Origin of the sequence: Rhizomicrobium electricum, from assembly GCF_011762045.1 — a bacterium.
GTDB classification, from domain to species: domain Bacteria; phylum Pseudomonadota; class Alphaproteobacteria; order Micropepsales; family Micropepsaceae; genus Rhizomicrobium; species Rhizomicrobium electricum.
This window is the reverse complement of sequence record NZ_JAASQS010000002.1, coordinates 221,890-275,932: the sequence shown is the minus strand read 5'-3', so window position 1 is coordinate 275,932 and position 54,043 is coordinate 221,890. Positions and strand designations below refer to the sequence as shown.

65 protein-coding genes, 3 tRNA genes and 1 pseudogene (1 of these 69 cut by a window edge) are annotated in these 54,043 nt (G+C 62.5%); 57 read left to right on the top strand and 12 right to left on the bottom strand.

The features are described 5' to 3' along the window. Window positions 1-132 precede the first annotated feature (132 nt). The 12 genes from FHS84_RS04300 to FHS84_RS04245 all read left to right on the top strand — a co-directional run bounded on the left by FHS84_RS04300 (window position 133) and on the right by FHS84_RS04245 (window position 11,395). Window positions 133-861 (top strand): pyridoxine 5'-phosphate synthase, encoded by a 729-nt coding sequence (locus FHS84_RS04300; protein WP_166930778.1) that lies wholly within the window; start codon window positions 133-135, stop codon window positions 859-861. Between the two features lie 226 nt (window positions 862-1,087). Continuing rightward, window positions 1,088-1,453 carry a GIY-YIG nuclease family protein gene (locus FHS84_RS04295; protein ID WP_166930776.1) on the top strand — a complete coding sequence of 122 codons (366 nt, stop codon included), beginning with the start codon at window positions 1,088-1,090 and terminating at the stop codon, window positions 1,451-1,453. Beyond that, window positions 1,450-1,857, top strand: a complete 408-nt coding sequence (acpS, locus tag FHS84_RS04290) for a holo-ACP synthase (protein ID WP_166930773.1) — start codon at window positions 1,450-1,452, stop codon at window positions 1,855-1,857. Before FHS84_RS04295 ends, acpS begins: the two co-directional genes overlap by 4 nt. A gap of 94 nt (window positions 1,858-1,951) precedes the next feature. Continuing rightward, window positions 1,952-2,743 (top strand): signal peptidase I, encoded by a 792-nt coding sequence (gene lepB, locus FHS84_RS04285; protein ID WP_166931825.1) that lies wholly within the window; start codon window positions 1,952-1,954, stop codon window positions 2,741-2,743. After that, entirely contained in the window at window positions 2,676-3,404 is a 729-nt protein-coding gene (gene rnc, locus FHS84_RS04280; RefSeq protein WP_344468877.1) for a ribonuclease III, read from the top strand. The genes lepB and rnc overlap by 68 nt, the downstream gene beginning before the upstream one ends. Next, a complete protein-coding gene (era, locus tag FHS84_RS04275; protein ID WP_166930769.1) occupies window positions 3,401-4,315 on the top strand; it encodes a GTPase Era in 915 nt (304 codons plus the stop codon). The genes rnc and era overlap by 4 nt, the downstream gene beginning before the upstream one ends. An 8-nt stretch (window positions 4,316-4,323) precedes the next feature. Then, window positions 4,324-5,064 (top strand): DNA repair protein RecO, encoded by a 741-nt coding sequence (recO, locus tag FHS84_RS04270; protein ID WP_166930767.1) that lies wholly within the window; start codon window positions 4,324-4,326, stop codon window positions 5,062-5,064. 139 nt (window positions 5,065-5,203) lie between these two features. Then, entirely contained in the window at window positions 5,204-7,471 is a 2,268-nt protein-coding gene (gene parC / locus FHS84_RS04265; protein WP_166930765.1) for a DNA topoisomerase IV subunit A, read from the top strand. 68 nt (window positions 7,472-7,539) lie between these two features. After that, window positions 7,540-8,694 (top strand): hypothetical protein, encoded by a 1,155-nt coding sequence (locus tag FHS84_RS04260; RefSeq protein ID WP_166930763.1) that lies wholly within the window; start codon window positions 7,540-7,542, stop codon window positions 8,692-8,694. Continuing rightward, window positions 8,691-9,188, top strand: a complete 498-nt coding sequence (locus FHS84_RS04255) for a hypothetical protein (RefSeq protein ID WP_166930761.1) — start codon at window positions 8,691-8,693, stop codon at window positions 9,186-9,188. The genes FHS84_RS04260 and FHS84_RS04255 overlap by 4 nt, the downstream gene beginning before the upstream one ends. Beyond that, entirely contained in the window at window positions 9,185-10,999 is a 1,815-nt protein-coding gene (gene bla / locus FHS84_RS04250) for a subclass B2 metallo-beta-lactamase (RefSeq protein WP_166930759.1), read from the top strand. Before FHS84_RS04255 ends, bla begins: the two co-directional genes overlap by 4 nt. A gap of 225 nt (window positions 11,000-11,224) precedes the next feature. After that, on the top strand, window positions 11,225-11,395 hold the full coding sequence (locus tag FHS84_RS04245; RefSeq protein ID WP_166930757.1) for a hypothetical protein: 171 nt from the start codon (window positions 11,225-11,227) through the stop codon (window positions 11,393-11,395). Window position 11,396: 1 nt separating this feature from the next. On the opposite strand, the gene FHS84_RS04240 is transcribed toward FHS84_RS04245, so the two are convergent. The 6 genes from FHS84_RS04240 to FHS84_RS04215 all read right to left on the bottom strand — a co-directional run bounded on the left by FHS84_RS04240 (window position 11,397) and on the right by FHS84_RS04215 (window position 15,098). Beyond that, window positions 11,397-12,827, bottom strand: coding sequence for a cation diffusion facilitator family transporter (locus FHS84_RS04240; protein WP_166930755.1), 1,431 nt, complete (start codon window positions 12,825-12,827; stop codon window positions 11,397-11,399). Beyond that, a complete protein-coding gene (locus tag FHS84_RS04235) occupies window positions 12,827-13,348 on the bottom strand; it encodes a zf-TFIIB domain-containing protein (protein ID WP_166930754.1) in 522 nt (173 codons plus the stop codon). The genes FHS84_RS04240 and FHS84_RS04235 overlap by 1 nt, the downstream gene beginning before the upstream one ends. Window positions 13,349-13,364: 16 nt before the next feature. Next, a complete protein-coding gene (locus tag FHS84_RS04230) occupies window positions 13,365-13,658 on the bottom strand; it encodes a TFIIB-type zinc ribbon-containing protein (RefSeq protein ID WP_166930751.1) in 294 nt (97 codons plus the stop codon). Window positions 13,659-13,774: 116 nt separating this feature from the next. Next, window positions 13,775-14,200, bottom strand: coding sequence for a MarR family winged helix-turn-helix transcriptional regulator (locus FHS84_RS04225; protein ID WP_166930749.1), 426 nt, complete (start codon window positions 14,198-14,200; stop codon window positions 13,775-13,777). After that, window positions 14,197-14,643: a pyridoxamine 5'-phosphate oxidase family protein gene (locus tag FHS84_RS04220; RefSeq protein WP_166930748.1), complete on the bottom strand. Its 447-nt coding sequence runs from the start codon at window positions 14,641-14,643 to the stop codon at window positions 14,197-14,199. Before FHS84_RS04220 ends, FHS84_RS04225 begins: the two co-directional genes overlap by 4 nt. Continuing rightward, entirely contained in the window at window positions 14,643-15,098 is a 456-nt protein-coding gene (locus tag FHS84_RS04215; protein WP_166930746.1) for a YybH family protein, read from the bottom strand. The genes FHS84_RS04220 and FHS84_RS04215 overlap by 1 nt, the downstream gene beginning before the upstream one ends. Window positions 15,099-15,382: 284 nt before the next feature. Between FHS84_RS04215 and FHS84_RS04210 the strand changes: the two genes are divergently transcribed. Both FHS84_RS04210 and FHS84_RS04205 read left to right on the top strand, forming a co-directional pair. Further along, a complete protein-coding gene (locus FHS84_RS04210) occupies window positions 15,383-15,574 on the top strand; it encodes a hypothetical protein (RefSeq protein ID WP_166930744.1) in 192 nt (63 codons plus the stop codon). Between the two features lie 40 nt (window positions 15,575-15,614). After that, the gene (locus FHS84_RS04205) at window positions 15,615-16,520 is read left to right on the top strand and encodes an EamA family transporter (protein WP_166930742.1); all 906 of its coding nucleotides are present in this window, start codon (window positions 15,615-15,617) and stop codon (window positions 16,518-16,520) included. 2 nt (window positions 16,521-16,522) lie between these two features. Here the strand turns inward: FHS84_RS04205 and FHS84_RS04200 are convergent, their stop codons facing one another. Continuing rightward, window positions 16,523-16,852 (bottom strand): hypothetical protein, encoded by a 330-nt coding sequence (locus FHS84_RS04200; protein ID WP_166930740.1) that lies wholly within the window; start codon window positions 16,850-16,852, stop codon window positions 16,523-16,525. A gap of 277 nt (window positions 16,853-17,129) precedes the next feature. On the opposite strand from FHS84_RS04200, the gene FHS84_RS04195 reads away from it, so the two are divergent. Together FHS84_RS04195 and FHS84_RS04190 are read left to right on the top strand one after the other, a co-directional pair. Then, window positions 17,130-18,227, top strand: a complete 1,098-nt coding sequence (locus FHS84_RS04195; protein ID WP_166930738.1) for a L,D-transpeptidase family protein — start codon at window positions 17,130-17,132, stop codon at window positions 18,225-18,227. Between the two features lie 18 nt (window positions 18,228-18,245). Further along, on the top strand, window positions 18,246-18,455 hold the full coding sequence (locus FHS84_RS04190) for a hypothetical protein (RefSeq protein WP_166930736.1): 210 nt from the start codon (window positions 18,246-18,248) through the stop codon (window positions 18,453-18,455). A gap of 125 nt (window positions 18,456-18,580) precedes the next feature. Here the strand turns inward: FHS84_RS04190 and rlmB are convergent, their stop codons facing one another. Next, a complete protein-coding gene (rlmB, locus tag FHS84_RS04185; protein ID WP_166930734.1) occupies window positions 18,581-19,462 on the bottom strand; it encodes a 23S rRNA (guanosine(2251)-2'-O)-methyltransferase RlmB in 882 nt (293 codons plus the stop codon). 314 nt (window positions 19,463-19,776) lie between these two features. Here rlmB and FHS84_RS04180 point away from each other — a divergent pair. The 12 genes from FHS84_RS04180 to rpoC all read left to right on the top strand — a co-directional run bounded on the left by FHS84_RS04180 (window position 19,777) and on the right by rpoC (window position 33,409). Continuing rightward, window positions 19,777-19,861 (top strand) — tRNA-Tyr (locus FHS84_RS04180). 105 nt (window positions 19,862-19,966) lie between these two features. Then, window positions 19,967-20,040: transfer RNA gene (locus tag FHS84_RS04175), tRNA-Gly, on the top strand. A 154-nt stretch (window positions 20,041-20,194) separates the two neighbouring features. Further along, window positions 20,195-21,385, top strand: a complete 1,191-nt coding sequence (gene tuf / locus FHS84_RS04170; protein ID WP_166930694.1) for an elongation factor Tu — start codon at window positions 20,195-20,197, stop codon at window positions 21,383-21,385. 38 nt (window positions 21,386-21,423) lie between these two features. After that, window positions 21,424-21,499: transfer RNA gene (locus FHS84_RS04165), tRNA-Trp, on the top strand. Between the two features lie 18 nt (window positions 21,500-21,517). After that, window positions 21,518-21,778, top strand: a complete 261-nt coding sequence (secE, locus tag FHS84_RS04160) for a preprotein translocase subunit SecE (protein WP_166930731.1) — start codon at window positions 21,518-21,520, stop codon at window positions 21,776-21,778. A 16-nt stretch (window positions 21,779-21,794) separates the two neighbouring features. Further along, window positions 21,795-22,346: a transcription termination/antitermination protein NusG gene (gene nusG / locus FHS84_RS04155; RefSeq protein ID WP_166930728.1), complete on the top strand. Its 552-nt coding sequence runs from the start codon at window positions 21,795-21,797 to the stop codon at window positions 22,344-22,346. Window positions 22,347-22,416: 70 nt separating this feature from the next. After that, window positions 22,417-22,845 carry a 50S ribosomal protein L11 gene (gene rplK / locus FHS84_RS04150; protein WP_166930725.1) on the top strand — a complete coding sequence of 143 codons (429 nt, stop codon included), beginning with the start codon at window positions 22,417-22,419 and terminating at the stop codon, window positions 22,843-22,845. A gap of 6 nt (window positions 22,846-22,851) precedes the next feature. Further along, the gene (gene rplA / locus FHS84_RS04145; protein WP_166930723.1) at window positions 22,852-23,565 is read left to right on the top strand and encodes a 50S ribosomal protein L1; all 714 of its coding nucleotides are present in this window, start codon (window positions 22,852-22,854) and stop codon (window positions 23,563-23,565) included. Window positions 23,566-23,777: 212 nt separating this feature from the next. Continuing rightward, window positions 23,778-24,296, top strand: coding sequence for a 50S ribosomal protein L10 (gene rplJ / locus FHS84_RS04140; RefSeq protein WP_166930719.1), 519 nt, complete (start codon window positions 23,778-23,780; stop codon window positions 24,294-24,296). 51 nt (window positions 24,297-24,347) lie between these two features. Then, window positions 24,348-24,725: a 50S ribosomal protein L7/L12 gene (gene rplL / locus FHS84_RS04135; protein WP_166930717.1), complete on the top strand. Its 378-nt coding sequence runs from the start codon at window positions 24,348-24,350 to the stop codon at window positions 24,723-24,725. Between the two features lie 223 nt (window positions 24,726-24,948). Next, complete coding sequence (gene rpoB / locus FHS84_RS04130) at window positions 24,949-29,034, top strand: DNA-directed RNA polymerase subunit beta (protein ID WP_166930715.1); 4,086 nt, start codon at window positions 24,949-24,951, stop codon at window positions 29,032-29,034. 130 nt (window positions 29,035-29,164) lie between these two features. Next, the gene (rpoC, locus tag FHS84_RS04125) at window positions 29,165-33,409 is read left to right on the top strand and encodes a DNA-directed RNA polymerase subunit beta' (RefSeq protein WP_166930713.1); all 4,245 of its coding nucleotides are present in this window, start codon (window positions 29,165-29,167) and stop codon (window positions 33,407-33,409) included. 297 nt (window positions 33,410-33,706) lie between these two features. Here rpoC and FHS84_RS04120 read toward each other — a convergent pair whose 3' ends face one another. The 4 genes from FHS84_RS04120 to FHS84_RS04105 all read right to left on the bottom strand — a co-directional run bounded on the left by FHS84_RS04120 (window position 33,707) and on the right by FHS84_RS04105 (window position 36,884). Further along, window positions 33,707-35,758, bottom strand: a complete 2,052-nt coding sequence (locus tag FHS84_RS04120) for a S46 family peptidase (protein WP_166930710.1) — start codon at window positions 35,756-35,758, stop codon at window positions 33,707-33,709. A gap of 136 nt (window positions 35,759-35,894) precedes the next feature. Beyond that, entirely contained in the window at window positions 35,895-36,374 is a 480-nt protein-coding gene (gene bfr, locus FHS84_RS04115; RefSeq protein WP_166931822.1) for a bacterioferritin, read from the bottom strand. A gap of 20 nt (window positions 36,375-36,394) precedes the next feature. After that, the gene (locus tag FHS84_RS22325) at window positions 36,395-36,592 is read right to left on the bottom strand and encodes a (2Fe-2S)-binding protein (protein WP_166930708.1); all 198 of its coding nucleotides are present in this window, start codon (window positions 36,590-36,592) and stop codon (window positions 36,395-36,397) included. Window positions 36,593-36,695: 103 nt separating this feature from the next. After that, window positions 36,696-36,884, bottom strand: coding sequence for a (2Fe-2S)-binding protein (locus FHS84_RS04105; protein WP_279589260.1), 189 nt, complete (start codon window positions 36,882-36,884; stop codon window positions 36,696-36,698). A 771-nt stretch (window positions 36,885-37,655) separates the two neighbouring features. Between FHS84_RS04105 and rpsL the strand changes: the two genes are divergently transcribed. The 29 genes and pseudogenes from rpsL to rpsK all read left to right on the top strand — a co-directional run. Beyond that, window positions 37,656-38,027, top strand: coding sequence for a 30S ribosomal protein S12 (rpsL, locus tag FHS84_RS04100; protein ID WP_166930704.1), 372 nt, complete (start codon window positions 37,656-37,658; stop codon window positions 38,025-38,027). Between the two features lie 15 nt (window positions 38,028-38,042). After that, complete coding sequence (rpsG, locus tag FHS84_RS04095; protein ID WP_166930700.1) at window positions 38,043-38,513, top strand: 30S ribosomal protein S7; 471 nt, start codon at window positions 38,043-38,045, stop codon at window positions 38,511-38,513. 11 nt (window positions 38,514-38,524) lie between these two features. Continuing rightward, a complete protein-coding gene (fusA, locus tag FHS84_RS04090) occupies window positions 38,525-40,597 on the top strand; it encodes an elongation factor G (RefSeq protein WP_166930697.1) in 2,073 nt (690 codons plus the stop codon). Window positions 40,598-40,620: 23 nt separating this feature from the next. Beyond that, the gene (gene tuf / locus FHS84_RS04085; RefSeq protein ID WP_166930694.1) at window positions 40,621-41,811 is read left to right on the top strand and encodes an elongation factor Tu; all 1,191 of its coding nucleotides are present in this window, start codon (window positions 40,621-40,623) and stop codon (window positions 41,809-41,811) included. A gap of 35 nt (window positions 41,812-41,846) precedes the next feature. After that, entirely contained in the window at window positions 41,847-42,155 is a 309-nt protein-coding gene (rpsJ, locus tag FHS84_RS04080) for a 30S ribosomal protein S10 (protein WP_166930691.1), read from the top strand. Window positions 42,156-42,167: 12 nt separating this feature from the next. Continuing rightward, window positions 42,168-42,851 carry a 50S ribosomal protein L3 gene (gene rplC, locus FHS84_RS04075; RefSeq protein WP_166930689.1) on the top strand — a complete coding sequence of 228 codons (684 nt, stop codon included), beginning with the start codon at window positions 42,168-42,170 and terminating at the stop codon, window positions 42,849-42,851. Between the two features lie 4 nt (window positions 42,852-42,855). Continuing rightward, window positions 42,856-43,473, top strand: coding sequence for a 50S ribosomal protein L4 (gene rplD, locus FHS84_RS04070; protein ID WP_166930686.1), 618 nt, complete (start codon window positions 42,856-42,858; stop codon window positions 43,471-43,473). Next, window positions 43,470-43,760 (top strand): 50S ribosomal protein L23, encoded by a 291-nt coding sequence (locus FHS84_RS04065; RefSeq protein ID WP_166930682.1) that lies wholly within the window; start codon window positions 43,470-43,472, stop codon window positions 43,758-43,760. The genes rplD and FHS84_RS04065 overlap by 4 nt, the downstream gene beginning before the upstream one ends. 1 nt (window position 43,761) lies before the next feature. Further along, on the top strand, window positions 43,762-44,601 hold the full coding sequence (gene rplB / locus FHS84_RS04060; protein WP_166930678.1) for a 50S ribosomal protein L2: 840 nt from the start codon (window positions 43,762-43,764) through the stop codon (window positions 44,599-44,601). A 5-nt stretch (window positions 44,602-44,606) separates the two neighbouring features. Beyond that, entirely contained in the window at window positions 44,607-44,894 is a 288-nt protein-coding gene (rpsS, locus tag FHS84_RS04055) for a 30S ribosomal protein S19 (RefSeq protein WP_166930676.1), read from the top strand. Continuing rightward, window positions 44,894-45,271: pseudogene (rplV, locus tag FHS84_RS04050) on the top strand (50S ribosomal protein L22); the annotation flags it as partial. The gene rpsS and the pseudogene rplV, both read left to right, overlap by 1 nt. Before the next feature lie 101 nt (window positions 45,272-45,372). Further along, window positions 45,373-46,119: a 30S ribosomal protein S3 gene (gene rpsC, locus FHS84_RS04045; RefSeq protein ID WP_166930672.1), complete on the top strand. Its 747-nt coding sequence runs from the start codon at window positions 45,373-45,375 to the stop codon at window positions 46,117-46,119. Window positions 46,120-46,137: 18 nt separating this feature from the next. Then, window positions 46,138-46,548: a 50S ribosomal protein L16 gene (rplP, locus tag FHS84_RS04040; RefSeq protein ID WP_166930670.1), complete on the top strand. Its 411-nt coding sequence runs from the start codon at window positions 46,138-46,140 to the stop codon at window positions 46,546-46,548. An 8-nt stretch (window positions 46,549-46,556) separates the two neighbouring features. Then, window positions 46,557-46,799, top strand: a complete 243-nt coding sequence (gene rpmC / locus FHS84_RS04035) for a 50S ribosomal protein L29 (protein WP_166930668.1) — start codon at window positions 46,557-46,559, stop codon at window positions 46,797-46,799. A gap of 13 nt (window positions 46,800-46,812) precedes the next feature. Next, window positions 46,813-47,055 carry a 30S ribosomal protein S17 gene (rpsQ, locus tag FHS84_RS04030; protein ID WP_166930666.1) on the top strand — a complete coding sequence of 81 codons (243 nt, stop codon included), beginning with the start codon at window positions 46,813-46,815 and terminating at the stop codon, window positions 47,053-47,055. Between the two features lie 28 nt (window positions 47,056-47,083). Further along, complete coding sequence (gene rplN / locus FHS84_RS04025; protein ID WP_166930664.1) at window positions 47,084-47,452, top strand: 50S ribosomal protein L14; 369 nt, start codon at window positions 47,084-47,086, stop codon at window positions 47,450-47,452. After that, window positions 47,449-47,769, top strand: coding sequence for a 50S ribosomal protein L24 (rplX, locus tag FHS84_RS04020; RefSeq protein WP_344468875.1), 321 nt, complete (start codon window positions 47,449-47,451; stop codon window positions 47,767-47,769). The genes rplN and rplX overlap by 4 nt, the downstream gene beginning before the upstream one ends. Beyond that, window positions 47,762-48,466, top strand: coding sequence for a 50S ribosomal protein L5 (gene rplE, locus FHS84_RS04015; protein ID WP_344468664.1), 705 nt, complete (start codon window positions 47,762-47,764; stop codon window positions 48,464-48,466). The genes rplX and rplE overlap by 8 nt, the downstream gene beginning before the upstream one ends. 12 nt (window positions 48,467-48,478) lie before the next feature. Then, window positions 48,479-48,784 (top strand): 30S ribosomal protein S14, encoded by a 306-nt coding sequence (gene rpsN, locus FHS84_RS04010; protein ID WP_166930660.1) that lies wholly within the window; start codon window positions 48,479-48,481, stop codon window positions 48,782-48,784. A gap of 14 nt (window positions 48,785-48,798) precedes the next feature. Then, window positions 48,799-49,197 carry a 30S ribosomal protein S8 gene (rpsH, locus tag FHS84_RS04005; RefSeq protein ID WP_166930658.1) on the top strand — a complete coding sequence of 133 codons (399 nt, stop codon included), beginning with the start codon at window positions 48,799-48,801 and terminating at the stop codon, window positions 49,195-49,197. A gap of 9 nt (window positions 49,198-49,206) precedes the next feature. Beyond that, window positions 49,207-49,743 carry a 50S ribosomal protein L6 gene (rplF, locus tag FHS84_RS04000; RefSeq protein ID WP_166930656.1) on the top strand — a complete coding sequence of 179 codons (537 nt, stop codon included), beginning with the start codon at window positions 49,207-49,209 and terminating at the stop codon, window positions 49,741-49,743. Next, a complete protein-coding gene (rplR, locus tag FHS84_RS03995) occupies window positions 49,740-50,090 on the top strand; it encodes a 50S ribosomal protein L18 (RefSeq protein ID WP_166930654.1) in 351 nt (116 codons plus the stop codon). The genes rplF and rplR overlap by 4 nt, the downstream gene beginning before the upstream one ends. 71 nt (window positions 50,091-50,161) lie before the next feature. Beyond that, on the top strand, window positions 50,162-50,722 hold the full coding sequence (gene rpsE / locus FHS84_RS03990; RefSeq protein ID WP_166930650.1) for a 30S ribosomal protein S5: 561 nt from the start codon (window positions 50,162-50,164) through the stop codon (window positions 50,720-50,722). Window positions 50,723-50,733: 11 nt separating this feature from the next. Beyond that, complete coding sequence (rpmD, locus tag FHS84_RS03985) at window positions 50,734-50,928, top strand: 50S ribosomal protein L30 (RefSeq protein WP_166930647.1); 195 nt, start codon at window positions 50,734-50,736, stop codon at window positions 50,926-50,928. A 1-nt stretch (window position 50,929) separates the two neighbouring features. Continuing rightward, window positions 50,930-51,481, top strand: a complete 552-nt coding sequence (gene rplO / locus FHS84_RS03980; protein WP_166930644.1) for a 50S ribosomal protein L15 — start codon at window positions 50,930-50,932, stop codon at window positions 51,479-51,481. Window positions 51,482-51,522: 41 nt separating this feature from the next. Next, entirely contained in the window at window positions 51,523-52,851 is a 1,329-nt protein-coding gene (gene secY, locus FHS84_RS03975) for a preprotein translocase subunit SecY (protein ID WP_166930642.1), read from the top strand. Beyond that, a complete protein-coding gene (locus FHS84_RS03970; protein WP_166930640.1) occupies window positions 52,848-53,453 on the top strand; it encodes an adenylate kinase in 606 nt (201 codons plus the stop codon). The genes secY and FHS84_RS03970 overlap by 4 nt, the downstream gene beginning before the upstream one ends. 179 nt (window positions 53,454-53,632) lie before the next feature. Then, complete coding sequence (gene rpsM, locus FHS84_RS03965; protein ID WP_166930638.1) at window positions 53,633-54,010, top strand: 30S ribosomal protein S13; 378 nt, start codon at window positions 53,633-53,635, stop codon at window positions 54,008-54,010. A 1-nt stretch (window position 54,011) separates the two neighbouring features. After that, a protein-coding gene (gene rpsK / locus FHS84_RS03960) for a 30S ribosomal protein S11 (RefSeq protein ID WP_166930636.1) crosses the window boundary here: on the top strand, window positions 54,012-54,043 show its start. Its footprint extends 367 nt past the window's final position; the window shows 32 of its 399 coding nt (coding positions 1-32); the start codon lies at window positions 54,012-54,014; the stop codon falls past the right edge of the window.

Below are 54,043 nucleotides of genomic sequence, written 5' to 3'. Positions count from 1 at the left end.
CCCCGCGCACGAGCACAGAACGGGTTTTCTGTCCCCCCCGCGGGCGAGCAATTTTTCGCCGGCACTTGGACCGCGGGGGATGTGGCGCGAAGCGCCGAAGGGGGCTAATTTCGCTTCCCAGGAGATACCGACATGCAAAAACTTCGTCTTGGCGTGAACATCGATCATGTGGCGACCGTGCGGCAGGCGCGCGGCGGTTCGCATCCGAGCCCGCTTCGGGCGGCGATGATGGCCGCGGCGGCGGGGGCCGATGGCATCACCGCGCATCTGCGCGAAGACCGCCGCCACATCTCCGATCACGACATCGAATCCCTGCGCCTTGAGCTGCGCATCCCGCTCAATCTCGAGATGGCGGCGACGCCGGAGATGAAGGACATCGCCCTCAAGCATCTGCCGCATGCGTGCTGCATCGTTCCGGAAAACCGGCAGGAACGCACCACCGAAGGCGGCATCGATGCGGCCGGGCAGTTCGACCGCTTGAAGCCGATCGTGCGCGAACTGGTCGACGCCGGCATTCGTGTTTCGATGTTCATCGAGCCTGACAAGCGCCAGCTCGACGCCAGCCGCGCGCTGGGCGCTCCCGTGGTCGAGCTTCACACCGGCGCCTATTCGAATGCGACCGGCGCCTTGCAGGCCGAGCTTCTCAAGAAATGCGTCGATGCGGCGACGTATGGCGGATCGATCGGTCTCGAAATTCATGCCGGTCACGGGCTCACGTACGAAAACGTCCAGCCGATCGCCGCCATTCCGCAGATCAAGGAACTCAACATCGGCCATTACATCATCGGCGAAGCGATCTTCGTCGGTCTCGAAGCCTCCATCCGCCGCATGCGCCAGCTGATGGACGAGGCGAGGGCATGAAAACAACAGTTATCCCGGATGCACGTTGCCCCAAGCTGTCATCCCGGACGCGCCCTCAGTGATTTTGAAGTCTGACATTTGGGCGCGATCCGGGACCCACTGCGAAATCTGGATTGTGTCTGAGTAGGTCCCGGTTCTGCACACTCCTTAGCACTTGCGTGCTTCCGAGTGCTTGGCCGGGATGACAATTCAGCTATGATGTTGCAGACATTTCGAGGCACGGATTATGCGCGAATACCGCTATTTCGTGTATATGGTCGCTAGTCGGCCGCAAGGTACGCTTTACATCGGTGTGACCAACGATTTGATCCGGCGTATTACGGAGCACCGCGAAGGTGCCGTGCCCGGTTTCACGAAGAAGTATCACGTCCATCGCCTCGTTTGGTTTGAGGAATACAACGATATCAATGAAGCGATCGCGCGGGAGAAGCAGTTGAAGCGCTGGCGGCGGGACTGGAAGCGCAGTTTGATCGAACAGGAGAATCCGGGCTGGCTGGACTTATACCCCGCTCTCGCTGGCGTGGGTCCCGGCTCAGCGCGGCCCTCCGGTCCGCTTGGCCGGGATGACATTCAAGGGCAGGTTTCTCCATGATCCTCGGCATCGGTAACGATCTGATCGACATCCGCCGCGTCGAGCAATCGATCGAGCGGTTCGGTACGCGTTTCCTCGATCGGGTCTTCACCGATGTCGAGCGCGCCAAGTCGGACAAGCGGGCCGCCCGCGCGGCCTCGTATGCCAAGCGCTTCGCCGCCAAGGAGGCGTGCGCCAAGGCGCTGGGAACGGGGCTGAACCATGGAGTCTATTGGCGCGACATGGGGGTGGTGAACCTGCCGGGCGGCAAACCGACCATGAATCTCACCGGCGGCGCCTTGGCACGGCTTCAGGCCATCACGCCGGCGGGCATGACGGCCCAGATCGACCTCACGATTACCGACGATTTCCCGCTTGCCCAGGCGTTTGTCATCATTTCCGCCAATCCGGCCCCCTCCGCTTGACGTGACCGGCGCCATCCGGTTCCCTCACGCCATGACCGAAGCGATCGACGCGACCACGCCTGACGCCGCCAGCCCGGCCGTGACCCGGCTTGCCATGGTCGATGCGCCGTCGTCCGACGTGCCGCCGCCGGTCGCTGAAACGCCCCCCGCCGCCTCCGAAACCTCGGATTCCTGGTGGGATCTGGTGCGCATCCTGATTTATGCGCTGTTGATCGCTCTGTTCGAACGGACGCTGTTTTTCCAGCCCTACAACATCCCGTCGGGGTCGATGGAAGACACGCTGCTGGTCGGCGATTTCCTCTTTGTCGAGAAATTCTCCTACGGCTACAGCCGTTATTCGCTGCCGTGGGGCCGGTTCCTGCCGGGCTTCGGACGGGTCTGGGCCCATGCACCCCAGCGGGGCGACGTTGCGGTTTTCGCGCTGCCGACCGACCCCCAGCGCGACTTCATCAAGCGCATCGTCGGGCTGCCGGGCGACCGGGTCCAGATGCTGCACGGGGTGCTCTATCTCAACGACCGGCCGGTCCCGAAGGTGCGGGTGGCCGATTATGTCGAGGACGACCACGGCTACCACCACCGGGTGGCGCGCTATCGCGAGACCATGCCGAACGGCAAGTCCTATTACGTTCTCGACCGCGAGATCGACGGTCTCAACGACAATACGCCGGTGTACACGGTGCCCGTCGGGCACTACTTCATGATGGGCGACAACCGCGACGATTCGGACGACAGCCGCGGCGTGGTCGGCTATCTTCCGGCCGAAAACCTGGTCGGCCGCGCCGAATTCAAATTCCTTTCGATAGATGAGCGAAAAACGCATTTCTTCACGTTCTGGAAGTGGCCGTCGGCCATCCGCTGGGACCGCTTCTTCAGCCGGGTCGACTGAGCTGGAAGAACGCCTTGGCCACCTTTTTTCCGACAAGAAACTGCTGACACGGGCGCTTACCCACGCCAGCGCGAGCGGCCCCAACTCCAACGAACGGCTCGAATTCCTCGGCGACCGGGTGCTCGGTCTGATCTGCGCGGAGCGGTTGCACGAGCTTTATCCCAAGGACGACGAGGGCGATCTGGCCCTGAAATTCAACCATCTGGTGCGCGCGGAAGCCTGCGCCGCGGCGGCCGAGGCGGCCGGGATGGCGGAGCATCTGATCCTCGCCAAGTCCGAGGCGGGATCGGGCGGCCGGCGCAAGCTGCAAATCCTGGCAGGGGCGTGCGAGGCGGTGATCGCCGCGCTCTATTTGGATGGCGGGATCGATGCCGCCAAGGTCTTCATCCGCCGCTATTGGACGGACGCTTTTGCCGCCCTGAGCGCGGAAATGCGCGATCCCAAGACCCGGCTGCAGGAATGGGCGCAGGGGCGGGGTGCTAAATCGGCGCCGCCGGTCTACAAGGTGGTCGGCCGCTCCGGTCCCGACCATGCGCCGGTGTTTTCGGTGGAGGTCTCCGTCCCCGGCAAGACGCCGGAAGTCGGCACCGGCACCTCGAAGCGCGAAGCCGAACAGGATGCCGCCCGCAAAATGCTATCGAGCGTAGGAAAGCAAGTATGACCCGCTGCGGTTTTACCGCCATCATCGGCGCCCCCAATGCGGGCAAGTCGACCCTGGTCAACGCTCTGGTCGGCTCCAAGGTCGCCATCGTCAGTCCCAAGGTGCAGACCACCCGCACCAATGTGCGCGGCGTCGCCATGCGCGGCGAGACCCAGCTCGTGTTCGTCGATACGCCCGGCATCTTCCAGCCGCGCCGCCGTCTCGACCGGGCGATGGTCAATGCTGCGTGGAGCGGGGCAGGCGATGCCGATGCCGTGGTGCATCTGGTCGATGCCGCGGAGATCACCGAAAAGCCGAAAGGCCACGCTGCTGCCGACACCGAATCGATCATCGAATCGCTGAAAACCACGAATCGCAAAGTCGCGCTGGCGCTCAACAAGATCGACGCGATGGCCGTAGAGCAGCTTTTGCCGCTGACGGAAAAGTTCAACGCTGCAGGGGTTTACGAAGAAATCTTCATGATCTCTGCGAGGCGTGGTGACGGCCTCGATGTGCTCGGGAAGTGGTGCGAATCGAAGATGCCGGAAGGCCCGTTTCTCTATCCGCCCGATCAAGCCGCCGACATTCCTTCGCGCCTCTTGGCCGCCGAAATCACCCGCGAGAAGATCTATCTGCGTCTCCAAGACGAGTTGCCGTACGCGACCGCCGTCGAGACCGAGAAGTGGGAAGAGCGCAAAGATGGCTCCGTCAAGATCGATCAGGTTCTGTACGTCCAGCGCGACGGCCAGAAGGCGATCGTGCTCGGCAAAAAGGGCCAGATGATCAAAGACATCGGTGCCGCTTCTCGCAAGGAGCTGGAAGAAATCTTCGGCCGCCGCGTGCACCTGTTCCTGTTCGTCAAAGTCCGCGAGGACTGGGCCGACAAGCGCGAGCACTATCGTGAGATGGGTTTGGAGTTCCCGGAGGAATAGGGACTCCCATGGAATGGCATGACGACGCCATCGTCTTGTCGGTCCGCCAACATGGCGAGAGCGGGACCATTCTCGAAGCCCTGACCCGGACCCATGGCCGCCATATGGGGCTCGTGCGCGGCGGGCGGAAGATGAAGCCGGTCCTTCAGCCCGGCAATTCGATCCGTCTTCAGTGGCGTGCCCGCCTGCAGGAGCATCTTGGTAACTTCGCCTGCGAGCTCGATACGGCCCGCGCCGGTGCGCTGATGGAAAGTCGCGAAGCGCTTGCCGGGCTCAACGCCTTCACTTCGGTGGCCAGCGCGACGCTTCCCGAGCGTGGCCCGCTCTATGAGCCGGTGTTTGTCGCCTCGACGATCCTGCTCGACGCCATGCTGGAGGACGGGCTGGCCCATTGGGGTGCGATCTATGTCCGCTGGGAGGCGGGCCTCTTGGAGGCGCTCGGCTTCGGCCTTGATCTTTCCTCCTGCGCCGCGACCGGCGAGACCGAGGATCTTGTCTATGTCTCCCCCAAGTCGGGACGGGCGGTGTCGGCTGCGGCCGGGGCGCCTTATGCCGGCCGGCTGTTTCCATTGCCGCAGTTTCTGCTCGGCTCCCAGAACGAAGTAGGCGCTGATGACATCGCCGCCGGGCTCGCGCTAACCGGGCATTTTCTGTTCGAACGCGTTTTGCGCCCAACCGGAAAACCTATGCCGTCCGCGCGCTTGCGCCTCGACTCTCTGGCAGGGCATCAGGACGGCGAATCGAAGTAGGTTCGCCCCGACGCCGAACCCGAGTGTCATTGCCCGCCACTGCGGGCGATCCGGTCGGGCTAGGCAAAACCTCCGGCGCCAGTGTAAGCGTCACCTGGATGGTCCGCAGTCGCGGGCCATGACAGTTTGGATTTTCTGAATGCCCACCACGCCTGTTGAAGACGATATCCGCCCCGAGAACCTCGCATCGGCCTTGTCCGAGCGCTATCTCGCGTATGCCCTTTCGACCATCACCCAGCGCGCGCTGCCCGATGCCCGCGACGGACTGAAGCCCGTCCACCGCCGGTTGCTGTTTGCGATGCGCGCCCTCAACCTCGATCCCAAGTCGGGGTTCAAGAAGTGCGCCCGTATCGTCGGCGACGTCATCGGCAAATTCCACCCACATGGCGACACCGCCGTTTACGAGGCGATGGTGCGTCTGGCCCAGGACTTCGCCGTCCGCTACCCGCTGGTCGACGGCCAGGGCAACTTCGGCAATATCGACGGCGATAGCGCCGCGGCCATGCGATACACCGAATGCCGCATGACCGACGCCGCGCTGGCCCTGATGGACGGCCTCGACGAGGACGCGGTCGATTTCCGCCCGACCTACGACGGCTCCGAGGAAGAGCCGGTGGTCATGCCCGCCGCCTTCCCGAACCTTCTGGCCAACGGCTCGGCCGGCATCGCCGTGGGCATGGCGACCTCGATCCCGCCGCACAATCTCGGCGAGCTGTGTGCGGCCTCCATCGAGCTGATCAAGAATCCGGGCTGTCGCGACGCGACCCTGCTCAAATACGTCAAAGGTCCGGACTTCCCGACCGGCGGCATCGTCGTCGACGGTCCCGAGGTGATCGAGGAGGCCTACCGGACCGGCCGTGGCTCGTTCCGCGTCCGCGCCCGCTGGTTCAAGGAAGACGGCGCCCGCAATTCCTATCAGATCGTCATCGACCAGATCCCGTATCAGGTCCAGAAGGCCAAGCTGATCGAGCGCATCGCCGAACTGATCGAGCAGAAGAAAGTGCCTCTGCTCGACGACGTTCGCGACGAGTCCGCCGAAGACATCCGCATCGTTCTCATCCCCAAGACCCGGACGGTGGACGAGAACGTCCTGATGGAGCAGCTCTTCCGCCAGTCGGACCTCGAGACCCGTATCCCGCTCAACATGAACGTGCTGGACAACGGCCTCGTCCCGCGCGTCATGAGCCTCAAGGATGCGTTGCTGTCCTTCGTCAACCACCGCCGCAACGTGCTGGAACGGCGCACCAAGTTCCGCCTCGGCAAGATCGCGGCGCGGTTGGAGTTGTTGGAAGGCTATCTCATCGCCTACCTCAACCTCGACAAGGTCATCAAGATCATCCGCACCGAGGACGAGCCCAAGCCCGTCCTGATGAAGACTTTCAAGCTCACCGACAATCAGGCCGAAGCGATCCTCAATATGCGGCTGCGCGCGTTGCGCAAGCTGGAGGAAATGCAGATCCGCGGCGAGCACAAAGAGTTGTCGAAAGAGCAGAAGGACCTCAAGAAGCTGCTCGCCTCCGAAGACCTCATCAACGCCAAGCTGATCGAGCAGATGAAGGAGGTCGATGCCAAGTTCGGCCAGAAGACCGAGATCGGCAAGCGCCGTACCCGCATCGCCGACAAGAAGCTGGTCGAGAAGGTCGAAGCCATCGCCGAAGAGGTGGTCGCCATCGAGACCTATGTCGAGCGCGAGCCGGTCACCATCGTCTGCTCGCAGAAGGGCTGGCTGCGCTCGTTCAAGAACCACATCGAGCCGTCGGACAACGTGAAGTATCGCGAAGGCGACCGCGAGCGGTTCTGGATTCACGCCGAGACCACCGACAAGCTGATGATGTTCTCGACCGACGGCCGCTTCTACACCCTCGATTGCTCCAAGCTGCCGGGTGGGCGTGGCAACGGCGAGGCCATCCGCACCTTCATCGACTTGGCGCCGGAAGCCGATCTGGTCGCCATGTTCGTGCACGTGCCTGGCCGCAAGCTGTTCCTCGCGGCCACGACCGGCCACGGCTTTATCACCACCGAGGACGATGCCGTCGCCATGACCAAGGCGGGCAAGCGCGTGATGAACGTCAAGATGCCGGGCGAGGCGGCGGTCTGCCGCTTCGTGGCGGGCGATCACGTTGCCGTCGTCGGCGAGAACAAGCGCGGGCTCGATCTGCAGAAAAAGCTCTTGATCTTCCCGCTGAGCGAAGTGCCCGAACTCGCCAAGGGGCAGGGCGTCTATCTCCAGCGCTACAAGGACGGCGAACTGATCGACGCCACCACCTTCACCTGGAAAGAAGGCCTGCGTTCCGAGAACGGCAAGCACTACGCCCCGTCCGAAATCAAGGACTTCAAAGGCGAGCGCGCCCAGACCGGTCGCGTCCTGCCGAAGGGTTGGGCGAGAACGGGCAAGCTGGCGTCCTGAGGGTTCCCGCCGCAATTGTCTCCCGCCCGTAGCCGGCCTACGCTCCGGCCGGATCGCGGGAGGGGGACATGATCGCGCGTCTTGCAGCGGTTTTCGGCTTGGTACTGGCGGTGGGACTGCCGTGCCGGGCGGGCCTTCTGGATTCGAAACCGGCATTTCAGATTGCCGAGAGCACGGTGCAGGTTCCCGACGACGGTCTCGGGCCGAACGACGTGTTCTGGCTGGACGATCGCACGCTCGTATTCGCGGGAGCCGACAACGGAGAGGATCCTTCGTTCTGGCATCGTCCGAAGACCGACGAGGTGCTGTTTCCGAAGGACAAGGCGCGCCTTTACCTCTGGCGTCTTGGTGAGGCGCCGCAGGTTTATGCGCGCGCCGCTTGGCCGAAGCGCGGCACGAACCTCAGCAACAACTATCTCTGTGCTGGCAATGGCCGGATCACGTGGTCGACGGACGGATTTGCACCGCCCGAGCGAGGGAGCAAGGCGATCCCTCCGGCAGCGGTGATGACGGGTGCGCTCGGCCGGGAGACGCTTTCAAAATTCTCGTTCTACGACGATCCTGCCCATTATCCGCGCGAGTATCGCGCCTGGGACCTCGATATCGTTTCGCGTTCTTGCACGCAGGTGGCCGCGCCGCAGCTGTACGACAGGGTCTGGGTGCCATCCCGTTCGGCGCGCTTTGCCCTCGACTTCGGGCCGAGGATGGGGGACGGACAGGCGCCGTTGTCGGTGGTGGCCCTGGCCGACGGCAAGCGTGTTCCGGTGCGCGGCGTCGATGCGCGCGCGGTGTCGCCCGGCTGCACCCATCCCTTGCCGTGGGAAGACACTATCCTGACCTGGGGCTGTCCGGTGACGTGGAAAATGCATCCCGATGTCGTACCGGTCTGGAAGGTGCGGGCGGATGGCAGTTCCGAGCGCATCAATATGCACACCGCCAATCTCGTGCTCGATTATCTGGTGCCGTACAAGCACGGCTTTTTCCTGTGGAGCGACGGCAGCCGCACCGACCCAAACCATATCGCGATCGCAGATGCCGGTCTCTATCTGGTGAAAAAGGACGGGCTGACGCGGGTCTTGTCGGGTTCCGCATGGGTGCCGCGCGCGATCTCGCCTAACGGATGCCTGACGGCGTTCGCCCGCTCGACCGCGCTGGCCGGCATCATGTTCCGCCAGCACCTCGTCATTCTCGATTTGTGCAAAGCCGCGGAGGGCATGCAATGAAGACGTTTGCAGTTGCAGTAACGGCGTTTCTTCTGACTCCATCTTTCGCTGCCGATAAGGACCCTCTGCTCGATCACATGGCGGGCAAGTGGGTGCTGTCGGGTACCATCGAGAACCAGCAGACGACGCACGATGTCACGGCCGAGTGGATTCTGCAGAACACCTATCTGCGCCTCACGGAGATCGCTCGCGAAAAGGACGCCGCCGGCAAGCCGCTCTACGAAGCCGAAGTGCTGATCGCCTACGACGCCGCCAAGAAGCGCTATGTCTGCTTTTGGTACGATATTACGGGTGTTTCATCTCCGGACGCGGGCGGCGGGGTGGCTTCACGCGAAGGTGATAGCCTGCCGTTTCTGTTCAATATGGGTGGCGTTCCGTTCCACACCACGTTCGCCTATCAATCGGCCTCCGCAACCTGGATCTGGACGATGGACGGCGAGGATCACGGAAAGCTCGTTCCCTTCGCCCGGATGACAATGAAGAAGGCGCCATGAACCGTTTTCTTTTCGCGCTTGCCGCCGTTCTGTTTGCTCTTCCCGCCGCCGCCGCGCCGCATGTGTCGCTCGTACCGCTGAAGGCGAACCTTTATGTGGTTGAGGACACCTATTATGCCGCCGAAAATTCGATGGTGTATGTCGGCCGCGACCATGTCACGGTGATCGGCGCCACCTGGTCGCCCGAGACGGCCGCGCTGCTGGTTGCCGAAATCAAGAAGGTCACGCCCAAACCCGTCACCGAAGTGATCGACCAGAACCACGATCTCGATCGCAGCGGCGGCAACGCCTATTTCAAGCAGATCGGCGCGAAAATCATCGCCATTCAGGCCACCAGCGATCTCCTCGCCAAGGAAGGCCCGCAGCAGGCCGTCGACACCAAGAAATTCGCGCCCGATTATCCCGATGTGCCGATCGTCTTGCCCGACACCATCGTCGGCAATGACTTCACCTTGCAGGGCGGCGCGGTGCGCGTCCTCTGGCTTGGCGCTTCGCACAAGCCCGACGACATCTTCGTCTGGTTCCCCAACGAGAAGGTGTTGTACGGCGGCTGCGCGTTGAAGCCGTTCCTCGGCAATACGGTCGGCGCCGATCTGGTCGAATACCCCAAGACGCTGAACCGCCTCAAAGCGCTCAAGCTGCCTATCGAAACCATCGTGGCTGGGCATGGCGCGGCGGTGCAGGGGCCCGACCTGATCGATCGCTTTCTCGGATTTCTGGCAGCGCATAAGCCTTATGGCATTGCGCCGAAGTTGTTCGATTTCACCCGCCCCGGCGATCTCGGCCTCAAGCCGCCGCCGGGTGCCGAAGCCATCACCGTATTCCGGGCCGGACCCGATACCGATAAATTCGTCAACGGCGTCGTATTGCTCGGCTTCAAAGGCAAGCTGTACGCCCAATGGCAAAGCTCGGCGGAGCATGAGGACACGCCCGACACGCATGTCGTCTACAGCGTCAGCGCCGATGGCCGCAAATGGTCGGCGCCGGTCGACATGGTTCCGCGCGATGGCGTCATGCGGTCGAGCGGCGGTTGGTGGACTGATGGCAAAATTCTGATCGCCTATCTCAACGTTTGGCCGAAGGGCTTTAGCCGCGAAGCCGGCGGTTATGTCGAATACGTCACCAGTCGGGATGGCCGTCATTGGTCGAAAGCTCAGCGCATCACCGGCGCCGACGGCCGGCCGTTCATGGGCGTCATAGAGCAGGATCCGCACACTCTGCCGGACGGACGCATCGTCACCGCTTTCCACGTTCCGCCCGGACTGACCGCTGCGCCGTACTATACCGACGATCCCAAAGGGCTTGCCGGCTGGACGCGCGGCGCGATGACGAACCTTCCGCATGAAGGTCTGGAGAGCCGAGAGATGGAACCGGCCTGGTTCCGCCGCACCGATGGCTGTCTGGTGATGGTGTTTCGCGATCAGGCTCTGTCGTTCCGGCAACTGGCGGCGGAGAGTTGCGATCGCGGCCAAACCTGGACGACGCCGGTCGTCACCGACATGGTCGATAGCCGCGCCAAACAAAGCGCCGGCAATCTGCCCGATGGCACTGCGTTTCTGGTCAATGCGCCGGCCGAGCAGAAAATTCGCAGCCCGCTGGTTTTGACGCTTTCGAAGGACGGCAAGAGTTTCGATCGTGCTTATGTTCTGCGCGCGGGACCGCCGCCGCCGCCGTCGGCAGGCGGCCGTTTCAAGAAGGGCGGCTATCACTATCCGAAGTCGACGGTGTGGAACGGCGCGTTGTGGATCGGCTATGCCGACGCCAAGGAGTCTGTCGCCGTCGTGCGCGTTCCGCTGGAGGGTATACGATGACACCGGTGGACGAGTCCTCCGTACAAGGACAATCCGCAGCGGTTTGTTAGTAGTACATAAATCTTTCTGCGACAAACGCGCCCGGCGCGGTGGTCCAGGAGCCCAGCATTCCTGCGGCTTCTTCTTGTGGTTGCGCTAACTGACAGCGCTGAATACGCAAAACCACGTAGTTGTTTGACCGTGCGGAGTTGTACCTACTGAGGTCATAGGACTGGGAGAGACCTGATGGATACAACGAAGATTACGTCAGCCGCCTCACACGAAGAACGCGAAACCTGGCAGCAGAATCGCACCGAAATAGACAAGCAATGGGAAGCTGCGCTGCAGAGCGAAATCTCCGAGATCGTTCCGGCCAAGCTGCCGATCTCGATGCCGCCGATCCGTTACGCGGCCTGACTTACGCTTCGCCGATCGGCTCGGCATGGGCGACCGTACGCCATATGCCGGGCACGGCGGCGCGAAGACGCCGCTCGAGAGTGTCGACGATCCCATGAATTTCCGCCACCGTGCGCTCGGGCGCCGTGCGGCAATGGAAGATGACGATCAGTCCCTGCGCCGTGTGCCGCGCCCGAACGTTATGAATATCCGATAGAACCCCGTCTTCGGCCGCCGCTTTTTCCAGCGCAGCGGAGACTTCCCGCAAAACGCTCTCGTCGGCATCGGCGCCCGCGATGGTAGCGTCCTGCAGCGGCTCGATGTGGGTTTCGACTTCGGTGTCTTTGCCGAATTCCGCCTGCATGTCGGATTCCAGATCCGATGCGATGCGATGCGCGTCGTTCAGCGACAGGGCGCCGTCGACTTCGAGATCGAAGCTGACCGACAGTTTTTCCCCGACCCGGTGCGCGGTGATGTGATGGACATGGGCGCCGTGATTGGCGGCGATGATCAGCGCGCGCTGCTGGATCGTTTCTTCGTCGAGTTTCAGCGGGTGGGTGGTGACCGTGACTTCCGCCTCGGACATCTCGGCGCGAATGGCTTCGGCGACCGCCTGTTTCACACTCAGGACTTTGCTGAGCGGCCAGCCGCGTCCGACCGCGACGTCGACATCGACGAAGAAGACGCTGCCCGCCGGCCGGATGCGAATGCGGCCGACATCGGCCACGCCCGCCACGCCGCGCACGATGCCGCCGACCCGATCCGCCGCGCCTTCGGGAGCGGCATCGATCAGGGTGTCGAATGTCCGCCGCCCCAGCATCCATCCCGCGCGGCAGACGAAGATCGAAACGCCGATGGCCGCGATGGGGTCGCCGATCGGCCAGCCGAACGCCACGAAGCCGAGCCCGATCAGCACCACGGTGGACGACAGCACGTCGGAGGAGAAGTGCAGCGCGTCGGCTTCGAGCGCCATGCTCTTGGTCTTCTCGGCCGTGCGCTTCAGGGCGCGGGCGCGCGAGATATCGATCACGATCGAGGCGATGATGACGCCGAACGACCACCACGTCGCTTCGACTTCGATCTTCGGCGCCATCAGGCGATGGATGGCCTCGTAGATGATCCAGATCGAGGTGAGGAAAAGCAGGACGGTCTCGCCCAGGGCGGTGACGGCTTCGATCTTGCCGTGGCCGTAGTGATGCTCGGCATCGGCCGGTTTGTCCGAAACGCGCACGGCCATGTAGGTCATGATCGTGGCGCCGAAATCCAGGAGGCTGTGCAGCCCCTCGGAAATCAGGCCCAGGCTGCCCGTCATGAAGCCGACGATGAACTTGCCGATGGTCATGGCAAGGCTCGCCACCATCGAGGAGATGGCGACCGACTTCTTTTCGCGTGCGTTGGAATTATCGGCGCGACTGGCGGGCAGGGCCGTTCCGGTGGAATTCTGCGTATGCATCAATCCGCTTCGCTTCCTTCTGCCTTGCCGCCTTCGGCGGCTGCTTCGCCGTTGGCCGGAGTTTTACCCGCAGGCAGGCCAAGTTTTTCCCGTGCCGTTCGCTCGATCTCTTTCTTGGCCGTTTCCTTGGCCCAAGTGGTGATGTCTTTCGGGACCCCGGCGGCTTCGATCTGTTTGGTGACGGCCTCCCGGCCCTTTTGGGCAATATTTCCGGAGAGACCGTGCGAGAGCAACGGCCACACCAAATAGTACCCTGCCAGGCCGACGGCAACCGCAAATACAGCGGCGCCCGCAGCGGCGAGTTTGAATAGCCCGAGGCGGGGACGCGCCCGCCTACCGTCCGCCCCAAGTCTTCGGTCGGATCGGCCGTGTTGTGAGGACGACCGTTGCCGGAGAAGAGCGTTGAACGCCACTTCGTCCATCCACGCACCACCGCATTCCGGGCAGCGCTCGAATCCGACGCCGAAAGCCGCCGCTGCTTCCGTCGCGCGGGAGCAGTTGGCGCACGTCTTCAAGGACATGTGTGTCACCGAGGGTTCAGTCGAAGATGTCGAGAATGCTGCGGCGGCCGCGGTGTCCGTGGCGGTAGTCGTCGCGGCCATGGTGATCGTCGTGACCGTGGTGGTCGTCGTGATCGCCGTAGCGATGGCCGTTGTCCCGGCGATAGAAGTCGTCGGTGGGCGCTTCGCTGCGCAGGGGGGCCAGCAGCTTTTCGAGTTCACCGCGATCGAGCCACACGCCTCGGCACTGCGGGCATATGTCGATTTCGACACCCTGGCGGTTCGCCTGGGTCATCGCAACGTTGCAATTGGGGCATGTGAGAAGAGGCATCGGTCGGGCTCCGTGGGCCGGTGTGTCCGTCTCCATGTAAATCGCAGCAGCTTTGCCGCAAGGGCAGCGGAAGCCGAAATCGCTATCGTGTCGAAGATGTAACCGGCGGATTATTCCTATTCCAAATTCTGCAGGATGCGCTTCAGCGTGGCTTCGAACGCGTCGATCTCCGCGTCCGGAATATCGCGGTAAAATTGTTCGTTCATGGCGCGGGACACGTCTTCGTATACGTGTCTGGTCTCGGCGGTTTTGGGTGTCAGCTCCACCGTGATGCTGCGGCGGTCCTCGTCGGAGCGCACCCGGCGGACGTCGCCCGACGCTTCCAGCCGGTCGAGCGCATTGGTGAGGGTGGATTTGCCGAGCGAGACGCGCCTAGCCAGATCGTGGATCGGCATCGGGCCGTGCTGCCACAGGACGAACAGGATGCGGCCGTGGCCGGGATGGATATCGATGCCGCGTTCGCGCAGCATCCGCGCGAAGATCCGTCCCGCCGCCTGATTGATCTTGGCGATCAGAAAACCGGCTTGGCGGGTCGTACTCATGGCGCCTCGAGCACGAAAGGTTTCGAGCCCCACCAGCCACGGATTTCGTTCGGCCGGATACGGACCACGACATAATCGGGATTGTCGACGCCGTCGGGCCAATAGATGCGCCAGTCCTCACTCCACAACGCCTGCTTCAAGGCAGGGTCGTCGAGCACCTCCGCCGCGCCGCACAGCATCACGCCGCGGAACAGGAGAGGGCGGCTGTAATAGACCGACACGCGCGGATCGGCGGTGATCTCGGCAATTTTGTCGGAGGCGCGCGAAGTCGCCAGATAGACCGTGAAGTCGTCGGTCCGTGCGGTCCGGCTCGGCCCCCGATAGCGCCAGCGCAGCCTGAGATTCACCAGCGCCCGCACGCGCGGCCCGCCGGCCGACATGGTGGCCAGATAGACCGCGTGCGCGGTGTTCATCACTTTCAGCGCTTGGAGCTTGTCGACCATCAATCCAGTTTCTGCGGCAGCGGCTTGGTCAGTGACCAATGCGTGTTGACGATTCGCCAGTTGCCGTCAGTCTTGCGATAGACTTCGGTGCAATTCCATACGATTTCCTTCGGAGTGCCGGACCGCGATACGTAGTGGAACGACAAGACCGCTACGTTGCCCAGCACCTGGACGTTGGCGTTCGACATCACGCCGTGGCTCGGTTCGCCGGCCGGGAATTTGGCGTAGTAGGCGGTAAGCGCCGGCAAACCGATCAGCGGCGCATCGAGCGCAGGGTCTTGATAGACGACGTCGGGCGCCGAGATTTCCAGGAACCCTTGCACATCGCCTTTGTCGGAGCGGTCGAGGGCGGCGCGCTCCATGGCGATAATGGTGGCGGGAACGTCCTCCGCGGCCGCTGCCGCGGGCAGGACGGCGGCGGTCATGGCGATGGCGGTCAGAATGAACTTGAGCATGGGGCAGCCTCCTTCAGAAATGTTCGATGCAGTATAGTTCGATATCGAACAAAATCTACCGGCGAGACGCTCACTTGTCCGTGATTGGGTGGGCGAACTGCGGCGTCCCGCCGCTGCGGCGCAACGCCAAGGCGAGGTGCGGCGTTTCTCCACCAAGCGGCTGGAATCGCGAAGATATTCCGGGCGTCGCTGGCGCGGGACGGAGGACCGGCCGGCATTGGTACTGAAGGACTTACGAATTAGAATAATTCTGGATTTTGAACGTGTCGTCGGGAGTACAGGCCATGTTTCATGACGCTAGTGAGTTCGATGCCCGTGCCCGCGAGGCGGAGCGGCTGGCGTTTGCCACCCAGGATCGGATCTTGCGTACCGATATCGAAGCGCTCGCCCGCATCTACCGCGACTATGCCGCCCATTTGCGCGATCGCCCCGGTCACGAAGACGATGCCGACTGGCGCAAGGCGGTAAACGGATAGGTCCCTCGCCGGTCCGGGCGATTGCCGGTACAAACGCGGCATGTGGCTTCTCTTTGCCTTTCTCGGACCGGTGGCGTGGGCGGTGTCGGTTCACATCGACAAGTATCTCATCGACCGCTACTTCCCCGACAGCGACACCGCCGTTTTGATGCTGTTCACGGCGTTGATGGGCATTGCGGCACTGCCGGCGATCTGGTGGTTCGCGCCGGATGTGCTGGCACCGTCGCCGAAGGCCATCGCGGTGATGACGGTTTCGGGCGTGATGTATATCGGCTCGATGCTGTTCTACCTCAGAGCCATTAAGAGCGAAGAGGCGTCGGTGGTGGCGCCGATGTTCCAGCTCACCACGATTTTCAGCTTCCTGCTGGCATGGGCGATGCTCGGCGAAACCCTGACGCTTCGCGGCGCGGCCGGGGCGCTTCTCATCATCGGCGGCGTGCTGTTCGTTTCGCTCGATGCCGATTTGCGCTTCAAAGGACTGAAGCCGGCGCTCGTGCTCGGCATGGTGGCGTGCACCTTCATCCTGGCGCTCGCCAATGTGATCTTCAAATTCTACGCGGTGGAAGACGCGTTCTGGACCACGACGTTCTGGACATTCGTAGGCGAGGGGCTGTTCGGCCTGGCACTGCTGGCGGTCGGGCGCATCCGCCGTCAGTTCTTCCATCTCATCCGCACCCACACCGGCGCGCTGCTCGGCGTCAACGGCGCCAACGAACTGATCAATCTCGGCGGCGGCTTGAGCGTGCGATACGCCACCATGCTGGCGCCTGTGGCGCTGGTCTCGGCGGTGGCGTCCACCACCACGTTATTCGTGGTCGCGTTCGGTGCCGCGCTGACGCTGCTGGCGCCGCATCTGTCGCGCGAAGACGTTTCGCGCCGCGGATTGATGCGCAAAGGCGTTGCGGCGGTGGTGGTAACGGCGGGTGTTCTTTTGGCCGGGCGGTAGGCTCAGGCCACCACGTCGACGAGATCGCCTTTTTTCTCGGTCTGGTTTTTCAGGTTTTGTTCGATCTCGGCGTGCATCTGTTTCATGATGCCTTCGCGCTCTTCCGGCGACATGGCTTTCAGCTTCTCTTCGTCGAGCTTGTGCGCCTTCAGCCAGTTCTCGATCATCCGCTCCATCGGCGACTTCGCCATGTACTTCTTGAAGGTCTCCGCGGCGTTGGGCTTCTTGGTCTCGGCGCCCACGAGATCGGTGTCGGATTTCGTCGCCGGCCGGTTCAGACCGGTGCTTGCGGCATAATTGACGGCATTGAAGCTGCCGATGCTGTCGACCATGGTTTTCCCCCTCTCATTGCCGCGCGGGACCTGGAAGGAATTGCCTTCCATGGCGGGTATTGCCGGTCGGAAGTGGCAGGATTTGCCTGCATTCCGGCCTCCGGGCGGACCTTTGGCACTTGTCGCAATTTGTCTCGCAAGGACCGCGCCAGCCGGACGGGAATCAGTGTTGCAGAGGAACCGCCGCGTGCCGGACTTCCGTTAACCGCACCCGCGGCACCCCAAGACAAATCACCGGATTCCTGGTTATTGTGCCGCTATGAGACAGAGGGGTCTGGTGGCGGGCTTGAGGACGCTGAGCGTCCTCTATCTGCTGGGCGCATCCGCGCTCGGCTTTGGCCTTGCCGTGCAGGCACATCACCCCTGGGCCATGGGCGCCAAGCAGGCCGCCGAGGCCGTGCCGCCAGCCATCGCCACCGCCGCCCAAACTGCCAACCGCACGGTGATCCAACCGGCCTGGACCTGGACGGTGAAATCCATCGTCGCTCTGCGCGACCGGGCCGTAGCCGAATTCGCCGACTGGATGGCGCCGTCGGCGCCGAAGGTCGCCGCTGCCAAGCCGAAGCCGTCCGCACCGCCCAAATTGCGTCCCTCGCTTCCGACCGCACCGAACCCGGTCGCGAAGGCGCCGGGCACCGCACCCACGATGGAGCTGGCGCAGCAGCCTGAAACCGAGAATGCGCCCTTGTTGCCGGCGCCCGACACCACACCGCCGTCACCGGGCGAGGTCGCGCGCGTTCTCGATCATCTCAAGCTCAGCTTGACCAGGGAGCTGTACGAGAATTTCGAGTTGTTCCTCTATGTCAGCAAGGCCGATCGCGGCCCATGGCATCAGCGCATGTTCGTCTTCGCCAAACAGACCAGCGGCGATCTCACGCTGAAATACAGTTTTCCGGTTTCGACCGGCCGCGAAGTCCTGATGCCCAATCCCGACGGCACGCGGATGTGGAAGACCGACACGCCGACCGGCTATTTCCAGCTCGATCCCGAACGCGTCTACAAACGCTACACCTCGCAGCAATGGGGCCACAAAATGCCCTATGCGATGTTCTTCTCGTGGGAGAACGAGGGCCGGCAGACCGGTGTCGCGATCCATTCGGCGGTGGGTGAGGACGTTGCGCTGTTGGGCAATCGCGCCAGCGCCGGCTGTGTCCGTCTGGCGCCGCAGAACGCCGAACTCTTGTTCCGCCTCATCAAGGCAAATTATCGCGGCCTGACACCGCTGTTCGCCTACGACCGCCGCACCGCGACGATGTCGAAAGAAGGCCTTCTGATGCACGACAAGGAAGGCAAGCTGCGCTACGCCGAAGGCTACAAGGTGCTGGTGCTGATCGAGAACAAGAGTGGCGACGACGTCATCGCGGCGTTGTTCTAGCGAAGAGCCGTACAACGTATGTTTCTGAAGGTCATACCTGCGCTACTGATGGTTTTGGTTTTCGGCGGAACGCTGATTGCGATGTACGGGCGGGCGCGAGAGCAGGGGCGGGAGCGCACATTTTTCTTCCGCTTCGAGTTTTTCCGTCTTGCTCTGCTGGTGGCCGCGGTCAGCACTGCAGCAGTTTACGGCATTTGGGTGTGGCTTATCGCTCCTCTGTTCCATTAGCTCGTTGAAGGATCTCACGCGGAAGCGCGGAAGCGAGCAAACTGGAGACGGGGCACAGCGAGAATGTTTGGCACACTCTCTCCGCGCCTCCGCGTCTCCGCGAGCCTAATTAATAGCGCGAGTGCTTAGCTCCGTCGCAACTCATACAGCGCGATCGCTGCGGCGTTGGAGACGTTCAGGCTCTCCATCACGCTGTCCATCGGCACAAAAGCGGCGGCGTCGCAATGTTCGCGCACCAGACGGCGGATGCCGGAGCCTTCCGAGCCCAGCACCAGCGCGATGTCGCCGTTGTCGGTGGCCGCATCTTTCAGGGCGCTTTCGCCGTCGCCCGCCAGGGCGATGCGCCAGAAGCCGAGTTTCTGCAGTTCGTCGAGTGCGCGCGAAATGTTGACGACACTGACGACCGGCACGATATCGAGCGCGCCCGAAGCCGCTTTCGCCAAGGCGCCCGATTCCGGCGGGGAATTCCTGTCCTGCACCACGACCGCGCTGACGCCGAATGCCGCCGCCGTGCGCAGAATGGCGCCGGCATTATGCGGGTCGGAAATCTGATCGAGCACCAGCACGATGCGACGGCGCTCCGACGGCGTCAGCATGTCGGCGAGATCGCGGCGTCCCAGCGGTTCGCAGAGCAGGGCGACGCCCTGGTGCACCGCGCCCGGCGGCAGCGCGCGGCCGACCGTGTCGGCATCGGTAATATCGTGGCGCACGCGGCCGAGCAGTTTTGTCCCGACTTCCTCTGCGGCGCGCGAGGTCACCAGGCACCGCTTCACCTTGCGCCGGGGATTGCCCAGCGCTGCTTTCACGGCATGCAGCCCATAGAGCCAGAGCCCGCTTTCGGCCTTTTCCGGGCGGTGAGGGCGGGGGCCTTGCGGCTTAGGTCCCTGGGACCGTTGACCCTGGGGTTTGGAGCCTTGCGGATGAGGACCGGATTTCGGGCCTTGGAATCGGGGCGTTTCGGATTTGTCGGAGCGGGGCCGGAATCCCCGGCGGTCATTTTTTGGCATGGCGCGGGCTTATATAGGACTGTCGCGGAAAGTATGCAGGAATTCGATCCTGACACCAGCGTCCGGGTTTACCGTCCGGGCTCGTCCGGGGTTGCCAAAACGAGGAGGGGGAGTCACCTTGCGGGACACAATCCCGCGGGGGGCAAAAATCGGCTTTCCCAGCGTTAGTGAGCTATTGACACACCTAATCATTTGACCAATAACCCCCGATCCGCAGCGTGACTCCCGGAGGCATATACACACGTTCTACCCTGACGGGCGGGCGAGGCTCTTGCGCCGCCGTCAAAAGTTGTTAAGTACTTGATTTGGTTTAAGGGGGAGTGTCCCGAGCGGCAAAGGGGGCGGACTGTAAATCCGCTGGCTAAGCCTTCGTTGGTTCGAGTCCAACCTCCCCCACCACCAAATGTAAGGGTTCAGGGTAGCCCGTGACCTCGGAAACGCTGCGATGGCTGAAAAGCCGGAGGTGTTCGTACGTTTAAGGGGTATCGAGAAGGAGTCGAACAGGCGGGTGTAGCTCAATGGTAGAGCAACAGCCTTCCAAGCTGATGACGAGGGTTCGATTCCCTTCACCCGCTCCAGCCTTCGCCGCGTAATGCGGCTTCGGCTCGGCAAGCCGCCCCGATAGAGCGGTAAAGGCTGTCACGCAGTAGCCGGAAGGCGAGGGCGGGCCGGCTGAGTAGAGGCAAAGGACTTTCCCGCATTCGCGGGCTGGAAGAGACAAAGGGCACGACGATGGCGAAGGCCAAATTTGAGCGGACGAAGCCGCACTGCAACATCGGGACGATCGGCCATGTGGACCATGGCAAGACGACCTTGACGGCTGCGATCACGAAGATCCTGGCGGAGTCGGGCAAGGCCCAGTTCACGGCCTACGATCAGATCGACAAGGCGCCGGAAGAGAAGGCGCGCGGCATCACGATCAACACGGCGCACGTGGAGTACGAGACGGAGAACCGTCACTACGCCCACGTCGACTGCCCCGGCCATGCCGACTATGTGAAGAACATGATCACCGGCGCGGCGCAGATGGACGGCGCGATCCTGGTGGTATCGGCGGCCGACGGCCCGATGCCGCAGACGCGCGAGCACATCCTGCTTGCCCGTCAGGTCGGCGTTCCGGCGCTGGTGGTTTACATGAACAAGTGCGACATGGTCGACGATCCGGAATTGCTGGATCTGGTCGAGATGGAAGTTCGCGAGCTTCTGTCGAGCTACGAATTCCCCGGCGACAAGATTCCGATCGTTCGCGGTTCGGCGCTGGTTGCGCTGGAAGACGGCGACGCCAAGCTGGGCCGTGACTCGATCATGGAGCTGATGAAGGAAGTCGATGCCTTCATTCCGCAGCCGGCGCGTCCGCTGGACCAGCCGTTCCTGATGCCGATCGAAGACGTGTTCACGATTTCGGGCCGCGGCACCGTGGTGACGGGCCGTGTCGAACGCGGCGTCGTGAAGGTTGGCGAGACGGTGGAAATCGTCGGCATCCGCGCGACCTCGACGACGACGGTGACGGGCGTTGAAATGTTCCGCAAGCTGCTCGATCAGGGCCAGGCTGGCGACAACATCGGCGCGCTGCTCCGCGGTATCGAGCGTACGGGCGTTGAGCGCGGTCAGGTCCTGGCGAAGCCGGGTTCGATCACGCCACACACGCAGTTCACCGGTTCGGTGTACGTGCTGACGAAGGACGAGGGCGGCCGTCATACGCCGTTCTTCGGGAACTATCGTCCGCAGTTCTACTTCCGGACGACGGACGTGACGGGCATCGTGAAGCTGCCGGAAGGCACCGAGATGGTGATGCCTGGCGATAACGTGAATATCGAAGTCGAGCTGATCGTTCCGATCGCGATGGAAGAAAAGCTGCGCTTCGCCATCCGCGAAGGCGGCCGTACCGTCGGGTCGGGCGTCGTCGCCAAGATCATCAAGTGATTTGGATGGCCGGCTCGTGATGGGCCGGCCGCCAATACAGGAGTGTAGCTCAGTTGGTAGAGCGGCGGTCTCCAAAACCGTAGGCCGAGGGTTCGAATCCTTCCACTCCTGCCATTTTTCCAAAGGACTGAAATGGCCGATACGACGAAAAAGACTGCGGACACCGAGGGCGGCAATCAGTTGCCGGCGCCGGTGCGTCGTCGTGGCGGGCTCCTCTCGCTGTACGGCGAAACCGTGCGCGAGATGAAGAAGGTCACGTGGCCGACCTGGAAAGAGACCAAGTGGACCACCGTGATGGTCTTCTTCATGGTCCTGTTGACAGTCATTTTCTTCTTCTTCGTCGACACGGTGCTCGCCTGGGGCGAGCGTCTTCTGATCGGCGCGGTGGGCTAATGGCCCAGGTGAACGGATGAGCGAAGCAGGCACCATGTCGGACGCCAAGTGGTACATTGTCCATACCTATTCGAACTTCGAAAAGAAGGTGTCGGAAGAGATCAAGCGTCAGGCGCTGCAGCAGGGCCTTTCCGATCTCATCGAGGAAGTCCTCGTTCCGACCGAAGAGGTGCTGGAAGTGCGCCGCGGCCAGAAGGTCAATGCCGAGCGCAAGTTCCTGCCCGGCTATGTGCTGGTGCGCGCCAGGCTGACCGATGAGGCCTATCACCTGATCAAGAACGTGGCCAAGGTCACGGGCTTCCTCGGGCAGAACAACAAGCCGATGGCGCTGCGCCAGGGCGAGGTCGACCGCATTCTCCATCAGGTCACCGAAAGCGCCGACAAGCCGAAGTCGACGGTCACCTTCGAAGTGGGCGAGCAGGTCAAAGTGGCCGACGGTCCGTTCACGTCGTTCAACGGCACGGTGGAAGAGGTCGACGAGGATCGCTCGCGCCTCAAGGTTGCGGTGTCGATCTTCGGCCGCGCCACGCCGGTCGAACTGGAATTCACGCAGGTCGAGAAGATCTGACCTGTGTCTAGCGCGGGAGGGGCGGCCAAGCCCCGCATGAACCGCAAGCCGCTAAGGAGGCGGACGTAAAGTGGCAAAGAAAATCGTAGGATACATCAAACTTCAGGTGCCGGCGGGATCGGCCAATCCGTCCCCGCCGATCGGCCCCGCGCTCGGCCAGCGCGGCCTCAACATCATGGAATTCTGCAAGGGCTTCAACGCCAAGACGCAGGAAATGGAAAAGGGCATGCCGATCCCGGTGAATATCACCGTGTTTTCGGACAAGTCCTTCACCTTCGAGATGAAGACGCCGCCGGCGTCGTACTTCCTGAAGAAGGCCGCCAAACTGCAGTCCGCCTCGAAGGCGCCGGGCCGCGATTGGGTCGGCTCCGTGACCAAGGCGCAGGTGCGTGAGATCGCCGAAGCCAAGATGAAGGACCTCAACGCCAACGACATCGAGAATGCCATGCTCCTCATCGAGGGCTCGGCGCGTTCGATGGGCATCCGGGTGGTGGAGTAAGAACCGATGGCGAAGATCTCCAAGCGTTTCAAGAAGGCCATCGAAGGCGTTGACGCCAACAAGGCCTATTCGGTTGATGAAGCCGTGAAGCTCATCAAGTCGCGCGCCACTGCGAAGTTCGACGAGACCATCGAAATCGCGATGAACCTCGGCGTCGATCCGCGTCATGCCGACCAGATGGTCCGTGGCGTCGTCGCGCTGCCGTCGGGCACGGGCCGTACCGTGCGCGTCGCCGTGTTCGCCAAGGGCCCCAAGGCTGACGAAGCCAAGGCCGCCGGTGCCGATCTGGTCGGTGCCGAGGAAATTGCCGAGCAGGTGCAGAAGGGCGAAATCAACTTCGACCGCTGCATCGCGACCCCCGACATGATGGGCATGGTCGGCCGTCTGGCGAAGGTGTTGGGCCCGCGCGGCCTGATGCCGAACCCGAAGGTCGGCACCGTGACCATGGACGTCAAGACGGCGATTAAGAACGCCAAGGGCGGTGCGGTGGAATTCCGCGTCGAGAAGGCGGGCATCGTGCAGGCCGGTATCGGCAAGGCCTCGTTCACCGAGGACGCCATCACCGCCAACGTCAAGGCGTTCGTCGACAGCGTCGTCAAGGCGAAGCCGGTCGGCGCCAAGGGCACCTATGTGAAGAAGATTTCCATCAGCTCGACCATGGGCCCCGGCGTGAAGATCGCGCTCGCGTCCGTGAACGCTGGCGGCGGTGCCGACGCATAAGGAATTTTGAGTTTCCGGTCGGCGATGACCGGAAGACCTGTCCGAGACCACTGGGGCCCCTCGGGGCTTAAAAGTCACCCAGCGCAGACGGGGTTCGGGTTTGAACCCTGGGGCAGGAGTGAGCAACAGGGCGGCATGCGGATCGCCACGTATGCCGGTTGATCGGTGGAATTTCCCTTAATTCGGGAAATGCTGCCGAGAAGGAGAGCACAGTGGAGAAAGCCAAGAAGGCGGAAGTCGTCGAAGAGCTGAAAGGCGTCTTCGCGGACTCCGGCTCCGTGGTTGTCGCCCACTATACCGGTTTGACGGTGGCCCAGTTGAGCGTCCTCCGCGCGCGTGCGCGCAAGGAAGGGGTGACGTTCAAGGTGGCTAAGAACCGTCTGGCCGTGCGTGCGCTTCAGGGAACGCCGATCGAAGGCATTTCCCATCTCTTCAAAGGCCCTACCGGCATTGCGTTCAGCAAGGACCCGGTCGCGGCTTCGAAGGTGCTGGTGAATTATGCCAAGGACAACGCCAAGCTTGTTGTGCTGGGCGGATCGGTGGGAACGACGGCTCTGGACGCGAAGGGTGTTGAAGCCCTTTCGACCCTGCCGTCGCTTGACGAGCTGAGAGGCAAACTGATCGGCCTCATTCAGGCTCCGGCAACCAAGATCGCGGGCGTCCTTCAGGCGCCGGCTGGTCAGTTGGCTCGAGTCGTCAGCGCGTATTCCAAGAAAGACGAAGCGGCGTAAGCGACAACCGACATCAACATTCAGACCCGAAACACACGAAGGAATTGAGAAATGGCGAATATCGAACAGTTGGTCAACGATCTGTCGGCCCTGACCGTCCTCGAGGCGGCCGAGCTGGCGAAGGCCCTCGAAGAAAAGTGGGGCGTCTCGGCTGCGGCTCCGGTCGCGGTTGCGGCTGCTGCTCCGGGCGCTGCTGCGGCGGCTCCGGCGGCTGAAAAGACCGAGTTCACGGTTGTCCTGGCCAGCGCCGGCGACAAGAAGATCAACGTGATTAAGGAAATCCGTGCGATCACCGGTCTCGGCCTGAAGGAAGCCAAGGACCTCGTCGAAGGTGCCCCGAAGGAAGTGAAGGCTGACGTTCCGAAGGCGGAAGCCGAGAAGATCAAGAAGCAGCTCGAAGACGCTGGTGCGAAGGTCGAGCTGAAGTAAGGAGGCGGCGCGGCTTGAAAAACCGCGATCGCGTGCATACTTCGTTCACACACTGCTCTTCCGGGACGGGGAACCGCCCCGGAAGAGGCGGTGATTTTCGCTTAAACGGCGCTGCCATTTACCAAGTTGGCGACGTCGGGAGTACTAGCCCGGTCCGGGGCTTCTTTTCCGGACTGGTATCGCCCTGGCTAGGCGGGATTGTCGGAAAGTAAGGATCGGCGGGATGGCTCTTTCATTCACGGGACGCAAGCGGCTTCGCAAATACTTCGGCAAGATGACCGAAGTGGCGGAAATGCCCAATCTCATCGAGGTCCAGAAGACCTCCTATGACCAGTTCCTCCAGGTCGACAAACCGGAGAGCGGCTCGCGACACGACGAAGGCCTGCAGGCCGTATTCGCGTCGGTGTTCCCGATCCAGGATTTTTCCGAGACCTCGCGTCTGGAATATGTCGACTACTACTTCGAAGAACCGAAGTACGACGTCGAGGAATGCCAGCAGCGCTCGATGACGTTCGCGGCACCTTTGAAGGTGACGCTGCGTCTCATCGTGTTCGATGTGGACCAGGAAACGGGCGCCAAGTCGGTCAAGGACATCAAGGAACAGGACGTCTATATGGGCGACGTTCCGTTCATGACCGAGAACGGCACCTTCATCGTCAACGGCACCGAACGCGTCATCGTCAGCCAGATGCACCGTTCGCCGGGCGTGTTCTTCGATCACGACAAGGGCAAGACCCATTCGTCGGGCAAGCTCCTGTTCGCCGCGCGCGTCATCCCGTATCGCGGCTCGTGGCTCGACTTCGAATTCGACGCCAAGGACATCATCCATGTCCGCATCGACCGTCGCCGCAAGCTGCCGGTGACGACGCTGCTCTATGCGCTCGGTTTGGATCAGGAACAGATCCTCGACTATTTCTACGCCAAGATCGCCTTCAAGCGTCTCAAGGACGGCTCCTGGACCACGCCGGTCGAGCCCGCCTGGATGAAGAACGCCAAGACCAATTCCGAATGGAAGAACGCCAAGACCGGCGAAGTGCTGGTCGAAGCGGGCGGCAAGGTCACCCAGCGCGGTCTCAAGAAGTGGGGCGAAGAGGGCGTCAAGAACATCGCCCTCGGCGTTGAGGAATTGCTCGGCCGCTTCTCGGCGCTCGACATGGTCAACCCGGAGACGGGCGAGATCTTCGTCGAAGCCGGCGAAGAGCTGACGGCGCAGAATCTCGAGCAGCTCGCCGACAACGGCTTCGACGAAATCGAAGTCATCAACGTCGACGGCATCACCACCGGTGCCTACATCCGCAACACGATGGCGGTGGACAAGAACCACAGCCGCGAGCAGGCGCTGATCGACATCTATCGCGTCATGCGCCCCGGCGAACCGCCGACGCTCGACACCGCCGAGACCCTGTTCGGCCAGTTGTTCTTCGACTCCGAGCGTTACGACCTGTCGGCCGTCGGTCGCGTCAAGATGAACATGCGCCTCAACCTGGATGCGCCCGACACCATGCGGGTGCTGCGCAAGGAAGACATCCTTTCGATCGTCAAGGCGCTCGCGGAGTTGCGCGACGGCCGTGGCGAAATCGACGACATCGACAACCTCGGCAACCGCCGCGTCCGTTCGGTCGGCGAGCTGATGGAAAACCAGTTCCGCATCGGTCTGTTGCGCATGGAGCGCGCGATCAAGGAGCGCATGAGCGCCGTCGATATCGACACGGTCATGCCGCACGACCTGATCAACGCCAAGCCTGTTGCTGCCGCCGTTCGCGAGTTCTTCGGTTCTTCGCAGCTGTCGCAGTTCATGGACCAGACCAATCCGCTGTCGGAAGTCACCCACAAGCGCCGCATGTCGGCCCTTGGACCGGGCGGCTTGACCCGCGAGCGCGCCGGCTTCGAAGTGCGCGACGTGCATCCGACCCATTACGGCCGTATCTGCCCGATCGAAACGCCGGAAGGCCCGAACATCGGTCTGATCAACTCGCTGGCGACCTATGCCCGCGTCAACAAGTACGGCTTCATCGAAAGCCCGTATCGCCGCGTGCACAACAAGCACGTGACGGACGAGGTCGTGTATCTGTCGGCGATGGAAGAGGCGAAGTACATGATCGCCCAGGCCAACGCGACGATCGACAGCCGCGGCCGCATCACCGACGAACTGGTGTCCTGCCGCAGCCACGGCGACTACGTGATGACGACGCCCGATCAGATCGACTTCATCGACGTGTCGCCGAAGCAGTTGGTGTCGGTCGCCGCCGCGCTGGTGCCGTTCCTTGAGAACGACGACGCCAACCGCGCACTGATGGGCGCCAACATGCAGCGCCAGGCCGTGCCGCTGTTGCAGCCGGAAGCGCCGCTGGTCGGCACCGGCCTCGAAGACACGGTGGCCCGTGACTCGGGTTCGGCGATCTCTGCCCGCCGCGCCGGCATTGTCGATCAGGTCGACGCGACCCGTATCGTCATCCGGGCGACGGAAGACAACGATCCTTCTCAGCCTGGCATCGACATCTACCGTCTGAAGAAGTTCCAGCGTTCCAACCAGTCGACCTGCATCACGCAGCGTCCGCTGGTGAAGGTCGGCGACAAGGTGGCGAAGAAGGACATCATCGCCGACGGTCCGTCGACCGAGCTGGGCGATCTCGCTCTCGGCAAGAATGCGCTCGTCGCCTTCATGCCGTGGAACGGCTACAACTACGAGGACTCGATCCTCATCTCCGAGCGCATCGTGCGCGACGACGTCTTCACCTCGATCCACATCGAGGAATTCGAGACGATGGCGCGCGACACCAAGCTCGGTCCTGAGGAAATCACGCGCGACATTCCGAACGTCGGCGAAGAAAACCTCAAGAACCTCGACGAAGCCGGCATCGTGTACATCGGTGCCGAGGTGAATGCGGGCGACATTCTGGTGGGCAAGGTGACGCCGAAGGGCGAAACCCCGATGACGCCGGAAGAAAAGCTCCTGCGCGCCATCTTCGGCGAAAAGGCCGCCGACGTGCGCGACACCTCGCTCCGCGTTCCGCCGGGCGTCACCGGCACGATCGTGGAAGTGCGGGTGTTCAACCGTCACGGCGTCGACAAGGATCAGCGCGCCCTGGCGATCGAACGCGCCGAGGAAGAACGTCTGGCCGAAGACCGCGACGACGAGCTGTCGATCCTGGAACGCAACATCTTCTCGCGCCTCGCCGATCTGTTGCGCGACAAGACCGCTGCGTCGGGCCCGAAGAACCTGGCGCCCGATACCAAGATCACCCAGCAGGTGCTGGACACCATTCCGAAGCACCAGTGGTGGCAGATCGGCCTTAGAGCCGACAAGGCGATGGCCGAGATCGAAGCGCTGCGCAAGCAGTACGACGAGTCCAAGGCCCGTCTCGACAAGCGGTTTGCCGACAAGGTCGAAAAGCTGCGCCGCGGCGACGAACTCGCTCCCGGCGTGATGAAGATGGTCAAAGTGTTCGTCGCGGTGAAGCGCAAGCTGCAGCCGGGCGACAAGATGGCCGGCCGTCACGGCAACAAGGGCGTGATCTCGCGCATCCTGCCGATCGAAGACATGCCGTACCTCGAAGACGGCACCGCGGTCGATCTCGTGCTCAACCCGCTGGGCGTGCCTTCGCGCATGAACGTCGGGCAGATTCTCGAGACGCATCTCGGCTGGGCTTGCGCCGGTATGGGCAAGAAGGTCGGCGAGATGCTCGACAAGGTGAAGAAGGACGGCAAGGTCGAACCGCTGCGCCGCTACCTGAAGCATGTCTACGGCACCGACGAACAGCTCGCTGAGCTGGACGATCAGGGCGTCGTGGAGATGTCCGAGAACCTGCGTCCGGGCGTTCCGATTGCGACCCCGGTGTTCGACGGCGCCAAGGAGCCGGATATCGTCGACATGCTGCGCGAAGCCGGTCTGGCGGAAAGCGGTCAGTCGACGTTGTACGACGGACGTACCGGCGAATCCTTCAAGCGCAAGGTCACGGTCGGCATCATCTACATGCTGAAGCTGCACCATCTGGTCGACGACAAGATCCATGCCCGTTCGATCGGTCCGTACTCGCTCGTCACCCAGCAGCCGTTGGGTGGTAAGGCGCAGTTCGGCGGCCAACGCTTCGGCGAAATGGAGGTGTGGGCCCTCGAGGCGTACGGCGCCGCTTACACGTTGCAGGAAATCCTGACCGTGAAATCGGACGACGTCGCCGGCCGCACCAAGGTCTACGAAGCGATCGTCCGCGGCGAGGACACGTTCGAAGCCGGTATTCCGGAAAGCTTCAACGTGTTGGTCAAGGAAATGCGCTCGCTCGGTCTGAACGTCGAGCTGGTGAACGGATAGACGATGTGAGGCCCCGCGCGCTTCGGCAAGCCCGGCGCGCGGCGGTCTGGTGAGGGCCTTCTCCCTGGGCCAGTCGAAGGGGGAAGGTGGCAAAGACGGAACGCGACGCGAACTCGCAAAGAGAGCCCAAATGAACCAAGAGCTGATGAACGTCTTCTCGGCCGGTAAGGAAGTCCCGACTTTCGACCGGATCAAGATTTCACTGGCGAGCCCCGAGCAGATCCTGCGCTGGAGCCACGGCGAGATCAAAAAGCCGGAGACGATCAACTACCGCACCTTCAAGCCGGAGCGCGACGGCCTGTTCTGCGCCCGCATCTTCGGACCGGTGAAGGACTACGAGTGCTTGTGCGGCAAGTACAAGCGCATGAAGTACAAGGGCATCGTCTGCGAAAAGTGCGGCGTTGAAGTCACCGTGCAGAAGGTCCGTCGCGACCGCATGGGCCACATCGAGCTGGCCTCGCCGGTGGCGCACATCTGGTTCCTGAAGTCGCTGCCGTCCCGCATCGGCCTGATGCTCGACATGACGCTGAAGGATCTCGAGCGCGTCCTCTATTTCGAGAACTATATCGTCATCGAGCCGGGCCTGACGCCGCTGAAGGAGCGTCAGCTCCTGTCGGAAGACGAGTTCTATAAGGCGCAGGACGAATACGGCAACGACAGCTTCACCGCCATGATCGGCGCCGAGGCTATTCGTAACTTGCTGCAGGCGATCGACCTCAAGAAGCTGGCCGATGATCTTCGCGCCGAAATCGCCACCTGCAACGGCGGCGAGAAGCCGAAGAAGCTGGTCAAGCGCCTCAAGGTCGTGGAAGCCTTCATCGACTCCGGCAACCGTCCGGAATGGATGATCATGACCGTGGTCCCGGTCATTCCGCCGGAACTGCGCCCGCTGGTTCCGCTGGATGGCGGCCGCTTCGCGACCTCCGACCTCAACGACCTTTATCGCCGCGTCATCAACCGCAACAACCGCCTCAAGCGGCTGATCGAGCTGAAGGCGCCGGACATCATCGTGCGCAACGAAAAGCGCATGCTGCAGGAAGCCGTCGACGCCCTGTTCGACAACGGCCGCCGCGGCCGCGTCATCACCGGCGCCAATAAGCGTCCGCTGAAGTCGCTCGCCGACATGCTGAAGGGCAAGCAGGGCCGCTTCCGTCAGAACTTGCTCGGCAAGCGCGTCGACTATTCCGGCCGTTCGGTGATCACCGTCGGTCCGGAACTCAAGCTGCATCAGTGCGGCCTGCCGAAGAAGATGGCGCTCGAACTGTTCAAGCCGTTCATCTATGCGCGGCTTGAGGCGAAGGGCTTCAGCCAGACCGTCAAGCAGTCCAAGAAGCTGGTCGAGAAAGAGAAGCCGGAAGTCTGGGATATCCTCGAAGAGGTGATCCGCGAGCATCCGGTGATGCTGAACCGCGCTCCGACTCTCCACCGCTTGGGCATCCAGGCGTTCGAGCCGATCCTGATCGAAGGCAAGGCGATCCAGCTTCATCCGCTGGTCTGCACCGCCTTCAACGCCGACTTCGACGGCGACCAAATGGCCGTGCACGTCCCGCTGAGCCTCGAGGCCCAGTTGGAAGCGCGCGTGCTGATGATGTCGACCAACAACATCCTCAGCCCGGCCAACGGCAAGCCGATCATCGTGCCGACGCAGGACATCGTTCTCGGTCTCTACTACATCACCCAGGATCGCCCCGGCGAGCCGGGCGAGGGCATGGCCTTCAACGATATGGGCGAGATCGAGCACGCGCTGTTCTCGAACGTCATCACGATCCACACCAAGATCAAGGCCCGCTTCCACACGGTCGATGCCGACGGCAAGCCGATCATTCAGCGCGTCGAGACCACGCCGGGCCGCATGATGGTGGCCCAGCATCTGCCGCGTCACCCGAAGATCCCGTTCTCGCTGGTCAACCGCTTGCTGCGTAAGCAGGAAGTCTCGCAAATCATCGACGAGGTCTATCGTCATTGCGGCCAGAAGGAGACGGTGCTGTTCGCCGACGGCATCATGGGCCTCGGCTACAAGGAAGCGTGCAAGGCCGGAATCTCGTTCGGCAAGGACGACATGGTCGTGCCGCCGAACAAGGAAAAACTGATCGAAACCACCCGCCATAAGGTGAAGGAGTTCGAGCAGCAGTACCTCGACGGTCTGACCACCGACAAGGAGAAGTACAACCTCGTCGTCGACGCCTGGTCGAAGTGCACCGATCAGGTCGCGGCCGAAATGATGAAGGAGATCTCCGAGCCCCGCATCGAGCCCGATACGGGACGCCTGGAAGAGATGAACTCCATCTACATGATGAGCCACTCGGGCGCCCGCGGTTCACCGCAGCAGATGAAGCAGCTCGCCGGCATGCGCGGCCTGATGGCGCGTCCGGACGGCTCGATCATCGAAACCCCGATCCTGTCGAACTTCAAGGAAGGCCTTACCGTTCTCGAGTACTTCAACTCGACCCACGGTGCCCGTAAGGGTCTGGCCGACACCGCCTTGAAGACCGCGAACTCGGGTTACCTGACCCGCCGTCTGGTCGACGTGGCCAACGACTGCATCATCACCGCCGAAGACTGCGGCACCAAGCACGGCGTTTTCGTGCAGGCCGAAATCGATGGCGGCACCGTGGTGGCGTCGCTGACCGAACGCATCCTCGGCCGTACCACCGCCGAAGACGTGAAGCACCCGGACACCGGCGAGATCATCGTCAAGCGGAACAAGGAAATCACTGAGGTTCTCGCCGAGAAGATCGAAGCGGCGCACATCCAGAAGGTGCGCGTGCGCTCGGTGTTGTCGTGCGAGATGAAGGACGGCGTCTGCGGCAAGTGCTACGGCCGCGATCTGGCCCGCGGCACGCCGGTGAACATCGGCGAGGCGGTCGGCGTTATCGCCGCTCAGTCGATCGGCGAGCCGGGTACCCAGCTCACCATGCGTACCTTCCACATCGGCGGCGCCGCCCAGGTTTCGGGCTCGTCGAAGTCGGAAGCGAGCTATGACGGCATCGTGAAGATCGTCAACCGCAACGTGGTCAAGAACTCGGAAGGCGAGTTGGTGGCCATGGGCCGCAACATGCAGATCCAGATTTTGGATCCGAAGGGTGCGGAGCGGGCGACCTACCGCGTCATCTACGGCGCGCGTCTCAAGGTCGACGACGGGACCGAGGTCAAGCGCGGCGACAAGCTCGCCGAGTGGAACCCGAACGCCCTGCCGGTGATGACCGATACCGACGGTATCGTTCGTTTCGAAGACCTCATCTCGGGCGTCACCTTCAAGGAAGTGTCGGACGAAAAGACCGGCGTGACCAACCGCGTCGTCATCGACGCCCGCGGTTCGGGCTCGAAGGCGCAGGAGATCCGTCCGTCGATCGTCGTGGTCGATGCCGACGGCAAGGTGATCCAGGTTCCGAACGTGGGCGAAGCCCGTTATCCGCTGTCCGTCGACGCCATTCTGTCGGTGGAAGACGGCAACACGGTCCGCGCCGGCGACGTTCTGGCCCGTATCCCGACCGAAGGCGCCAAGACCCGTGACATCACCGGCGGTCTGCCGCGCGTCGCGGAATTGTTCGAAGCCCGCAAGCCGAAGGACCAGGCGGTTCTCGCGGAAGACGACGGCTTTGTCGAATTCGGCAAGGACTACAAGAACAAGCGCCGCGTCATCATCAAGCCGAAGAACGAGAAGCTCGACCCGATCGAATACCTGATCCCCAAGGGCCGCCACATCAGCGTGCGCGAGGGCGATTACATCGAGAAGGGCGACTACATCGTCGAAGGCAATCCGTCGCCGCACGACATCCTGCGCATCAAGGGCGTTGAGGAACTCTCGACCTACCTGGTGAAGGAAATTCAGGACGTCTACCGGCTGCAGGGCGTGAAGATCAACGACAAGCACATCGAAGTGATCTGCCGCCAGATGATGCAGAAGCTGGAGATCATCGACGGCGGCGACACCACGCTGCTCGCCGGCGAACAGGTCGACATGATCGAGCTGGACGAAGCCAACAAGAAGGCGGCCGAGAACAACGGCCGTCCGGCAGTGGGCCGTCCGGTTCTGCTCGGCATCACCAAGGCGTCGTTGCAGACGCGTTCGGTGTTCTCGGCGGCGTCGTTCCAGGAAACCACCCGCGTCCTCACCGAAGCTGCGGTGCAGGGCAAGGTGGACACACTGGAAGGCCTCAAGGAGAACGTCATTGTCGGCCGTCTCATCCCGGCCGGTACGGGCGGCGCCATTGCGCGCCTGCGCCGGATCGCGGCGGAACGCGATCAGGTGATCCAGGCCGAGCAGTCGACGCAGCCTGTGGCGCAGATCGAAGGACCGACGACTCCGCCGGCCCCCGAGACGCCGCCGGCGCCTCCTGCTCCCGAAACTCCGCCGCAAGCCGCGGCCGAGTAACGGACAAGGCATACAGAATAGAGAAGGGCCGGTGGCGACACCGGCCCTTTTCGTTTGCGCTTTTTCGGGAGTGTCATGGCTCGCAACTGCGGGCCATCCAGGTCACGCAATCTCCGTTGTTTCAGGGAATAACTGCAGCTCTGAGCCGAAAGAGGAGCAACCCCACCTGGGGCCCCGCATTCGCTGGCGATGACATCCGGGTGGGTGGCTTGACGCTGTTGTGGTGGAAAGAATGCTAGCTCAAAGCAAAAGGGCCGGCGTTGCCACCGGCCCTCGTGCTCAGAATGGATGACGGATTTATTTCCCCGTCAGTTCCTTCACCAGCCGGTCCTGGCCGTAGACCTTCTTCAGCGCTTCGGTGATGGCGGCGGTGGTGACGACCACGGTGCGGTTGACGCTGCCGTCGTACCAGTAGTCGCCGCCCAGGCTTTCGATGTTGCCGTCGAAGGCGGCGCCGATCACGTCGCCCTTGGCGTTCAGCACCGGCGAGCCGGAGTTGCCGCCGATAATGTCGTTGGTGGTGACGAAGTCGAACACCGTCTTGGTGCTGAGCTTGTCCTTGGCGCTGAGCCAGCGGGCCGGCAGGTCGAACGGGAATTTGCCGGTGGCGCGATCAAAGAGGCCGGGGAAATAGGTGAAGGCCGGCACCGGTTTGCCCTTCTCGTTCCAGCCTTCCACGGCGCCGTAGGAGAGGCGCAGCGACAGGGTAGCATCGGGATAGGTCGCCGTGCCGTAGACCGCGAAGCGGGCCTTGGCGATCTTCTCGTCGGCGCGATCGGCCGGTCCGTCGATCTTGTCCTCGTAGGTCTTGCGAATGGCACGCGAGGCCGCGTCGGTGGCGAGCACGAAGCGGATCATCGGATCGTCGCTCTTCTCGACCGCCGCCTTGCCGCCTTGCCACAGCGCCTTGCGCACGGCCGGATCGGCCAGCTTGGACGCGAGCAGTTTGTCGGCGAGGCTTTCCGGCGACTCCTTGCCGAGGAACAGCTTGGTGCCTTCGGAATCGGCGGTGAGGTTCTCGCGCAGCTTGGTCAGCCAATACACCAGCACGACCTTCTCGAGATCGGGATAGACCGGGCGGGCGTCGAACAGGTTTTTCTGCACGATCGGCAGGCGAGAGTCGGTGAACTCGCGCAGACGCTCGCTATTGGGCTTGTCGCGCTCGGCGGTGCCGCGGACGATGGAGCGGGCGTACGAAAACAGGTCGGAGCGGAATCCGGCGCGCGCTTCCAGCCAGATGTACGGCTTTTCGACGGTCGGCCGAGCGCGTTCGACTGCTTCGAGTTCGCCCCAGGCATCGCCGGTCGCGGCACTGAGCTTGGCATCGGCTTTCACTTTGGCCTTCAGGTCGGCTTCGGCGGTGCGCTTGGACGCCATCATCGCCGGATCGAGCAAGGTCTGGAAGCGGCCGTAATTGCCCTTGAACGAGTTCTCGACCCCGAACAGAAGGTTCTTGGCGATGCGCTCGTGTTCCGGGCTTTCGGCGGAGAATTGCTCCAGCACGCCACGGATTTCCGACAGCATGATGAGCGTGTCGGGCATGGAGATGTCGCGCAGGCCTTCGAGTTCCGCCACCGTCAACAGGCGCGAGGTCGAGCCCGGATTGCCGGAGACGAACACCGGCTCGCCCAGCTTCGGATTCTCGGTCGACCATTTGAGGTGATTGGGCGTCTTGGCCGGCTTGCCGTCCTCGTAAAGCCGGACCATGCCGAAATCGAGGTTGTAGCGCGGGAAGTTGAAATTGTCGGGATCGCCGCCGAAGAACGCGATCTGCTCTTCCGGCGCGAAGGCGAGCCGCACGTCCGTGTACTTGCGATAGGTGTAGAGCTTGAACTGGCCGCCCTGATACAGCGTCGTCACCTGGCAGCGGTATTTGTCGTCGCGGCCTTTGCAGGCGTCCTTTTCGATCGCCGCGATCGCCGCATCGCGCGCCTTGATATAGTCCTTGGCGCCGGCGGTCGCCGCGTTGATGCGCGCCGTCACATCCGTGATGTCTTTCAGGATTTCCACCGACACGCCGGGGCAGAGCTTCTCGTCCTCGCGCTTGGCCGGCATGAAGCCGTCCTTGATGTAATTGGCGGAGGCGGTCGAGTTGAGTTGCACGCAGGTGCGCACGCAATGATGGTTGGTCAGCACCAGGCCGTCCGGCGAAACGATGGACGACGAGCAGCCGCCGCCGAAGCGGGCGGAGCCGTCCTGCACCTTGGCGAGCCATTTCTGGTCGATGCTGACGCCGTATTTGGCCTTCACCGCCGCGGAGGGGAAGTTGTCGAACGTCCACATGCCCTCGTCGGCGAGGGCGGGCGAACAGGCAAGTGCAATCGCTGCAGCGGCGGCCAAACGTTTCATCGGCGACTCTCCGGTCTGAAATCGCGCTGACGCTAACGGCGCGGGCCGTTGCATTCCAGATCGGTGAATAGCCGCAGACGGGCCTCGCGCCGAATTGATCGCCGGCGCCGTTTACCAAGACGTGCGGAAAAGCCGGTCAGGAACCGTGCGGCTTCGACTGGAGCTGGATGTAGTTCTCGATCCCGATCTGCTCGATCAGCCGCATCTGGATCTGGAGGAAGTCGATGTGCTCTTCCTCGCTTTCCAGGATGGCATTGAACAGCTCGCGCGAAACGTAATCGCCGATCGACTCGCTATGCGCGATGCCGGCTTTCAGCGTGCCCAGGGCGTCCATTTCGAGCGCCAGATCGCAGTCGAGGATTTCGCGCACGTTCTCGCCGATCTTGAGCTTGCCGAGATCCTGCAGATTCGGCAGCCCGCCGAGGAACAACACGCGTTTGATGAGGCGGTCGGCGTGCTTCATCTCGTCGACCGATTCCTCGTATTCCTTGTGGGCGAGGATCGATACCCCCCAGTCTGCCAGCATTCGCGAGTGCAGGAAGTACTGGTTGATCGCGGTCAGCTCGTTCTTGAGCGCGACATTCAGAAGCCGGATGACCTCCGCATCGCCCGCCAGTGACGCGGTAGGCGAGGGGCCTATTCCGCCGCTTGCAGCACCGGTTCCCGCGCCCGTTCCGGCTGGGCTTGCAGCATGGTCTCGATCGTTTCCTGACATCGTCCGCAGTTCCTTTGAACCCCGCAAAAGGCATAGACATCGTTCGCCGAACGGGCACCATCGGCGATGGCTTTCCGCACGCGGGCTTCGCTTAACCTATTGCAAACGCAGACGATCATCTAGATACCCGACCTTGTCGCTAGGGAAAGACGCAAGACGTCTCTACCCCGTCTAGATCGGGTAATTGCGAATGAGTGTCAATAACGGAAAGTGCGGATGCCGTTACTCGGCCGGGGTGCTCGGCGGAGGATTGAGGGCCCGATCGATGGCTTCGGCGAGGCGGACGGTGCAGCTCGAACAGCCGCGGCGCTTGTGATAGCGGCGGAACACGTCATCCGGCGTACGCGCGCCGTTGGCGACCGCCTGGCTGATCATGAGTTCACTGAGCCGGTTACAGATACAGACAACCATCGATTTGTCGTCTTCTTTCAAAGCCCGAGCCTATACCCGTGATATGCAAAGAAGTGTTGCCGTTTTGATGGCGATGGGGCGACGAAGGAAAGGCGTTTTGTCGTCGCGGACGAGTTTGGCGCAGATTGAAATCGCGTCGAAGTTGCAAGGCAGGGAATCGCTTTGGCGCGGATTGCCACGTTCTCGATCTGACATGGCGCGCTTCCACCCGGACGATCAACGACGGGTCGCGCCCGGCCGGTCGTGTGCTGCGGCCGCGGTCGGGAGCATGGCCTCTTGCTGGCGCGGCATTTCCGAGGGCGCATGGGTTCCCGTCGCGGTCCCGTAGCTTGTGCATAACCCCTTGTTAACCCGCAATTTTCTTGCCTTCCGAGGAGACCGGTCGAAGGCCACTGAAAGCGGTGGATGTCTTTCGATTGGTCTTGCATGGAGGACAGGCAGGGGCATTTATGTCGGCCCGGCGAGCGGCAGCGGGCGCCCGAAATGTCGCGCTAGGCCCTGAAATATCGTTTGTTTTCGCCGCTTGACGCTTCGGGAATCGCCGCCTATAAGGCGCCACCTCTCAGGGCAGGTCGTCCTCGCGGAAACACTGCTGGAGAGCCAGTTTATAGCGTCGAACCGCGCGACTTCGGGCTTTGCCCTCAGTCCTCCGCGATATGACCGAGGCAGGAAGTTTCCTGCACTCGGTGTTTTGTTTCTTGCCGTGCGCACGGTGCGTACGGCCATAGGTCAAGGCCCGCGGGCAGGTGCCCGCAAACGAGTGGAACAGGAATGCCGACGATCAACCAGCTGATCCGCAAGCCTCGCGGTACCAAGCCCCGGCGCAACAAGGTGCCGGCGCTGCAGCACTGCCCGCAGAAGCGCGCCGTGTGCACCCGCGTTTACACCACGACCCCGAAGAAGCCGAACTCGGCTCTTCGTAAGGTGGCAAAGGTCCGCCTGACCAATGGCTACGAAGCCCTGACCTACATCCCCGGCGAAGGTCATAACCTGCAGGAACACTCCGTGGTGCTGATCCGCGGCGGCCGCGTGAAGGACCTTCCGGGCGTGCGCTACCACATCATCCGCGGCGTGCTCGACACGCAGGGCGTCAAGGACCGCAAACAGCGCCGTTCGCTCTATGGCGCGAAGCGTCCGAAGTAATCGAGGAGAATAGAGATGGCCCGCCGTCGCCGCGCCGATCGCCGCGAAATCAACCCGGACGCCAAGTTTGGCGATCTGGTCGTCGCCAAGTTCATGAACAGCCTGATGTACGACGGCAAGAAGTCCGCCGCCGAAGGCATCATGTATGGCGCCTTTGACGTCATCGCCCAGAAGACCAAGCAGGACCCGCTGGCGGTGTTCCACGAAGCGCTGCGCAACGTTGCGCCGGCCCTCGAGGTTCGCTCCCGCCGCGTCGGTGGCGCCACCTATCAGGTGCCGGTGGAAGTCCGTCAGGACCGTTCCCGCGCCCTGGCGATCCGCTGGATCATCACTGCCTCGCGCGCGCGCAACGAGCCGACCATGACCGGCCGCCTCTCGGGCGAGATTCTCGACGCCGCTTCCAACCGCGGCAACGCCGTGAAGAAGCGTGAAGACACCCACAAGATGGCGGATGCGAACCGAGCCTTCTCGCATTATCGCTGGTAAAGGACCGAACCGTGCCTCGTACGACCCCGCTCGAAAGATATCGCAACATCGGTATTGCGGCGCACATCGACGCCGGCAAGACGACGACGACCGAGCGCATCCTCTATTACACGGGCAAGTCCCATAAGATCGGCGAAGTCCACGACGGCGCCGCGACCATGGACTTCATGGAGCAGGAGCAGGAGCGCGGCATCACGATCACGTCCGCCGCGACGACCGCTTTCTGGCGCGACCACCGCATCAACATCATCGACACCCCCGGCCACGTCGACTTCACCATCGAAGTCGAGCGCTCCATGCGCGTGCTGGACGGTGCGGTTGCCGTGTTCGATGCCGTCGCCGGTGTCGAGCCGCAGTCCGAAACCGTGTGGCGCCAGGCCGACAAGTATCACGTTCCGCGCATCTGCTTCGTCAACAAGATGGATCGCATGGGCGCCGACTTTGCCCGTTGCGTGCAGATGATGATCGACCGTCTGGGCGCCCGCCCGATGGTTCTGACGTGGCCGATCGGGGCCGAGGCCGAATTCAAGGGCGTCATCGACATCATCCGGATGCATGCGCTCGTGTGGCACGAGGAACAGCTCGGCGCTCAGTACGACACCGTCGAGATCCCCGAGCAGTACAAAGAGAAGTGCGAAGAGCTGCATACCCAGCTCATCGAAATGGCGGTCGAGGAAGACGAGGCGCTGCTCGAGGCCTATCTCGAAGGCAAGCTGCCGTCGGAAGAAGATCTCGTCCGTTGCATCCGCAAGGGCGCCATCGGCTTCAAGTTCGTGCCGGTGATGTGCGGTTCGGCGTTCAAGAACAAGGGCGTTCAGACGCTGCTCGACGCCGTGGTCGATTTCCTGCCGTCGCCGCTCGACATTCCGGCGGTGAAGGGCACGCTGCCGCACAAGGACGATGTCGAAGTCGAGCGTCATGCCGACGACAAGGCGCCGTTCGCGGGTCTGGCGTTCAAGATCATGGACGACCCCTTCGTCGGTTCGATCACCTTCGTCCGCATCTATTCGGGTTCGGTGACCTCGGGTTCGTCGGTCCTGAACTCCGTGAAGGACAAGAACGAGCGCGTCGGCCGCATGCTTCTGATGCATGCGAACAGCCGCGAAGACATCAAGGAAGCCAACGCGGGCGACATCGTCGCTTTCGCCGGCCTCAAGCTGACCACCACCGGCGAGACGCTTTGCGATCCCAACAATCCGGTGATCCTGGAGCGCATGGAATTCCCCGATCCGGTCATCGAGATCGCGATCGAGCCGAAGACCAAGGCCGACCAGGAAAAGATGGGTATGGCGCTGCAGCGTCTGGCCCAGGAAGATCCTTCGTTCCGCGTGTCGACCGACTCGGAAAGCGGCCAGACCATCCTCAAGGGCATGGGCGAACTGCATCTCGACATCAAGGTCGACATCCTGAAGCGCACCTACAAGGTCGAAGCCAACGTCGGCGCGCCGCAGGTTGCGTATCGCGAAACGCTGACCAAGCCGGTCACCATCGACTACACCCACAAGAAGCAGACCGGCGGTTCGGGCCAGTTCGCGCGGGTGAAGATCGAGTTCGAGCCGCTTGAGGCTGGCGGCGGCTTCGTGTTCGAGAACAAGGTTGTCGGCGGTTCGGTTCCGAAGGAATTCATCCCGTCCGTCGAAAAGGGCCTGAAGGCGCAGAAGGAAAGCGGCATTCTCGCCGGCTTCCCGGTGATCGACTTCAAGGCGACGCTGATCGACGGCGCCTACCACGAAGTCGACTCCAATGCGCTGACCTTCGATATCGCCGCGCGCGCTGCGTTCCGCGAGCTCGCCGAGCGCAAGGCTGCCAAGCTGCTCGAGCCGGTGATGAAGGTGGAAGTCGTGACGCCGGAGGAATTCCTCGGCGGCGTGATCGGCGACCTCAATTCCCGTCGCGGCCAGGTGCACGGCACCGACACGCGCGGCAACGCCCAGGTCGTGACCGCGATGGTCCCGCTGGCGAATATGTTCGGCTACATCAACACGCTGCGTTCGATGTCTCAGGGGCGCGCGCAATACACGATGCAGTTCGATCACTATGAGACAGTGCCGCAGGCGATCGCGGACAGTCTGAAACCCAAGTAAACCGCCCACAGGAGATAGCAATTATGGCGAAGGCCAAATTTGAGCGGACGAAGCCGCACTGCAACATCGGGACGATCGGCCATGTGGACCATGGCAAGACGACCTTGACGGCTGCGATCACGAAGATCCTGGCGGAGTCGGGCAAGGCCCAGTTCACGGCCTACGATCAGATCGACAAGGCGCCGGAAGAGAAGGCGCGCGGCATCACGATCAACACGGCGCACGTGGAGTACGAGACGGAGAACCGTCACTACGCCCACGTCGACTGCCCCGGCCATGCCGACTATGTGAAGAACATGATCACCGGCGCGGCGCAGATGGACGGCGCGATCCTGGTGGTATCGGCGGCCGACGGCCCGATGCCGCAGACGCGCGAGCACATCCTGCTTGCCCGTCAGGTCGGCGTTCCGGCGCTGGTGGTTTACATGAACAAGTGCGACATGGTCGACGATCCGGAATTGCTGGATCTGGTCGAGATGGAAGTTCGCGAGCTTCTGTCGAGCTACGAATTCCCCGGCGACAAGATTCCGATCGTTCGCGGTTCGGCGCTGGTTGCGCTGGAAGACGGCGACGCCAAGCTGGGCCGTGACTCGATCATGGAGCTGATGAAGGAAGTCGATGCCTTCATTCCGCAGCCGGCGCGTCCGCTGGACCAGCCGTTCCTGATGCCGATCGAAGACGTGTTCACGATTTCGGGCCGCGGCACCGTGGTGACGGGCCGTGTCGAACGCGGCGTCGTGAAGGTTGGCGAGACGGTGGAAATCGTCGGCATCCGCGCGACCTCGACGACGACGGTGACGGGCGTTGAAATGTTCCGCAAGCTGCTCGATCAGGGCCAGGCTGGCGACAACATCGGCGCGCTGCTCCGCGGTATCGAGCGTACGGGCGTTGAGCGCGGTCAGGTCCTGGCGAAGCCGGGTTCGATCACGCCACACACGCAGTTCACCGGTTCGGTGTACGTGCTGACGAAGGACGAGGGCGGCCGTCATACGCCGTTCTTCGGGAACTATCGTCCGCAGTTCTACTTCCGGACGACGGACGTGACGGGCATCGTGAAGCTGCCGGAAGGCACCGAGATGGTGATGCCTGGCGATAACGTGAATATCGAAGTCGAGCTGATCGTTCCGATCGCGATGGAAGAAAAGCTGCGCTTCGCCATCCGCGAAGGCGGCCGTACCGTCGGGTCGGGCGTCGTCGCCAAGATCATTAAATAAGTCGCATCAGAGGACGGGTTTGAGGGTTAAATAAGATGCAGGGTCAAAACATTCGGATCAGGCTTAAAGCCTTCGATCACCGCATCCTCGATAATTCGACGCGGGAAATCGTCAACACGGCGAAGCGCACGGGCGCCCAGGTACGCGGACCAATTCCGCTGCCGACCGGTATCGAGCGCTTCACTGTGAACCGTTCCCCGCACATCGACAAAAAGAGCCGCGAGCAGTTCGAAATTAGGACTCACAAGCGCCTCCTCGACATCATCGATCCCACTCCGCAGACCGTCGACGCTTTGATGAAGCTCGACCTTGCGGCCGGCGTCGACGTCGAGATCAAGCTTTAAGGAGTAAGCGCGATGCGCACAGGCGTCATCACGCAGAAGGTTGGCATGACCCGCCTCTTCCTCGAGGATGGGAAACATGTGCCCGTCACGGTTCTGAAGCTCGACGGCTGTCAGGTCGTGGCGACTCGCACGGACGAGAAGGACGGCTACACCGCCGTTCAGCTCGGGTCGGGATTTGCCAAACCCAAGCGTTTGACCAAAGCGGACCGTGGACAGTTCGCCAAGGCCTCTGTCGAACCCAAGAAGAAGCTCGCGGAATTCCGCGTCGATGCGGACAACCTGCTCGCCGTTGGCGACGTGATCCTCGCGGACCACTTCGTTCCCGGCCAGAAGGTGGACGTCACCGGCATCACCATCGGCCGCGGTTTCACCGGCGCGATGAAGCGCTGGAATTTCCGCGGTCTTGAAGCGACCCACGGCGTGTCGATCTCCCACCGTTCGCTCGGTGGTACCGGCGGCCGTCAGGATCCGGGCAAGACCTTCAAGAACAAGAAGATGCACGGCCACTACGGCGTCGATCGCATCACCACGCAGAACGTCGAAGTCGCCAAAGTCGACGTCGAACGCGGCCTGATCATGGTCCGCGGTTCGGTACCGGGCTCCAAGGGCGGTTGGGTGTTCATCCGCGATGCGGTGAAGCGCGACCTGCCGAAGGAAGCTCCGAAGCCGGCGTCGGTAAAGAAGGCGGAGGGCTGATAGTATGAAGACCCAAGTCCTCAACCTGGACAACAAGGCGAGCGGCGAGATCGAGCTCAATGACTCGATTTACGGCCTCGAGCCGCGCCCGGACCTGATCCAGCGCGTTGTCGTGTGGCAGCTCGCAAAGCGCCGCTCCGGCACGCACAAGGTCCTGACCCGCGGCGAAGTCGATCGCTCCAAGCACAAGCTGGGCAATCAGAAGGGCGGCGGCGGTGCCCGTCACGGCCAGCGTTCCGCGCCTCTGTTCGTCGGCGGCGCCAAGGCGATGGGCCCGGTTCCGCACAGCCACGAGTTCGACCTTCCCAAGAAGGTGCGCGCTCTCGGCCTCAAGCACGCTCTGTCGGCCAAGGCGAAAGCCGGCGCCATCGTCGTGCTCGACGAAGCCAAGGCGAGCGAGCCGAAGACCGGCGCGCTGGCCAAGAAGCTCGCCGCGCTCGGCGCCGTGAAGGCTCTGGTGGTGGATGGCGAGTTCGATGCGAACTTCGCGCTTTCGGCCCGTAACATCGCCGACATCGCGTTGCTGCCGACCGCCGGCCTGAACGTCTACGACATCGTCAAGAGCGACAAGCTCGTGCTGACGACCGCCGCCGTGAAGGCGATCGAGGAGCGCCTCGCATGACCACGACCAATCATGACGTCATCCTTTCGCCGGTCATCACCGAAAAGGCGACCAAGCTGACCGACCACAATCAGGTCGTGTTCCGCGTGCCGCTCGACGCCACCAAGCCGCAGATCTCGAAGGCGGTGGAAGAGCTGTTCAAGGTCAAGGTGAAGGCCGTCAACACCGTGACGGTGAAGGGCAAGAGCAAGGCCTTCCGCGGCACCCGCTTCAAGCGGTCCGACATCAAGAAAGCGATCGTGACCCTCGAAGAGGGCCACCAGATCGACATTACGACGGGGCTGTAAGATGGCGCTGAAGAAATACCGGCCCACGACCAACGCGCAGCGCCAATTGGTGCTTATCGACCGCGAAGGTCTTTACAAGGGCGGCCCGGTCAAGTCGTTGACCGAAGGCCAGAAGAAGATGGGCGGCCGCAACAATACCGGCCGCATCACCGTCCGGTACCAGGGCGGCGGACACAAGCAGCGCTATCGCATCGTCGATTTCAAGCGCCGCAAGTTCGACGTTCCGGCCACGGTCGAGCGGATCGAGTACGATCCCAACCGGACCTCGTTCATCGCCTTGATCAAGTACAAGGACGGTGAGCTCGCCTACATCGTGGCGCCGCAGCGCCTTGCGGTCGGCGATACGGTGCTGTCGGGTGAGAAGTGCGACGTGAAGCCGGGCAACGCGATGCGTTTGTCGGGCATCCCGGTCGGCACCATCATCCACAATATCGAGATGAAGCCGGGCAAGGGCGGCCAGATGGCCCGTTCCGCCGGCACCTACGCCCAGTATCTCGGCCGCGATGCCGGTTACGCGATCCTGCGCCTGAATTCGGGCGAGACCCGCAAGGTCCGCCTCGAGTGCATGGCTACGATCGGCGCGGTGTCGAACCCGGACCATATGAACGAGAACATCGGCAAGGCCGGTCGTACCGTTTGGAAGGGCAAGCGCCCGCACGTTCGTGGCACGGCGATGAACCCGATCGACCACCCGCATGGTGGTGGTGAAGGACGCACCAAGGGTGGCCGTAACCCGGTCACGCCGTGGGGCAAGCCGACCAAGGGCGCCAAGACGCGCAAGAACAAGCGCACCACGAAATACATTGTGCGTTCGCGCCACGGCAAGACGACGCAAGGGTAAGGGATATGACACGTTCGGTTTGGAAAGGTCCGTTTATCGACGGTTATCTGCTGAAGAAGGCGGAAGCCGCCCGGTCGTCCGGGCGCAAGGACGTGATCAAGACCTGGTCGCGCCGGTCCACCGTTCTGCCGCAGTTCGTCGGCCTGACGTTCGGCGTCTACAACGGCAAGAAGCACATCCCGGTGCTCGTCACCGAAGACATGGTCGGTCATAAGCTCGGCGAGTTCTCGCCGACCCGCACCTTCTTCGGCCACTCGGGCGGCGGCGACAAGAAAGCGAAGAGGGCGGACTAATGGGCAAGGATGCACGCGCCCGCGTACTCGCGGATACGCAAGCCAAGGCGGTCGGACGTATGATCCGCGTCAGCCCCCGCAAGCTCAACCTTGTGGCGCAGACGATCCGCGGCAAGAAGGCCGAGGCCGCTCTCAACGAGCTGACCTTCTCGAGGAAGCGCATTGCCGGCGACGTGAAGAAGGTTCTTCAGTCGGCGATCGCCAATGCCGAGAACAACCACGACCTCGACGTCGACAATCTGGTCGTCACCGAGGCATCGGTCGGCAAGAACATGGTGATGAAGCGCTTCCATGCGCGCGCCCGCGGTCGCGGCGCAGGCATCGAGAAGTTCTTCAGCCAGATCACGATCGTGGTCGAGGAACTGAAGGAAGCTGCCGAAGACAAGGCGAAGGGCAAGAAGAAGCCTGCCGCCAAGAAGGCCGCCCCGAAGAAGACCAAAGCGGCCGAGGATGCCGCTCCCGCCGAGGAGAATGCGTAATGGGTCAGAAAGTTAATCCGACCGGTCTTCGGCTTGGCATCAACCGTACCTGGGATTCCCGGTGGTATGCCGGCAAGAAGGAATACGGCAAGCTCCTGCAGGAAGACATCAAGATCCGCGAGCACCTGACCGAGCGCCTCAAGGCCGCCGGCGTGTCGCGTGTCGTGATCGAGCGCCCGCACAAGAAGTGCCGCATCACCATCCACTCGGCGCGTCCGGGCGTGGTGATCGGCAAGAAGGGCGCCGACATCGAGAAGCTGAAGGCCGACGTGCAGAAGTTCACCTCCGACGAGGTGCATCTGAACATCGTCGAGATCCGCAAGCCCGAAATCGACGCCAAGCTGGTGGCCGAGAACATCGCCCAGCAGCTCGAGCGCCGCGTCGCTTTCCGCCGCGTGATGAAGCGTGCGGTTCAGTCGGCGATGCGTCTCGGGGCCCAGGGCATCCGCATCAACTGCGGCGGCCGTCTGGGTGGCGCGGAAATCGCCCGCATGGAGTGGTACCGCGAAGGTCGCGTGCCGCTGCATACGCTGCGCGCCGACATCGATTACGGGATTGCGACCGCGAAGACGACCTATGGCACCTGCGGTGTGAAGGTCTGGATCTTCAAGGGCGAGATCCTGGAGCACGATCCGATGGCCGTTGAGAAGCGGAATGCGGAGAACACGGACCAGGGCCGCGGCCAGCAGCAGCAGGAACGTAAGGAACGTCCTGCCGCCAATGCGCCCGTGCCGGCCGGCGAATAAGACGGAAAGAACACCGCCATGCTTCAACCCGCACGCACCAAATACCGCAAGCAGCACAAAGGCCGTATCCACGGCGCTGCCAAGGGCGGCACGAGCCTCAACTTCGGCGAATACGGCCTGAAGGCGCTCGAACCGGAACGCATCAATGCCCGCGAGATCGAGGCGGCCCGCCGCGCGATCACCCGCGAGATGAAGCGCGCCGGCCGCGTCTGGATCCGCGTCTTCCCGGACGTTCCGGTGTCGAAGAAGCCCGCCGAAGTCCGCATGGGATCGGGCAAGGGCGCCCCGGAATACTGGGTCGCCAAGATCAAGCCCGGCCGCATCCTGTTCGAGATCGACGGCGTCGACGAAGCGACCGCCAAGGAAGCCATGCGCCTGGGCGCCGCCAAGCTCTCCATCGCGACGAAGTTCGTCGCCCGTAACATTTGAGGTCTGCGATGGCTGAGAAGAAATCCAAGAAGGTGGAAACCGCGAAGGCCTCCTCGAAGGCCGACGAGTTCCGCACCAAGTCGACCGACGAGCTTACCGATCAGGTCGCCAAGCTGAAGAAGGAGCAGTTCAATCTGCGCTTCCAGAAGGCGAACGGCCAGCTCGAGAAGACGGCCCGCATCCGCGCCGTCCGCCGCGACATCGCGCGGATCGAGACGATTTTGGCCGAACAGCGCCGCAAGGCCGGTTGAGGAGAATTGAACTATGCCTAAGCGCGTGCTGCAAGGCGTCGTGGTCAGCGACAAGAATGCGAAGACCGTCGTGGTCGACGTGGAACGTCGTTTTATCCATCCGGTGATGGGCAAGACCGTACGTCGTTCGAAGAAATATCACGCCCACGTCGAGACCGGCGAATACAAGGTCGGCGACATCGTCCGCATTCAGGAAACCCGTCCGATCTCCAAGCTCAAGTGCTGGGAAGTGATCGAACGCGTAACCGGCAAGTAGGACTGGCGAGCATCGGGAGTAGACTTTCATGATTCAGATGACGACCCAGTTGGACGTCGCCGACAATTCCGGCGCTCGTCGCGTGGAGTGCATCAAGGTGCTCGGCGGTTCGCATCGCCGTTATGCCGACGTCGGCGACGTGATTGTGGTGTCCATTAAGGAAGCCATTCCGCGCGGCCGCGTGAAGAAGGGCGAGGTCGTTAAGGCCGTTGTCGTGCGCACCGCGCATGGCGTTCGTCGCCCGGACGGCAGCCTGATCCGCTTCGACGGCAACGCCGCGGTCCTGGTCAACAACCAGGGCGAGCCGATCGGCACCCGTATTTTTGGACCGGTGACGCGCGAGCTTCGTGCGAAGAACCACATGAAGATCATTTCGCTGGCGCCGGAGGTGCTCTGATGGTTGCGAAAATCAAGAAAGGCGACAAGGTGATCGTCACCACCGGTCGCGACAAGGGCAAGAAGGGCGAAGTGCTGAAGGTTCTCCCCAAGGAGAACAAGGCCGTCGTCTCCGGCGTGAACACCGCCAAGCGTCACACGAAGCAGACCCAGCGCACGCAGGGCGGCATCGTCAACAAAGATTTGCCGATCGATTTGTCGAACCTGGCTCACGTCGACCCCAAGTCGGGCGAAGCCACGAAGATCGGTTGGAAGGAACTGGGCGACGGGCGCCGCGTGCGTTTCGCCAAGAAGTCCGGTGAGGTCATCGATGTCTGAAGCAGGAAAAGCGAAACCCGCCAAGGGCGCCAAGGGCGGTGGTAACCCGATCGAGAAGGCCAAGGCGGAAGCCAAGGCCGACAAGAAGGCCAAGAAGGGCGAGTCCAAGACTGCAGCCGCTCCGGCCGTCGGCGAGACCCAGAAGGATCCGAACTACGTGCCGCGCATGAAGAAGCGGTACCTGGAAGTGATCCGTCCCGCCCTGATGAAGGAGTTCGGCTACAAGAACGGCATGCAGGTGCCGAAGCTGAGCAAGATCGTCCTCAACATCGGCGCCGGCGAAGGTTCGCAGGACTCCAAGAAGATGGTCGCTGCGCAGAACGATCTCACGGCGATCGCTGGCCAGAAGGCCATCATCACCAAGGCCAAGAAGGCGATTTCGACCTTCAAGATCACTGCCGGCCGTCCGGTCGGCGTGAAGGTCACGCTGCGCCAGGATCGCATGTATGAATTCCTGGATCGCCTGGTGACGATGGCTATGCCGCGCATCCGCGACTTCCGCGGTGTCAACGGCAAGTCCTTCGACGGTCGCGGCAACTATGCCATGGGCCTCAAGGAACACATCGTCTTCGTCGAAATCGACTACGACAAGACCGAGACGGTGTGGGGCATGGACATCATCTTCAATACGACTGCGAAGACCGATGCGGAAGCGAAGGCGCTTCTCAAGGGCTTCCAGTTCCCCTTCACGAATTGACGGCGAGGCGTTATGGCGAAGATTTCCCAGATCAATCGCAACAAAAAGCGAGAGAAGATGGTGGCCCAGTATGCGGCCAAGCGCGCCGAGCTGAAGGCCAAGGCGAAGGATCCGGCCGTTCCGGTCGAGGAACAGTTCGCGGCGCGCCTCAAGCTTTCGAAGCTGCCGCGCAATTCTTCGAAGGTGCGCATCAAGCACCGCTGCGACCTGTCGGGCCGCTCGAAGGGCTATTACCGCAAAGTCAAGCTGTCGCGCATTGCGCTTCGTGACTTGGCGAATTTCGGCCAGATCCCTGGCATGACCAAGGCGAGCTGGTAAGGAGAAACGGGACCATGGCGATTTCCGATCCCATTGGCGATTTGCTGACGCGTATCCGCAACGGCCAGATTCGCGGCAAGTCGAAGGTGACCTCGCCCAATTCGCGGTTGCGCACCAATCTGCTCGATGTGCTGCAGGCTGAGGGCTTCATCCGCGGTTATGCCGAGGTGGAGTTCAAAGACGGGCTGAAGCAGCTCGAGATCGAACTCAAGTATCATGAAGGCCGCCCCGTGATCCGCGAATTGAAGCGCGTATCGACGCCGGGCCGCCGCGTCTATGCCTCGGTGAAGGAGCTTAAGCCCCACCGCCAGGGTCTGGGCGTGTCGATCGTTTCCACGCCGCAAGGCGTCATGACGGACAGTGCAGCCCGCGAGAAGAACGTCGGCGGCGAAGTCCTCTGCCAGGTGTTCTAGGAGAAGCCCATGTCTCGTATCGGCAAGAAGCCGGTTGCGCTGCCGAAGGGGGTTACGGCCTCCATCAGCGGCCAGACGGTAAAAGTCAAAGGCCCCAAGGGCGAGCTCTCCGTCACGCTGGTGGAAGAGGTCTCGGTAAAGCTCGACCCGGAGCACGGCATCGTCGTGACCCCCAACGAAGGGTATGAGCGCGCCGACCAGATGTGGGGCCTCAGCCGCACGCTGGTGAACAACCTGGTGCACGGCGTTACCGAGGGTTTCTCGGAGAAGCTGGAAATCCAGGGCGTCGGCTATCGCGCCGCGGTTCAGGGCAAGACCCTGCAGCTGCAGCTCGGCTTCAGCCACGACGTCAATTACCCGATCCCGGAAGGCATCACCATCGCGGCCGAAAAGCCGACGCTGCTGACCATCTCGGGCATCAACAAGCAGCTCGTCGGTCAGGTCGCGGCCGAGATCCGTTCCTGGCGTCCGCCGGAACCCTATAAGGGCAAGGGCGTGCGGTATGTCGGCGAGTATGTCCGCCGTAAGGAAGGCAAGAAGAAATGACAACGACCCTTTTCGACCGCCGCAAGCGGCGCAACCGCTATCGTCTGGTCCAGAACGCCAACGGCCGTCCGCGTCTGTCGGTGTTCCGCTCGGGCCGTCACATCTACGCCCAGGTCATCGACGATCTGGCCGGCTCGACTGTGGCTTCCGCCTCGACCAACGAGAAGGGCAGCAAGGTCGCCAAGTCGTGGAACATCGATGCCGCCAAAGTGGTGGGCAAGCTCATTGCCGAGCGCGCCGTTGCCAAGGGTGTGAAGCAGGTGGTCTTCGATCGCGGCGGTTACATCTATCACGGGCGCGTCAAGGCGCTCGCTGACGCCGCCCGCGAAGGCGGTCTCGAATTCTGATTTGTTGTCGCGCAACTGTCCGGAAGGCCGAGAAGGCGCTCTCCGGTTGCGCTTGAAGAAGGAAACAGCACGTGGCGCGTGAAGGAAGAGACCGCGGCGATCGCGAAGAGCGCGACAGCGAGTTCGTAGATAAGCTGGTCCACATCAACCGTGTCGCCAAAGTGGTGAAGGGCGGCCGGCGGTTTGGATTTGCAGCTCTGGTGGTCGTCGGCGATCAGCGCGGCCGGGTCGGTTTCGGCCACGGCAAGGCGCGTGAAGTGCCGGAAGCCATCCGCAAGGCAACGGACGAGGCCAAGAAGAACCTCGTGCGCGTGCCGCTGAAAGACGGCCGTACGCTGCATCACGAGAGCTTCGGGCATCACGGCGCCGGCAAGGTTGTCGTGCGTCCGGCTCCGGCCGGTACCGGCATCATCGCCGGCGGCCCGATGCGCGCGGTGTTCGAGGCCCTCGGCGTCGGCGACGTGGTCGCCAAGTCGGTCGGCACTTCGAATCCCTACAACATGGTTCGCGCCACCTTTGATGCCTTGAAGCTGCAGCAGTCGCCGCGCCTCGTCGCGCAGCGCCGCGGCCGCTCGGTTGCCGAGATCATCTCGCGCCGTGAAGGCAAGGGCGCCGAGACCGCGAGCGCATAAGGAATACGACCATGGCCGAGAAGAAAACCATCACCGTGAAGCAGGTGCGTTCCGCCAACCGGCGTCCGGCGATCCAGACCGCGACCCTCAAGGGTCTGGGCCTGGGCAAGCTGCATCGTACCCGCACGCTGGAGGACACGCCCGCCGTCCGCGGCATGATCCGGTCCATCCCGCACCTGGTCGTGATTGTCGAAGAGAGCAAGTGATATGAAACTCAACGAGATCGCCAATAAGGCGGGCGCGCGCCACAAGAAGACCAAGGTCGGCCGCGGTTCGTCGTCGGGCCTGGGCAAGACCTGCGGCCGCGGCGTCAAGGGCGCCAAGGCGCGTACCGGTAATGCCGTGTACGGCTTCGAAGGCGGCCAGATGCCGTTGCACATGCGGATGCCGAAGCGCGGCTTCCGCAATATCTTCGGCACCGACTTCGCCGAGGTGAACCTCGGCCGGCTGCAGAAGGCCGTGGACGAGAAGAAGCTCGACGTGTCCGGCAAGATCGACGTTGCCGCGCTTAAGGCGGCCGGTCTGGTCTCCAAGAGCCGCGACGGCGTGCGTCTGCTCGCCAAGGGCGAGATCACTGCGAAGCTGACCCTCGAAGTGGCCGGCGCCTCCAAGTCGGCCGTCGAAGCGGTCGAGCGGGCAGGCGGCTCGGTGGTTGTGACCTACAAGAAGAAGGTCACCACCAACAAGAAGGGCCAGCCCGGCAAGCGTCAGCAGCGCCGTATCAAAGCCGCCGAAAAGCGGGCCGCGCAAAACGGCTGAGTTGACCCTATATAAGGGCCAACGCCGATCGGGAGTAGATGATGCCGTCAGCTGCTGAACAACTTGCGCAAAACTTCAATTTCAGCAACTTCGCCAAGGCGAAGGAGCTGAAGCAGCGTCTGTTGTTCACGCTGGGGGCGTTGATCATCACCCGTCTGGGCACCTACATCCCGATGCCGGGCATCGACCCGGCGGGGATGGCGCGGTTCATCAACCAGCAGGGCGGCGGTCTCCTCGACATCTTCAATACCCTGGCCGGCGGCGCCGTCAGCCGCATGGCCATCTTTGCCCTCGGCATCATGCCGTACATCTCGGCGTCGATCATCATGCAGTTGATGACGACGGTGTTCCCCGAGCTGGAAGCCCTGAAGAAAGAGGGCGCGGCGGGCCAGAAGGTCATCAACCAGTATACCCGGTACGGCACCGTGGTGTTGGCCGCAGTCCAGGCCTTCGCGATCGCCGTCGGTCTGGAACACGGGCAGGGCATCGTGCTCGAGCCCGGCCTGTTCTTCCGTCTGACCACGGTCGTTACGCTGACCGGCGGTACGATGCTCTTGATGTGGATCGGCGAGCAGATCACCAGCCGCGGCGTCGGCAACGGCATCTCGCTCATCATCTTCGCCGGCATCGTGGCGCGGTTCCCGCAGATTCTCGGGACGGAGTTGGAAGCGGCGCGAACCGGCGCCCTCAATCCTCTGGTCCTGGTCGGCATCGTGGCGTTTGCCATCGTTCTGGTGATGGCGATCGTGTTCTTCGAGCGCGCCCAGCGCCGCCTCTTGGTACAGTATCCCAAGCGTCAGGTCGGCCAGCGCATGTTCGGCGGCGAGTCCTCGCATCTGCCGCTGAAGCTCAATGTTTCCGGCGTTATTCCGCCGATTTTCGCTTCGTCGATCCTGCTCATGCCGATGACGGTTGCGCAGTTCAACGCGGCGAGCCTGCCCGATTGGGCGACCACCATCATCCAGCTGATCAGCCGCGGCCAGCCGCTCTATCTGTTCCTGTACGGCGCGATGATCATCTTCTTTGCGTTCTTCTACACCTCGATCGTCTTCAATCCGGAAGAGACGGCCGAGAACCTGAAGAAGTACGGCGGCTTCATCCCCGGTATCCGCCCCGGCAAGAAGACTGCGGAATACATTGACTACGTGCTCACGCGTTGCACCGTCGTCGGCTCGCTTTACCTGGCCGTCGTGTGCCTGATCCCTGAGTTCATGTGGCAGAACAACCTTTCCTTCGCGCTCGGCGGAACGTCGATCCTGATCGTCGTCAGCGTGACAATGGACACCGTGGCGCAGATTCAAAGCCATCTGATCGCCTCGCAGTACGAAGGACTGATAAAAAAGGCTAAGTTGAGGGGAGCACGTCGGTGAATCTCGTAATCTTTGGGCCTCCGGGCTCCGGTAAAGGCACGCAGGCGAAGCTGCTTCAGGAAAAGAACGGCTGGGTCCAGCTTTCCACCGGCGACATGCTGCGCGCGGCGATTGCGGCGGGCACCGAGCTCGGTAAGAGGTGCCAGGCCGTCATGGCCGCCGGCAATCTGGTGTCCGACGATATCGTGATCGGCATCATCGGCGAGCGTTACGACCAGCCGGATTGCGCCAAGGGCGCCATCTTCGACGGTTTCCCGCGCACCATTCCGCAGGCGGAAGCTCTCGACGGCATGCTGAAGCAGCGCGACAAGAAGATCGATCTCGTGATCGAGCTCAAGGTCGCCGACGAAGTTTTGATCGAGCGCGTGAAGGCCCGCATCGCCCAGTCGGGCGGGGTGGCGCGTGCCGACGACAATCCCGAGACGCTTGCCAACCGTCTCAAGGTTTACCATCAGAATACCGCCCCGCTGCTCGAGTATTATAAGAAGCAGGGCAAGCTCGTGACCGTCGACGGCATGCTGCCGATCGTCGAAGTGACCAAGGCAATTGACGACGTGATCGAGAAGGCAGGCCACAAGGGTTGCTGCTGTGGCTGCGGCTAAGTGGTTGTAATACCCCAGAAATGGGGCCGGTTGACTGAGGGGTGCGCATCAATATAATCCGCGCCCCTGCGGTTGAGAAATCTAGGTTTCTCAAGGCCTTGGCTTTTTTGTGCTTCGGTTTTGAGAGACTCGGACGTTTGGAACAGAATTGCGGGCATGAGCCCGTTTGGAGAAGACCCGTGGCACGCATTGCCGGCGTTAATATTCCGACACAGAAGCAGGTCTGGATCGGCCTGCGCTATATCCATGGCATTGGCCCGCAAAAGGCCAAGGAGATCTGCGCGAAGACGGGCATCGACCCGACGCGCCGTGTCCACGACCTGACCGACGCCGAAGTCATCCAGATCCGTGAAACGATCGACCGCGACTACCTCGTGGAAGGCGACCTGCGCCGCGAAGTTGCGATGAACATCAAACGGCTGATGGATTTGGGCTGCTATCGCGGTCTGCGCCATCGCAAAAACCTGCCGGTCCGCGGCCAGCGCACCCACACGAACGCGCGCACCCGCAAGGGTCCCGCCCGCGCCATCGCCGGCAAGAAGAAGGTGACGAAGTAAAATGGCCGCTCCCGAGAAGAAGGCGCCGCGCGC

Bases quoted from the DNA above. Each gene is read 5' to 3' on its own strand.
- rplP (WP_166930670.1), top strand. From the start codon at position 46,138: ATGCTTCAACCCGCACGCACCAAATACCGCAAGCAGCACAAAGGCCGT.
- era (WP_166930769.1), top strand. From the start codon at position 3,401: ATGACCCGCTGCGGTTTTACCGCCATCATCGGCGCCCCCAATGCGGGC.
- rplR (WP_166930654.1), top strand. From the start codon at position 49,740: ATGACAACGACCCTTTTCGACCGCCGCAAGCGGCGCAACCGCTATCGT.
- FHS84_RS04240 (WP_166930755.1), bottom strand. From the start codon at position 12,827: ATGCATACGCAGAATTCCACCGGAACGGCCCTGCCCGCCAGTCGCGCC.
- FHS84_RS04300 (WP_166930778.1), top strand. From the start codon at position 133: ATGCAAAAACTTCGTCTTGGCGTGAACATCGATCATGTGGCGACCGTG.
- rplO (WP_166930644.1), top strand. From the start codon at position 50,930: ATGAAACTCAACGAGATCGCCAATAAGGCGGGCGCGCGCCACAAGAAG.
- rpsC (WP_166930672.1), top strand. From the start codon at position 45,373: ATGGGTCAGAAAGTTAATCCGACCGGTCTTCGGCTTGGCATCAACCGT.
- rpsJ (WP_166930691.1), top strand. From the start codon at position 41,847: ATGCAGGGTCAAAACATTCGGATCAGGCTTAAAGCCTTCGATCACCGC.
- acpS (WP_166930773.1), top strand. From the start codon at position 1,450: ATGATCCTCGGCATCGGTAACGATCTGATCGACATCCGCCGCGTCGAG.
- rpsL (WP_166930704.1), top strand. From the start codon at position 37,656: ATGCCGACGATCAACCAGCTGATCCGCAAGCCTCGCGGTACCAAGCCC.
- FHS84_RS22325 (WP_166930708.1), bottom strand. From the start codon at position 36,592: ATGATCGTCTGCGTTTGCAATAGGTTAAGCGAAGCCCGCGTGCGGAAA.
- rplL (WP_166930717.1), top strand. From the start codon at position 24,348: ATGGCGAATATCGAACAGTTGGTCAACGATCTGTCGGCCCTGACCGTC.
- FHS84_RS04120 (WP_166930710.1), bottom strand. From the start codon at position 35,758: ATGAAACGTTTGGCCGCCGCTGCAGCGATTGCACTTGCCTGTTCGCCC.
- rpsN (WP_166930660.1), top strand. From the start codon at position 48,479: ATGGCGAAGATTTCCCAGATCAATCGCAACAAAAAGCGAGAGAAGATG.
- FHS84_RS04260 (WP_166930763.1), top strand. From the start codon at position 7,540: ATGATCGCGCGTCTTGCAGCGGTTTTCGGCTTGGTACTGGCGGTGGGA.
- FHS84_RS04065 (WP_166930682.1), top strand. From the start codon at position 43,470: ATGACCACGACCAATCATGACGTCATCCTTTCGCCGGTCATCACCGAA.
- rpoB (WP_166930715.1), top strand. From the start codon at position 24,949: ATGGCTCTTTCATTCACGGGACGCAAGCGGCTTCGCAAATACTTCGGC.
- FHS84_RS04255 (WP_166930761.1), top strand. From the start codon at position 8,691: ATGAAGACGTTTGCAGTTGCAGTAACGGCGTTTCTTCTGACTCCATCT.
- FHS84_RS04225 (WP_166930749.1), bottom strand. From the start codon at position 14,200: ATGAGTACGACCCGCCAAGCCGGTTTTCTGATCGCCAAGATCAATCAG.
- rplC (WP_166930689.1), top strand. From the start codon at position 42,168: ATGCGCACAGGCGTCATCACGCAGAAGGTTGGCATGACCCGCCTCTTC.
- FHS84_RS04220 (WP_166930748.1), bottom strand. From the start codon at position 14,643: ATGGTCGACAAGCTCCAAGCGCTGAAAGTGATGAACACCGCGCACGCG.
- rpmC (WP_166930668.1), top strand. From the start codon at position 46,557: ATGGCTGAGAAGAAATCCAAGAAGGTGGAAACCGCGAAGGCCTCCTCG.
- rplN (WP_166930664.1), top strand. From the start codon at position 47,084: ATGATTCAGATGACGACCCAGTTGGACGTCGCCGACAATTCCGGCGCT.
- rpoC (WP_166930713.1), top strand. From the start codon at position 29,165: ATGAACCAAGAGCTGATGAACGTCTTCTCGGCCGGTAAGGAAGTCCCG.
- rplF (WP_166930656.1), top strand. From the start codon at position 49,207: ATGTCTCGTATCGGCAAGAAGCCGGTTGCGCTGCCGAAGGGGGTTACG.
- FHS84_RS04205 (WP_166930742.1), top strand. From the start codon at position 15,615: ATGTGGCTTCTCTTTGCCTTTCTCGGACCGGTGGCGTGGGCGGTGTCG.
- rplE (WP_344468664.1), top strand. From the start codon at position 47,762: ATGTCTGAAGCAGGAAAAGCGAAACCCGCCAAGGGCGCCAAGGGCGGT.
- FHS84_RS04235 (WP_166930754.1), bottom strand. From the start codon at position 13,348: ATGTCCTTGAAGACGTGCGCCAACTGCTCCCGCGCGACGGAAGCAGCG.
- FHS84_RS04190 (WP_166930736.1), top strand. From the start codon at position 18,246: ATGTTTCTGAAGGTCATACCTGCGCTACTGATGGTTTTGGTTTTCGGC.
- rplB (WP_166930678.1), top strand. From the start codon at position 43,762: ATGGCGCTGAAGAAATACCGGCCCACGACCAACGCGCAGCGCCAATTG.
- FHS84_RS04215 (WP_166930746.1), bottom strand. From the start codon at position 15,098: ATGCTCAAGTTCATTCTGACCGCCATCGCCATGACCGCCGCCGTCCTG.
- FHS84_RS04200 (WP_166930740.1), bottom strand. From the start codon at position 16,852: ATGGTCGACAGCATCGGCAGCTTCAATGCCGTCAATTATGCCGCAAGC.
- parC (WP_166930765.1), top strand. From the start codon at position 5,204: ATGCCCACCACGCCTGTTGAAGACGATATCCGCCCCGAGAACCTCGCA.
- rplA (WP_166930723.1), top strand. From the start codon at position 22,852: ATGGCGAAGATCTCCAAGCGTTTCAAGAAGGCCATCGAAGGCGTTGAC.
- FHS84_RS04295 (WP_166930776.1), top strand. From the start codon at position 1,088: ATGCGCGAATACCGCTATTTCGTGTATATGGTCGCTAGTCGGCCGCAA.
- FHS84_RS04105 (WP_279589260.1), bottom strand. From the start codon at position 36,884: ATGGTTGTCTGTATCTGTAACCGGCTCAGTGAACTCATGATCAGCCAG.
- rpsG (WP_166930700.1), top strand. From the start codon at position 38,043: ATGGCCCGCCGTCGCCGCGCCGATCGCCGCGAAATCAACCCGGACGCC.
- tuf (WP_166930694.1), top strand. From the start codon at position 20,195: ATGGCGAAGGCCAAATTTGAGCGGACGAAGCCGCACTGCAACATCGGG.
- bla (WP_166930759.1), top strand. From the start codon at position 9,185: ATGAACCGTTTTCTTTTCGCGCTTGCCGCCGTTCTGTTTGCTCTTCCC.
- FHS84_RS04210 (WP_166930744.1), top strand. From the start codon at position 15,383: ATGTTTCATGACGCTAGTGAGTTCGATGCCCGTGCCCGCGAGGCGGAG.
- rpsH (WP_166930658.1), top strand. From the start codon at position 48,799: ATGGCGATTTCCGATCCCATTGGCGATTTGCTGACGCGTATCCGCAAC.
- secE (WP_166930731.1), top strand. From the start codon at position 21,518: ATGGCCGATACGACGAAAAAGACTGCGGACACCGAGGGCGGCAATCAG.
- FHS84_RS04230 (WP_166930751.1), bottom strand. From the start codon at position 13,658: ATGCCTCTTCTCACATGCCCCAATTGCAACGTTGCGATGACCCAGGCG.
- rlmB (WP_166930734.1), bottom strand. From the start codon at position 19,462: ATGCCAAAAAATGACCGCCGGGGATTCCGGCCCCGCTCCGACAAATCC.
- secY (WP_166930642.1), top strand. From the start codon at position 51,523: ATGCCGTCAGCTGCTGAACAACTTGCGCAAAACTTCAATTTCAGCAAC.
- nusG (WP_166930728.1), top strand. From the start codon at position 21,795: ATGAGCGAAGCAGGCACCATGTCGGACGCCAAGTGGTACATTGTCCAT.
- rplD (WP_166930686.1), top strand. From the start codon at position 42,856: ATGAAGACCCAAGTCCTCAACCTGGACAACAAGGCGAGCGGCGAGATC.
- rpsQ (WP_166930666.1), top strand. From the start codon at position 46,813: ATGCCTAAGCGCGTGCTGCAAGGCGTCGTGGTCAGCGACAAGAATGCG.
- tuf (WP_166930694.1), top strand. From the start codon at position 40,621: ATGGCGAAGGCCAAATTTGAGCGGACGAAGCCGCACTGCAACATCGGG.
- recO (WP_166930767.1), top strand. From the start codon at position 4,324: ATGGAATGGCATGACGACGCCATCGTCTTGTCGGTCCGCCAACATGGC.
- rpmD (WP_166930647.1), top strand. From the start codon at position 50,734: ATGGCCGAGAAGAAAACCATCACCGTGAAGCAGGTGCGTTCCGCCAAC.
- lepB (WP_166931825.1), top strand. From the start codon at position 1,952: ATGGTCGATGCGCCGTCGTCCGACGTGCCGCCGCCGGTCGCTGAAACG.
- FHS84_RS04245 (WP_166930757.1), top strand. From the start codon at position 11,225: ATGGATACAACGAAGATTACGTCAGCCGCCTCACACGAAGAACGCGAA.
- rpsS (WP_166930676.1), top strand. From the start codon at position 44,607: ATGACACGTTCGGTTTGGAAAGGTCCGTTTATCGACGGTTATCTGCTG.